Origin of the sequence: Achromobacter sp. ACM01 (assembly GCF_014851745.1) — a bacterium.
Classification (GTDB): domain Bacteria; phylum Pseudomonadota; class Gammaproteobacteria; order Burkholderiales; family Burkholderiaceae_B; genus Achromobacter; species Achromobacter aegrifaciens.
The window spans coordinates 684,174-739,607 of record NZ_JACVAF010000003.1 but is presented as its reverse complement, the minus strand read 5'-3'; the positions used below and the strand labels follow the sequence as shown (position 1 = coordinate 739,607).

At 66.2% G+C, this 55,434-nt stretch carries 54 protein-coding genes (2 of these 54 running past the window's edge); 25 read left to right on the top strand and 29 right to left on the bottom strand.

Translation table 11 applies throughout. The features are described 5' to 3' along the window. Positions 1-913: the 3' portion of an MFS transporter gene (locus IB268_RS18140; RefSeq protein ID WP_054450320.1), read on the top strand. Its footprint begins 407 nt before the window's first position; 913 of the gene's 1,320 nt are visible here — the last part of the coding sequence; its start codon lies beyond the left edge, outside the window; the stop codon is at positions 911-913. A 16-nt stretch (positions 914-929) separates the two neighbouring features. Beyond that, positions 930-2,453, top strand: coding sequence for a M81 family metallopeptidase (locus tag IB268_RS18135; RefSeq protein ID WP_175213904.1), 1,524 nt, complete (start codon positions 930-932; stop codon positions 2,451-2,453). 131 nt (positions 2,454-2,584) lie between these two features. Here the strand turns inward: IB268_RS18135 and IB268_RS18130 are convergent, their stop codons facing one another. The 5 genes from IB268_RS18130 to IB268_RS18110 all read right to left on the bottom strand — a co-directional run bounded on the left by IB268_RS18130 (position 2,585) and on the right by IB268_RS18110 (position 7,358). Next, complete coding sequence (locus tag IB268_RS18130) at positions 2,585-3,814, bottom strand: hypothetical protein (protein WP_192354588.1); 1,230 nt, start codon at positions 3,812-3,814, stop codon at positions 2,585-2,587. Between the two features lie 94 nt (positions 3,815-3,908). Beyond that, a complete protein-coding gene (locus IB268_RS18125) occupies positions 3,909-4,781 on the bottom strand; it encodes a nucleotidyl transferase AbiEii/AbiGii toxin family protein (protein WP_192354587.1) in 873 nt (290 codons plus the stop codon). Continuing rightward, positions 4,769-5,839, bottom strand: coding sequence for a type IV toxin-antitoxin system AbiEi family antitoxin (locus IB268_RS18120; RefSeq protein WP_125472435.1), 1,071 nt, complete (start codon positions 5,837-5,839; stop codon positions 4,769-4,771). Before IB268_RS18120 ends, IB268_RS18125 begins: the two co-directional genes overlap by 13 nt. Before the next feature lie 110 nt (positions 5,840-5,949). Then, positions 5,950-6,468 (bottom strand): hypothetical protein, encoded by a 519-nt coding sequence (locus IB268_RS18115; protein WP_225591410.1) that lies wholly within the window; start codon positions 6,466-6,468, stop codon positions 5,950-5,952. Positions 6,469-6,482: 14 nt separating this feature from the next. After that, positions 6,483-7,358: a leucine-rich repeat domain-containing protein gene (locus IB268_RS18110; protein WP_192354585.1), complete on the bottom strand. Its 876-nt coding sequence runs from the start codon at positions 7,356-7,358 to the stop codon at positions 6,483-6,485. A gap of 139 nt (positions 7,359-7,497) precedes the next feature. Here IB268_RS18110 and IB268_RS18105 point away from each other — a divergent pair, with 139 nt between their 5' ends. The 4 genes from IB268_RS18105 to IB268_RS18090 all read left to right on the top strand — a co-directional run bounded on the left by IB268_RS18105 (position 7,498) and on the right by IB268_RS18090 (position 10,736). Then, positions 7,498-8,079, top strand: coding sequence for an ABATE domain-containing protein (locus IB268_RS18105; protein WP_054451302.1), 582 nt, complete (start codon positions 7,498-7,500; stop codon positions 8,077-8,079). Between the two features lie 191 nt (positions 8,080-8,270). Then, positions 8,271-9,143: an alpha/beta fold hydrolase gene (locus IB268_RS18100; RefSeq protein ID WP_054451303.1), complete on the top strand. Its 873-nt coding sequence runs from the start codon at positions 8,271-8,273 to the stop codon at positions 9,141-9,143. A 129-nt stretch (positions 9,144-9,272) separates the two neighbouring features. Then, complete coding sequence (locus tag IB268_RS18095; RefSeq protein ID WP_125472439.1) at positions 9,273-10,214, top strand: sensor domain-containing diguanylate cyclase; 942 nt, start codon at positions 9,273-9,275, stop codon at positions 10,212-10,214. Between the two features lie 78 nt (positions 10,215-10,292). After that, positions 10,293-10,736: a DUF695 domain-containing protein gene (locus IB268_RS18090; RefSeq protein ID WP_119449014.1), complete on the top strand. Its 444-nt coding sequence runs from the start codon at positions 10,293-10,295 to the stop codon at positions 10,734-10,736. Between the two features lie 31 nt (positions 10,737-10,767). Here IB268_RS18090 and IB268_RS18085 read toward each other — a convergent pair whose 3' ends face one another. Continuing rightward, a complete protein-coding gene (locus IB268_RS18085; RefSeq protein ID WP_119449015.1) occupies positions 10,768-11,628 on the bottom strand; it encodes a DMT family transporter in 861 nt (286 codons plus the stop codon). A 118-nt stretch (positions 11,629-11,746) separates the two neighbouring features. On the opposite strand from IB268_RS18085, the gene IB268_RS18080 reads away from it, so the two are divergent. Then, positions 11,747-13,132: a PLP-dependent aminotransferase family protein gene (locus IB268_RS18080; protein WP_192354728.1), complete on the top strand. Its 1,386-nt coding sequence runs from the start codon at positions 11,747-11,749 to the stop codon at positions 13,130-13,132. Between the two features lie 145 nt (positions 13,133-13,277). Here IB268_RS18080 and IB268_RS18075 read toward each other — a convergent pair whose 3' ends face one another. Next, entirely contained in the window at positions 13,278-13,601 is a 324-nt protein-coding gene (locus IB268_RS18075) for a hypothetical protein (RefSeq protein ID WP_054450347.1), read from the bottom strand. Positions 13,602-14,152: 551 nt separating this feature from the next. Here IB268_RS18075 and IB268_RS18070 point away from each other — a divergent pair. Then, the gene (locus tag IB268_RS18070) at positions 14,153-15,208 is read left to right on the top strand and encodes a hypothetical protein (protein WP_192329861.1); all 1,056 of its coding nucleotides are present in this window, start codon (positions 14,153-14,155) and stop codon (positions 15,206-15,208) included. A gap of 67 nt (positions 15,209-15,275) precedes the next feature. Then, on the top strand, positions 15,276-15,704 hold the full coding sequence (locus IB268_RS18065; RefSeq protein WP_054450349.1) for a VOC family protein: 429 nt from the start codon (positions 15,276-15,278) through the stop codon (positions 15,702-15,704). 38 nt (positions 15,705-15,742) lie between these two features. Here IB268_RS18065 and IB268_RS18060 read toward each other — a convergent pair whose 3' ends face one another. From IB268_RS18060 to IB268_RS18020, 9 genes are all read right to left on the bottom strand, one after another. Beyond that, complete coding sequence (locus IB268_RS18060; RefSeq protein ID WP_088138874.1) at positions 15,743-16,447, bottom strand: ABC transporter ATP-binding protein; 705 nt, start codon at positions 16,445-16,447, stop codon at positions 15,743-15,745. Continuing rightward, positions 16,447-17,163: an ABC transporter ATP-binding protein gene (locus tag IB268_RS18055; protein WP_054450351.1), complete on the bottom strand. Its 717-nt coding sequence runs from the start codon at positions 17,161-17,163 to the stop codon at positions 16,447-16,449. Before IB268_RS18055 ends, IB268_RS18060 begins: the two co-directional genes overlap by 1 nt. Continuing rightward, positions 17,160-18,173 carry a branched-chain amino acid ABC transporter permease gene (locus IB268_RS18050; protein ID WP_158598540.1) on the bottom strand — a complete coding sequence of 338 codons (1,014 nt, stop codon included), beginning with the start codon at positions 18,171-18,173 and terminating at the stop codon, positions 17,160-17,162. Before IB268_RS18050 ends, IB268_RS18055 begins: the two co-directional genes overlap by 4 nt. Further along, complete coding sequence (locus tag IB268_RS18045) at positions 18,173-19,054, bottom strand: branched-chain amino acid ABC transporter permease (protein WP_054450355.1); 882 nt, start codon at positions 19,052-19,054, stop codon at positions 18,173-18,175. Before IB268_RS18045 ends, IB268_RS18050 begins: the two co-directional genes overlap by 1 nt. Positions 19,055-19,123: 69 nt before the next feature. Next, positions 19,124-20,383, bottom strand: coding sequence for an ABC transporter substrate-binding protein (locus tag IB268_RS18040; protein WP_119449019.1), 1,260 nt, complete (start codon positions 20,381-20,383; stop codon positions 19,124-19,126). A 49-nt stretch (positions 20,384-20,432) separates the two neighbouring features. Then, positions 20,433-21,662, bottom strand: coding sequence for a serine hydrolase (locus IB268_RS18035; RefSeq protein ID WP_125473218.1), 1,230 nt, complete (start codon positions 21,660-21,662; stop codon positions 20,433-20,435). 2 nt (positions 21,663-21,664) lie between these two features. Beyond that, positions 21,665-22,594 carry a phytanoyl-CoA dioxygenase family protein gene (locus IB268_RS18030; RefSeq protein ID WP_054450358.1) on the bottom strand — a complete coding sequence of 310 codons (930 nt, stop codon included), beginning with the start codon at positions 22,592-22,594 and terminating at the stop codon, positions 21,665-21,667. A 24-nt stretch (positions 22,595-22,618) separates the two neighbouring features. Then, positions 22,619-24,166, bottom strand: coding sequence for a class I adenylate-forming enzyme family protein (locus tag IB268_RS18025; RefSeq protein WP_082400654.1), 1,548 nt, complete (start codon positions 24,164-24,166; stop codon positions 22,619-22,621). Beyond that, positions 24,163-25,011, bottom strand: a complete 849-nt coding sequence (locus IB268_RS18020; RefSeq protein WP_054450362.1) for a phytanoyl-CoA dioxygenase family protein — start codon at positions 25,009-25,011, stop codon at positions 24,163-24,165. The genes IB268_RS18025 and IB268_RS18020 overlap by 4 nt, the downstream gene beginning before the upstream one ends. 165 nt (positions 25,012-25,176) lie before the next feature. Between IB268_RS18020 and IB268_RS18015 the strand changes: the two genes are divergently transcribed. Continuing rightward, entirely contained in the window at positions 25,177-26,142 is a 966-nt protein-coding gene (locus IB268_RS18015) for a helix-turn-helix domain-containing protein (protein WP_175159583.1), read from the top strand. Between the two features lie 6 nt (positions 26,143-26,148). On the opposite strand, the gene IB268_RS18010 is transcribed toward IB268_RS18015, so the two are convergent. From IB268_RS18010 to IB268_RS17990, 5 genes are all read right to left on the bottom strand, one after another. Further along, complete coding sequence (locus tag IB268_RS18010) at positions 26,149-26,469, bottom strand: DUF4148 domain-containing protein (RefSeq protein WP_054450364.1); 321 nt, start codon at positions 26,467-26,469, stop codon at positions 26,149-26,151. 301 nt (positions 26,470-26,770) lie between these two features. Next, complete coding sequence (locus IB268_RS18005) at positions 26,771-27,856, bottom strand: LuxR C-terminal-related transcriptional regulator (protein ID WP_119449023.1); 1,086 nt, start codon at positions 27,854-27,856, stop codon at positions 26,771-26,773. Between the two features lie 284 nt (positions 27,857-28,140). After that, positions 28,141-29,226 (bottom strand): ABC transporter substrate-binding protein, encoded by a 1,086-nt coding sequence (locus IB268_RS18000; RefSeq protein ID WP_175159585.1) that lies wholly within the window; start codon positions 29,224-29,226, stop codon positions 28,141-28,143. Then, entirely contained in the window at positions 29,216-30,685 is a 1,470-nt protein-coding gene (locus IB268_RS17995; protein ID WP_225591409.1) for a sensor histidine kinase, read from the bottom strand. Before IB268_RS17995 ends, IB268_RS18000 begins: the two co-directional genes overlap by 11 nt. Then, positions 30,642-31,349 (bottom strand): response regulator transcription factor, encoded by a 708-nt coding sequence (locus tag IB268_RS17990; RefSeq protein ID WP_054450369.1) that lies wholly within the window; start codon positions 31,347-31,349, stop codon positions 30,642-30,644. Before IB268_RS17990 ends, IB268_RS17995 begins: the two co-directional genes overlap by 44 nt. A 156-nt stretch (positions 31,350-31,505) precedes the next feature. On the opposite strand from IB268_RS17990, the gene IB268_RS17985 reads away from it, so the two are divergent. Then, entirely contained in the window at positions 31,506-32,846 is a 1,341-nt protein-coding gene (locus IB268_RS17985; protein ID WP_054450371.1) for a CitMHS family transporter, read from the top strand. Between the two features lie 38 nt (positions 32,847-32,884). Further along, on the top strand, positions 32,885-33,625 hold the full coding sequence (locus IB268_RS17980; protein ID WP_054450373.1) for an SDR family oxidoreductase: 741 nt from the start codon (positions 32,885-32,887) through the stop codon (positions 33,623-33,625). A 10-nt stretch (positions 33,626-33,635) separates the two neighbouring features. Here the strand turns inward: IB268_RS17980 and IB268_RS17975 are convergent, their stop codons facing one another. Both IB268_RS17975 and IB268_RS17970 read right to left on the bottom strand, forming a co-directional pair. Further along, a complete protein-coding gene (locus IB268_RS17975) occupies positions 33,636-34,601 on the bottom strand; it encodes a tripartite tricarboxylate transporter substrate binding protein (RefSeq protein WP_192329877.1) in 966 nt (321 codons plus the stop codon). A gap of 41 nt (positions 34,602-34,642) precedes the next feature. Continuing rightward, positions 34,643-35,974 carry an arylsulfatase gene (locus IB268_RS17970; RefSeq protein ID WP_054450376.1) on the bottom strand — a complete coding sequence of 444 codons (1,332 nt, stop codon included), beginning with the start codon at positions 35,972-35,974 and terminating at the stop codon, positions 34,643-34,645. A gap of 96 nt (positions 35,975-36,070) precedes the next feature. Here IB268_RS17970 and IB268_RS17965 point away from each other — a divergent pair, with 96 nt between their 5' ends. Further along, complete coding sequence (locus IB268_RS17965; protein ID WP_054450378.1) at positions 36,071-36,964, top strand: LysR family transcriptional regulator; 894 nt, start codon at positions 36,071-36,073, stop codon at positions 36,962-36,964. Here IB268_RS17965 and IB268_RS17960 read toward each other — a convergent pair. Genes IB268_RS17960 through IB268_RS17940 form a run of 5 tightly spaced genes read right to left on the bottom strand, consistent with a single transcriptional unit; the run spans position 36,961 to position 41,334 of the window. After that, positions 36,961-37,755: an SDR family NAD(P)-dependent oxidoreductase gene (locus tag IB268_RS17960; RefSeq protein WP_192354584.1), complete on the bottom strand. Its 795-nt coding sequence runs from the start codon at positions 37,753-37,755 to the stop codon at positions 36,961-36,963. The genes IB268_RS17965 and IB268_RS17960 overlap by 4 nt on opposite strands. After that, a complete protein-coding gene (locus IB268_RS17955; RefSeq protein ID WP_054450381.1) occupies positions 37,755-38,549 on the bottom strand; it encodes an ABC transporter permease in 795 nt (264 codons plus the stop codon). Before IB268_RS17955 ends, IB268_RS17960 begins: the two co-directional genes overlap by 1 nt. Further along, positions 38,537-39,346, bottom strand: a complete 810-nt coding sequence (locus tag IB268_RS17950) for an ABC transporter permease (protein ID WP_054450384.1) — start codon at positions 39,344-39,346, stop codon at positions 38,537-38,539. The genes IB268_RS17955 and IB268_RS17950 overlap by 13 nt, the downstream gene beginning before the upstream one ends. Beyond that, positions 39,339-40,262, bottom strand: coding sequence for an NAD(P)-dependent oxidoreductase (locus tag IB268_RS17945; RefSeq protein ID WP_054450385.1), 924 nt, complete (start codon positions 40,260-40,262; stop codon positions 39,339-39,341). The genes IB268_RS17950 and IB268_RS17945 overlap by 8 nt, the downstream gene beginning before the upstream one ends. Positions 40,263-40,281: 19 nt before the next feature. Then, positions 40,282-41,334, bottom strand: coding sequence for a substrate-binding domain-containing protein (locus tag IB268_RS17940; protein WP_175181203.1), 1,053 nt, complete (start codon positions 41,332-41,334; stop codon positions 40,282-40,284). Positions 41,335-41,555: 221 nt separating this feature from the next. Between IB268_RS17940 and IB268_RS17935 the strand changes: the two genes are divergently transcribed. The 11 genes from IB268_RS17935 (at position 41,556) to IB268_RS17885 (ending at position 53,600) form a co-directional block, all read left to right on the top strand. Then, positions 41,556-42,608, top strand: coding sequence for an ABC transporter substrate-binding protein (locus IB268_RS17935; RefSeq protein ID WP_054450387.1), 1,053 nt, complete (start codon positions 41,556-41,558; stop codon positions 42,606-42,608). Positions 42,609-42,638: 30 nt separating this feature from the next. Continuing rightward, positions 42,639-43,952 carry a histidinol dehydrogenase gene (hisD, locus tag IB268_RS17930; RefSeq protein ID WP_054450388.1) on the top strand — a complete coding sequence of 438 codons (1,314 nt, stop codon included), beginning with the start codon at positions 42,639-42,641 and terminating at the stop codon, positions 43,950-43,952. Between the two features lie 7 nt (positions 43,953-43,959). After that, complete coding sequence (locus tag IB268_RS17925) at positions 43,960-44,733, top strand: SDR family NAD(P)-dependent oxidoreductase (protein WP_192354583.1); 774 nt, start codon at positions 43,960-43,962, stop codon at positions 44,731-44,733. Positions 44,734-44,757: 24 nt separating this feature from the next. Further along, the gene (locus IB268_RS17920) at positions 44,758-45,747 is read left to right on the top strand and encodes an alcohol dehydrogenase catalytic domain-containing protein (RefSeq protein WP_054450392.1); all 990 of its coding nucleotides are present in this window, start codon (positions 44,758-44,760) and stop codon (positions 45,745-45,747) included. 79 nt (positions 45,748-45,826) lie between these two features. After that, a complete protein-coding gene (locus IB268_RS17915) occupies positions 45,827-46,639 on the top strand; it encodes an ABC transporter permease (protein ID WP_192354582.1) in 813 nt (270 codons plus the stop codon). Continuing rightward, the gene (locus IB268_RS17910) at positions 46,627-47,445 is read left to right on the top strand and encodes an ABC transporter permease (RefSeq protein WP_054450394.1); all 819 of its coding nucleotides are present in this window, start codon (positions 46,627-46,629) and stop codon (positions 47,443-47,445) included. Before IB268_RS17915 ends, IB268_RS17910 begins: the two co-directional genes overlap by 13 nt. 68 nt (positions 47,446-47,513) lie before the next feature. Next, the gene (locus tag IB268_RS17905; protein ID WP_192354581.1) at positions 47,514-48,596 is read left to right on the top strand and encodes an ABC transporter substrate-binding protein; all 1,083 of its coding nucleotides are present in this window, start codon (positions 47,514-47,516) and stop codon (positions 48,594-48,596) included. A gap of 36 nt (positions 48,597-48,632) precedes the next feature. Then, entirely contained in the window at positions 48,633-49,451 is an 819-nt protein-coding gene (locus IB268_RS17900; RefSeq protein ID WP_054450398.1) for an ABC transporter ATP-binding protein, read from the top strand. Between the two features lie 12 nt (positions 49,452-49,463). Next, positions 49,464-51,692, top strand: a complete 2,229-nt coding sequence (locus IB268_RS17895) for a thiamine pyrophosphate-dependent enzyme (protein ID WP_192354580.1) — start codon at positions 49,464-49,466, stop codon at positions 51,690-51,692. Positions 51,693-51,715: 23 nt separating this feature from the next. Further along, entirely contained in the window at positions 51,716-52,168 is a 453-nt protein-coding gene (locus tag IB268_RS17890) for a VOC family protein (RefSeq protein ID WP_088138916.1), read from the top strand. 61 nt (positions 52,169-52,229) lie between these two features. After that, entirely contained in the window at positions 52,230-53,600 is a 1,371-nt protein-coding gene (locus tag IB268_RS17885) for an alpha/beta fold hydrolase (protein ID WP_192354579.1), read from the top strand. Here the strand turns inward: IB268_RS17885 and gcvA are convergent. Continuing rightward, a complete protein-coding gene (gcvA, locus tag IB268_RS17880) occupies positions 53,563-54,474 on the bottom strand; it encodes a transcriptional regulator GcvA (protein WP_054450403.1) in 912 nt (303 codons plus the stop codon). The two genes, IB268_RS17885 and gcvA, sit on opposite strands and share 38 nt — an antisense overlap. 156 nt (positions 54,475-54,630) lie before the next feature. Between gcvA and IB268_RS17875 the strand changes: the two genes are divergently transcribed. Continuing rightward, positions 54,631-55,434, top strand: the 5' portion of a protein-coding gene (locus tag IB268_RS17875) for a CaiB/BaiF CoA-transferase family protein (protein WP_175213918.1). It continues 408 nt past the right edge of the window; 804 of the gene's 1,212 nt are visible here — the first part of the coding sequence; it begins with the start codon at positions 54,631-54,633; its stop codon lies beyond the right edge, outside the window.

Here is a 55,434-nt window from a genome sequence, read left to right as displayed (position 1 = left end):
CTACCCTGGCGTGATCCTTTACCTGACCTATTGGTTTCCCAACCGTCGCCGCGCCAAGATGACGGCCATTTTCCAGGCCGGTATACCGGTGGCCGGTCTTATCGGCAACCCGCTGTCGGGCTGGATCATGGAACGATTCCATCTGGTCGGCGGACACCCCGGCTGGCAATGGCTGTTCGTGCTGGAGGCGCTGCCCACCATCCCGCTGGCCATCGGCGTGCTGCTGATCCTGACCAACCGCGTACAGGATGCCGCGTGGCTCACGCCGGAACAACGCCAGCTGATCGAGCGGGACATCGCTGCCGACAACGCGGGCCGCGAGCACATGCCGCTGCTGCAGGCGCTGCGCGACGCGCGCATCTGGAAGATCGTCGCCATGACCTTTCCGGCGATGATGGCGCTGTACACGCTGGGCTTTTATCTGCCCACGCTGATCAAGGATGCCGGCGCCGAGGGCGGCTTGCGCATCGGCCTGCTGAGCGCCATTCCGTATCTGGTCGCCATGGTGGCGATGGTCCTGGTCGGGCGCAGTTCGGACCTGCGCCGCGAACGCCGCTGGCACCTGGTCTTCATCCTGGTGCTCGGCGCGGCGGGACTCGTCGCCAGCGTGTCCGCCGGCACCAACCTGACGCTGGCCGTCATCTCGTTGTCGGTGGCCGCCGCCGGCATCATCAGCTTTTCTCCCATCATGTGGACGCTGCCCACCGCCTTCCTGGGCGGGGCCACCGCGGCTGCGTCGATCGGCATCATCAACAGCCTGGCCAATCTGGGCGGTTTCGTCAGCCCCTACCTGATCGGCTGGATCCGCGACATCTATCACAGCACCGCGCCAGCCATCTACATCATCGCGGGTTCGCTCCTGGTCAGCGCCTTGATTGCGCTGAGCTTCGACCCCAAGAAAGTCAATCGCTGAAGGCAAGGAATACACCATGGAAAACGTTAAAGATGCCGCGCCGCGACTTGCCGTCGCCGGCCTGATCCATGAAACCAATACTTATGCCGCCGAGGTCGCCGGCCAGACGCCGTTGCGCGCGTTCGAGCAGTACGGCGGGGACGAGATACTGCAAGCCTTCGACAAATCGAATCATCAGGTCGGCGGCTTCATCGAAGGCGCCAGGCAGACGGGCGCCGAACTGATCTGCACCTTCGTCGGCCAGGCCACGCCCTCGGGCACGATCGAGGCCCAGGCCTACGCCGACATGAAACGCAGAATCCTGGACGGCATCCGCGCCGCTCTGCCTGTCGACGGAGTGTTGCTGGCGCTGCATGGCGCCGGCGTCGCGGATGGCATCGAGGACATCGAAGGCGATCTGTGCCTGGCGGTCCGCCAGCTGGTTGGCGCCGATGTCCCGATTGCCGCTGTCTATGACCTCCATGGCAACATGACCGAGGCCATGCGGCAGGCTTGCGATCTGACCTTGCCTTGCAAGCTGTATCCGCATACTGACTTTCACGACCGAGCGGTCGAGGCGGTGGCGCTGTTGCTCGAGATCATCGGCGGCCGCCTCAAGCCGGCAACCGCCATGCGCCTCTTGCCCATGCTGCCCTACATCGTCACGACGCAGGAAGGCTTCATTCCCGCCGAGGTCAATGCCGTATGCGCCAAGCTGGCCGCGCTGCCGGGGGTCATCGACTGTTCGTGGTTCCACGGCTTTCCCCTTGCGGATATCGCCGCGCCTTGCCCGGCCGTGGTCTGCACCACGGCGGGCGATCAGGCGCTGGCAGAGCGCTGCGCGAATGAAGTCGCGCAATGGATCTGGTCGCACCGCGAAGCGTTCCGGCCGTCACTGCCAAGCCCGGAGCAGGGCGTCGCCATGGCGCTGGCCGCCTCGCACGGTCCCGTCGTCGTCAACGAGTACGCGGACAACCCCGGCGGCGGCACGCCCGGCGACGGCACCTACCTGTTGCGCGCCATCCTGGACGCCAAACCCGTGGCCGGAACCTGCTGCTTCGCTTCCATCAACGATGCGTCCGTCGTCGAGCAGGCCCGCCAGGCCGGCGTCGGAGCGACCATCAGCGTGTCGCTGGGCGCCAAGCAGGGCCGCTTCCAGGGGCAGCCGCTGCGGGTGCATGCCTATGTGAAAGCCATCACCGACGGCCGCTTCGTCAATCGCGCGGGCTCGATGTTCGAAGGTGTGCGTTTCGACCTCGGCGCCATGTGCCGCCTGGTCATCCAGGGCGTGGACGTGATTGTCGCCTCGCGCGCCGAACAGATCTACGACGAGGAGCCATTCTTCCTGCATGGCATCGACGTGACCGCATACAAGCTGATCGCCATCAAGGGCGCCAACCATTTCCGCGCGGGCTACCGCCGCCTTGCGGCGCAGATCATCTCTGTCGATAGCGTGGGCTTGAGCACTGCCGACATCACCTCGTTCCCACGGGAACGGCTCGCAGGCGAATACTGGCCGCTGGCGGACATCGCCGACTACGCGCCGTATTCCAACGCGTAGCGGCTTTGCACCTACGATGACTTGCCGAAGTGCTCTTTGAACCAGGACTGTTCCTGGTACGGCGACTGCTGGCCGTTGACCCGCCGGCATGCAGACGATGATTCAGGCCGGCGGACAGTCCGCCGGCGTGCTCAATCTGTCGCCAGATACGCCTGCCCGCCCGGCTTCAGATAAGGCGCCAGCGCTGTGAACGGTACGCTGGCATGCGTGCCCAGGCAAGCGCCCGCCGAGTGCCCGACCCCGGACACGGACAGGCTCAGCGCGCCGGGCGCCTGGACGCCTAGCGCCAGATAGGCGGGCCAGAGGTCCGCGCAGTCTTCCAGATTGGGACGATCCTCGGATTGTTGGACCGTTGTTCCCGCCTTGACCGCTTGTTGCACCAGCGCGAGCAGGGCAGGGCTTTTTTCGCCGCCGAAGCTGCGCTTGCCCGGCACATAGGCGTCGAACACGCGATTCCAGTCCAGGTACTCGCCGCGCAGCAGATCGTAGGTATAGGGTTCGAAATGGTTGTACGGATGGGCCCCGCCGCAGTCCAGGCTGCCCGATTCGGTCACCGTCATCAGCGCGCGCGACAGCCAGGTGACGTGCACGGCTTCTTCATCGAACCCGCCCAGCGTGCCCGCGCCGGGATTGTCGCTGGTGTAGGCCGATGCCATGCAACCCAGCGCGCTCAGGCTCTTCTGCCAATGACGCTGTTCCAGCAGAGTGTTCGTGCGCTGCAGGACCTGCGCATCGGGATGCCGGCTCAGCCGGGGATAGCTGAACTTGGTGCGCGGGTCGCGCCACATGCGATAGGCCACGGCGCCGTCGCCGATCTCCTTGCCGACCGGCTGGGCGTATCCGGTCAGTTTCAGCGTCTCGTAGGGCGCGCGCGTGGCGTTTATGCCTGCCTGGACATCGATGTCGCCGAGATTGACCTGACTGGCGCGGGCCTGCCTGCGGTCCTTTTCCAGCTGCTCCGTGTCGTATTGCGCAACCTGCTTCAGGTCGAAGCGTAGCTGCTTGCCGCTCCTGGCGTCGGTCCAGAGACCGCGATAGCCCTTGGAATCGCGCGTGCCTTGCCAGCTTGCGGCCTGATCCGCCGGCTTGCCTTCCTGGCGGGGCTTCGGTTCGAAGAGCTCCTTGGCCGTGCCTCGCAGCGGAATATCCACACCGTGCCTGGCGTAGAAGTAGCGGCCGGTCAAGGTGCCGTCGGCAGCCGCTTCTGTGTCCAGCTCCAGCACGATGTCGCCGGCGCCTTGCAGTGTTCCGGTGTAGACGGTGCGGGGCGCGGCATGGGCCTGGGCTGCGGTCAGCAATAGCATGGAAAGCGTCAGCGCGGTGAGGTATGAATGGCTGGGGGCGGAGAGTGAGCGAAGCATCTGAGAGAGCATCCAAGGCCGCGAGGCGACTGCGTTGATGGAAGAAATCTAGGTTTTCGGGCGATGTGGTGAGCGTTTGCGAGATTTGAACCTGCTATTGAGTCCGCAGTCCCAAAGCCCGCAGCCAAGCGTCCACTTGCCCGAAGGCATCCTGCTGCCATTGATCCGCGGTTCGTTCTCCCAACACATTCGCGTCCTCGACAAACCGACGCACACAAGTTGGTCCGAAGCCATCGACGGTATCGAACTTGGCTGCGATGTAGGTGTAGCCTTTGACGCCGGATTCATGCTGCAGCAGAGGGAGGCAATCGTCCGCCAGCACCTCGGCGCCACCGGCATAGTTGCGGATACAGTAATAGATGTCGTAGGCGTCCTTTTGCTTGTAGCGGCCTTGGATGGCGTGGCCTTTCATTGCGAGTAGCGCCGGGATGGAGCAGACGGCGACTTCAACGCGGTTAGTTCCGCCGTTAGGCATCGATCCAGCGATAGCCACCATTTGGTAGAACCGTAGCGCGAGATCCGCTCCATCGGCGCGCTGTACCGCGAATTCGCTGATCAGCGCAGGCGAGTTCCTCACGATCTCGGCTTGCCTGGGCATGAGAAAGTCAATCACTACATCAATGGCAGGACCGCCGTCGTCCGCCTGGATCTGTCGCACCAGTTGGAATCGCCTGAGTTCCTTGCGCTGTGCATACCCTTGGCTCAACAGCGATTCGACCAGGTGCGCGTACTGACCATCGCCCAGCGCTTCGGCATCCAAACCCAGGTCCACATCCAGGGTGCCGACGTGGGGCATGTCTTCATTGCCCAGCAGCAGCCATGGCACGGCGCCGCCTACGACGGCAAAACGTCCCTTGAAGCTTCCAAGGATCTGTCCGATTTCGATAAGGACGGATTTGACTGCCGCCGTTGTGCGGTCGTCGTACTCGCTCGCTAACTGTGCCTCGCCACGCGTCATTCGTGCCATTGGAGCCTTTCCCGTCGCAGGTGATCGGCGGCCTCCTGTCCGCGTTCGCCTGCCACGCTGAGGTCCAGATAGGTCTGGATTGGGCTGGTGCAGACCACGCCGGGCGCCGGTTGCACAGTGTCACGGAACAGCCCCGGATCGTCCAGTACGGTCACCACCAGGTTTTCTCCCTTGCCGGCGGTTTCGAGCTTGAGTCGTGATCGCAGGAGTTCAAGGCCTGCAGCATCAGCATAGAAATAGTGTGTGCCAGTCCGTACAAACGGCGCCAGCCAGCGGGCTGCAGTGAACGAAGCGCGTGCGATCTGGCTTGTCGCGCCGGGTGACCCATCGTGCAGCGCCGCATCAAACGCCGTTCCGTGCAAAGTGGTATAGAAAGTCAGCCGTTGACCGGCCGGAGATTCGTAGGCTTCACGCCAGGCGTCCACAAGTGCGTCGGGCCTAGACAGGAACATTCCCTCGGGGCCCAGCTTCGCCCATTCGCGATCCAGCAGGCTATTGCGCACATTGCTGACGTGCCCCAGGCTGACGTCCGCGGCTTGCGCCAATTCGGCAACCCGCCAACCGCGGGAGGACTTGCGCAGCATGACTTTGAGTATCTGGACTGATTTCGGTTTGAACAGCGACCGCAGTCCCCGCCGTTCTATCACCGGCTTCTTGGCTACCTGCCGTGAGATAAAGATGGTAGCGAAGGCAAGCCGAGCATTCCCTTCGAAATCGAGGTGCGCCACGCCGAACTCGCGGCACAACTCCTGAACCTGCGGCGACAGATAAGGCGCAATCAATATGGGCGTAACGTGATCGGACTGCCGTCCCACGTATTCACGCAACGAAAGTACGGCCAGGCGCGCGTGCCGCGGTTGTCCGCTGGGCAGTACCGTCGCGACCAGCTTGTGCCGGTTGCCGAATGTCGTCAGTTGGGCGGCGAGCTCGATTGCTGAGCTTGGATTTCGAGGGACGAGAGTGACCTCCAGGCTCTCGACGGCGGGTATTTCCTCCAACAGCGATCGGAGGGTACTCGCAGCTTGATCATCGATTTTCACTGGATTGTGCATTTTCATCGTCTGCTAAAAATAGCATTTTCAGTGAAAGTGTCAACGATAGTTTCACTGGAATAGTTATTTTCAGCCCGTGTTGAAATAGGAAAAAACAATGAAATTCGGTCTGCGTTCTACGCTTCGCCCTTTCCTTGAGTCGCAGGGGGTTGTGTTGGCCAGTCGGAGCAGCCCAGCAACGCAGCCGCCTCGCCATCCGCCAGCATCTGCTCAAACAGGTCTCCAAGACCGCTGGCCACCTCGCTGACCGCCTCGAACTCGGGCTCGACGCCATGCACGATCCTTCCCGAAATCCGGTCGATCGCGAGAAACTCGTAATCACCGTCCACGCTCATGAAGATCGGCACATGGCGCGCCCAGAAGGTCTCGACGGCGTGCCGGTCGGCATCGCTGATGGCGGCTTCCAGGCTGATGTCGCGAAAGGCGTCCCACCCGAAGGCGCTGTCGGCGGTTCCGGCATAGTCGGCCGCGCTCAGGAACCAGCGCGTATCGTCCGCGCTGCTCAGTTGCGTGTACAAGGACAGGAACGCTGCGTGTTCCGAGGCGTCAGCCGGTGCAGCCATGGGCGTCGCGCCTAGCACTGTCCAGCCGCGCGCGGCAAGCAAGCCCAGGAAACGTTCGTGCAAGATGCTCATCGGGTCCGCCATGGCTATCGCGTCGCCGCGATGTTCGCGCGCGGCAAGCGCGCCTTCAAGGTCTGTGCCAACTCGCCCAATCCCACATCGCCGCAGCCGACCAGCGTCAGCTCCCGCAATCGGGTCAGCATGTCCAGCACGCCGATATCCGCAATCCGTTTGCAGTACTGAATGTCCAACCGTTCCAGGTTTTCAAGGGCGCTGATCGGACCGATCTTCTCCAGCGCACCAAGGTTCTTCAGGCGCAAAGAGCGCAATCCTGTCAGTTGCTCGATGCCGGACAGCGTCTTCAAACCACGGCCCGCCAGCAAGCCCAGCGCCAACAGCGGCAGTCCCGCAATGCGGTCGAATATCGACGAATCGAACGGCACGTTCCAAAGGTTCAGTTCCTTGAGCGGCAGGCTCAAGGCGCGGTCCAGCAGCATGCCGCGCCGGTCTGGGACCATGGACAAGGAAATCAACGCCGGAAAGTCTTCCGGCTCGAACCGCAACGTGGCGCCCACTGTCAGCGCCTCCAGCCTGGGCAGCGGGCCGGCCTGCCAGGTGTACGTGCCAGGCTCGGGATGGATGGAAAGATGGCGCAGGCTGGCAGGGAGCATGTCTGCGCGCAATCCCGTCAGAACGCTGCCCGCGACCGCGCCGGGGCCGATGGAAAGGTGCGCCAGCGCCGGCAGCCGGGCGAGGAGTCCGGGCAGCTCGCGCAGCGGGTCACCCGGCGGCGCCCATAGATGCACGTCTTCGATCGAGGCCAGGACGGCCTCTTGCGGCGGAGCATCGTAGAGCACGACGCGTTCATCCGCGCCGGCGAATTGCGAGCGCTGGCGGCTGTGCATGAAGCGCCAGGTCTGGGCGCGGTCCGGGAGAGGGATCGAAAACGGGATGAAGGACATGTGGCTTTCCGAATCCGTGAAAGGCTAGTTTACGGTGCTCATCGTCCGGGCGGAAAACTGTGCGATGACCGATGGGATGCTCTTCCTCCGTAACTTGATAGTCGCAAACTAAGTGGTTACATTCAAGATGGAGAACATCATGACCACCACTACCCCCACGCCAGAATTCCGCCTGCTTGGCGACCACGCGGCGTTAGATCTGATCAACACCGTCGAGCAATCCGACGATGGCCCTCGCGATCGCCTGCAATCAGACGACGATGTGCGAGCCTGGCTGGAGGCCTTGGGTTTTTCGCCCGCCCAGCGCAAGACCCCGAAGGGTCTGCTCGAATCCGCGAGGACATTGCGCGAGACGGTGCGCGCATTGGTCGCCCAGAGAAAGGCCGGGTTGCCGCTCAAGCTCAGCCCGCTCAACCGGGCGCTCGCCGCCGGAGGCAGCCATCTTGAGGTTTCCGTGGTGGCGGGCGCGCCCAGCCTTGCCCGTCGCTATGAAGCGGCTACGCCCGATCAATGGCTGCTTCCGGCCGCAGAGGCCGCCGCAGACTTGCTCGTGCATGGGGACTTCGAGCTGGTGCGCAAATGCGAAAGCCCGCTCTGTTCCCTCTGGTTCTACGACCGTACTCGCTCCCATCGCCGCAGGTGGTGCAGCATGTCGCTTTGCGGTAACCGCCACAAGGTGGCGGCATTTCGACAGAGGGAAGCCCAGGACGCTGCTTCCTGAGCGCTTGCTAGCCCACCCATCCGGCCGCCTGGCCGGATTTTTTTTTGAATGAGTCTCTCCATGTCATAGCTTTGAACTATTTAGGTAACCATTAAAACTTAATTTGACGGGTTACTAAAAAGGCGTAAGAATGGCCCGCACAGCCTGCAGGAATTCCGCTATTGATCCAGCCCCAGACCACGGAGATCGTCATGTCCAGCCCCCCAGAAAACCAGATCCAAACGCGCCGTTTGCAAGCCGACGGCCTGAACTTCTTCTATCGCGCGGCGGGCAACCCCGATGCGCCCGTGTTGCTGCTTCTGCATGGTTTCCCCAGTTCTTCGCACCAGTTCCGCAATCTGATCCCGATTCTGGCCACGCGTTTTCACGTGATTGCGCCGGATCTGCCTGGCTTCGGCTTCACGGAAGTACCTGGGGAGCGCGGCTACCGGTACACGTTTGACGACTTGGCCGTGTCGCTCGGCGCGTTCGTCGATGCCTTGGGCCTGAAACGCTATGCGATGTACGTTTTCGACTATGGCGCGCCTGTCGGGCTGCGCCTGGCGCTTGCCCACCCCGAGCGGGTGACCGGCCTGGTCTCTCAGAACGGCAACGCTTATCTCGAAGGGCTGGGCGATGCCTGGGCGCCAGTCCGCGCCTATTGGGCGGAGCCGACCGCGGCCAACCGGCAGGTCATCGCGGATGCCGTGCTGAACCTGGAAGGAACGAAGTGGCAGTACGTGCATGGCGTCGCCAATCCGGACGACGTGGCTCCGGAAAGCTACACGCTCGATGCCGCCTTGCTTGAGCGGCCTGGCAACAAGGAAATCCAGCTCGATCTGTTCCTGGACTACGCCAACAATCTGAAGCGGTATCCGGATTTCCAGGCGTTCTTCCGCGCGGCGAAAATTCCGACGCTCGCTATCTGGGGGCGCCACGATCCGTTCTTCATACCGCCCGGCGCCGAGGCGTTCAAGCGGGACAATCCGGAAGCGCAGGTCGAGTTGCTGGATACCGGGCACTTTGCGCTCGAGACGCATGCGGCATATATCGGGCGCCGGATTATCGAGGTGTTGGCGCCTTGAGGGATTCTGAAAGAGGCCGCGAATGCGGCCTTTTCAATACGGCTACCTTTCGGCGTTCATCACGCACACGCCACGGCCGACGGATTCACGCTAAAGTGCCCGTTCATTTGAATCGAGGATGGATAGGGTATGTCAAACGAAAGCCCGCTTCTTGATGACAACGCGGTGTACCGAACCTTGCTCGAGTCCACCAAGGCAATTCCCTGGAAGATCGATTGGGCCACGAAGCAATTCGCCTATATCGGTCCGCAGATCGAGGCGTTGCTGGGCTGGAAGGCCGACAGCTGGGTGAGCGTGGAGGACTGGGCCATGCGCATGCACCCGGAGGATCGGGACTATGTGGTGAATTTCTGCGTCACCCAATCCCAGGCCGGCGTCGATCACGAGGCGGACTACCGCGCGCTGACCAAGGAAAACGGCTACGTATGGATCCGGGACGTGGTGCACGTAGTGCGCAATGACAGCGGCGAGGTCGAAGCGCTGATCGGCTTCATGTTCGACATCACCGAACGCAAGAAGACCGAGGAAAAGCTGCTGGCCTTGCAGAAGGAGCTGGAGGCGCTGTCCTTCAAGGACGGTTTGACGAATATTGCCAACCGGCGTCGCTTCGATAGCGGTTTTGAATTGGAGTGGGAGCGCGCGCGCAGCGAACGAAAGCCGCTGTCCATCCTGTTGTTCGACGTCGATTTTTTCAAGCAATACAACGATCTGTATGGCCACACCCAAGGCGACCAATGTCTGGTGGATATCGCCCAGACCCTGAGTTTGGCGCTGGATGGACCTCGCGATCTCGTTGCGCGCTACGGTGGCGAAGAGTTTGTCGTGCTGCTGCCGGAAGCCGATGCCGGAGTGGCGCGAAAAGTCGCTGAACGCTGCCAGCGCTTGCTCAAGAAAAAGGCTATCGTGCACGCGCTGTCGCCGCACGACAGGCGCGTCACGGTCAGCATTGGAGCCGGAACGGCGGTGCCAGACGGACAGAGCGACCGTGCTGGCTTCATCAAAGCCGTCGACCAGCAGCTATATGCAGCCAAGAAAAACGGGCGGGACCGCATCGAGCATGTGCAGTTGTAGAGCCGACCGTGAACACAAGGTTTTCTCAGTAACAAGCGCTGAACCTTCTGGTCCGGCGTCTATACAGGAATTGATTCAATGAGCAGTATTTTCCCAGGTGATCTGTGGGCAGTGGGTGAAGCACAGGTCGAAGGTTTGACGGTCATCGTTCGCTTTCGCACCGGCTTGCCGTCGGCGACTGATCGTGAGATCAATGAGAACCTGGTCATCATCTCTTGGCCGTACCAGGGCATCGAGTCCGGCATGCCCAATGACGAAGACAAGCAGAGCCACAATAGCTTTGAAGAGGCCATCGAGAAAGGCTTTGAGAATTCCGATATCGGGGTGCAGGTGGCTTGCCTGACTGGAAATCACCACAAGGAATGGCGTTACTACACGCGTGACGTCGAGGCCTTCCTGGATGCATTCAACGCATGCCTGGCGGGGCATCCGGTCTATCCCATACAACTGCGCATGTACAAGGATCCTGATTGGAATGCCTTATCGGGCTTGCAGCCCCAGGGTTCAGATCAGCTTCATTGAAAGAGGTCAGGCGGCGCTTGCGCGCCGCCTGCTACGCATAGCGCTTGGCGCCCGCCACGCAAACCACCGCCGCCAGCGTCACGACCAGCATCGTCCAGCTGACCTGCTCATGCAGCAGCGCGGCAGCCAATCCCAGCCCCATGAAGGGCTGGAACAACTGCAACTGCCCCACCGCCGCAATTCCGCCCTGCGCCAGCCCGCGGTACCAGAACACGAACCCGATAAGCATGCTGAACAGCGACACGTAGGCGAGGCCTATCCACGCCGGCGTGCCGACGTGCTCGAACGAGGCCGGCATGGTCAACAGCGCGATGGGCAGCATGAGGGGCAGAGACAGCACCAGCGCCCAGCTGATGACCTGCCAGCCGCCCAGCTTGCGGGACAGCTTGGCGCCTTCGGCATAGCCCAGGCCGCAGACGATGATGGAGGCGAGCATGAGCAGGTCGCCGGTGGGCGAGGCCTCCAGGCCGCCCCAGGCGGCATAGCCCGCGACGCAAGCCGCGCCGACGATGGAGAACATCCAGAACGGCGGACGCGGGCGTTCGCCGCCGCGTATCACGGCGAAGATCGCGGTGCTGAGCGGCAGCAGGCCGAGGAAGACGATGGAATGGGCCGAGGTGACGTGCTGCAGGGCCAGCGCCGTCAGCAGGGGGAAGCCGACCACCACGCCCAGTGCGGTCAGCGTTAGCGAGGGGAGGTCGGACAGGGTAGGCCGGCGTTGGCGCAGCAGCATCAGCAGGGCCAGGCCAAGCAGGCCCGCGATGGCGGCACGCGCGCAGGTCAGGAAAATGGGATCCAGGTCCGCCACGGCGACCCGGGTCGCGGGCAAGGAGCCCGCGAAGATCACTACGCCGATAAAACCGTTCACCCAGCCGCTGGTGGCCTTTTGCATCTGAAGCTCCTTGATACCGGGCTCCAGTACAGCACGGCCTGAGCGCGCAGTCCAAGCACAATCCAGTACAATTTCAAGAAACTGTTATGTATTGAAAGCCAGTACGGCGGAGGATTCCATGGCGCGCGGCGGCACTCTCATCAAGCAGGTCATGGGCGAGATCCAGGGGCGGATTGCGGCCCGCACAGCCTTGCCTGGCTCCCGGCTGCCTTCGGTAAGAGTGCAAGCCAAGACGCTGGACGTATCGGTGTCCACAGTGGTGGAAGCCTACGAGCGGCTGGCGGCGGAAGGCGTGCTGGTGTCGCGCCCCGGCTCCGGGTTCTATGTGGCCGGGCAGGTGGCGCCGTTGGCGCTGACCGAGATGGGGCCGAAGCTGGACCGGGAAGTCGACCCGCTGTGGGTATCGCGTCAGTCGCTGGCGGCGGACGCGGATAGCTTGCGGCCGGGCTGCGGCTGGCTGCCGGTCAGCTGGATGTATGAAGACGGGTTGCGGCGCGCCATGCGTGGCATGGCGCGCGCCGAAACCGCGGAACTGACCGAGTATGGAACGCCGTTGGGCCATGCGCCCCTGAGGCAGCTGTTGGCGCGGCGCATGGCGGGCATGGGGATAGAGGCAGGGCCCGAGCAGATCATGCTGACCGATTCGGGGACTCAGTCCATCGACCTGATCCTGCGCTTTCTGCTGGAACCGGGGGACACGGTGCTGGTGGACGATCCCTGCTATTTCAACTTCCATGCGCTGTTGAAGGCGCATCGCGTCAAGGCGGTGGGGGTGCCGTACACGCCGAACGGTCCGGATGTCGCGGCGTTCGAAGCGGCGCTGCGCGAGCATTCCCCGCGGCTCTACATCACGAACTCCGGCATACACAATCCGACGGGGGCGACTTTGTCGCCCTTGGTCGCGCACCGTCTGCTGAAGCTGGTGGACGATTCCGAGCTGGTGATCGTCGAGGACGACATCTTCGCGGATTTCGAGAACACGCCCGCGCCGCGGCTGGCTGCGTTCGACGGGCTGTCGCGGGTCATACATATCGGCAGCTTCTCGAAGACGGTGTCGGCGTCGGTGCGTTGCGGCTACATCGCGGTGCGGTCCGATTGGGTGGAAAGCCTGACCGACCTGAAGGTCGCCACGACCTTTGGCAGCAGCCGGCTGGCGGCCGACATCATCTTCAGGACGCTGACGGGCAGCGGCTACCGCCGCCACATGGAGTCGACCCGGCTGCGCCTGGCGCAGCAGATGGACAAGACCGCCGCAAAGTTGCTGAAGCTGGGCATCAAGCCCTGGCTGACGCCCCGGGCGGGCATGTTTCTGTGGTGCCGCCTGCCCGAGGGCAAGGACGCGGCTACTGTGGCCCGTCTGTGTCTGAAGGAAGGGGTGTTGGTGGCTCCCGGAAATGCGTTCAGCCAGTCGCTGGCTACGGGAGATTTCCTGCGGTTCAACGTTGCGCAGTCCACGGACGAGCGGATATTCACGGTGCTGTCCAAGGCGTTGAGCGCGGCTTGATGCAAGGGGCACGGTTGGTTGCCTGAAGTACTGGCAGCCGGCATTCACGAAAAATTTCCGTGTCGCCTGATACCTTTTGCTTTCTCGACTGACAGGCGCAGGCAATCCAGCGGCCCGCCTGGCCGCCGGACTGTCGTATTGATGACTACAGGTAGGCGAGCGTGATGATGTAGCCCTGGGCGTCCTGTTGCCCGGCGTGGCGCGCCCTGAGCGGCACGGTCTGCACGTCGACCTTCACTCGATTGGCGCTTACGCGGTAGCGGTCGGCGGGCTTGCCAGCGGCGCGGGCGCGTTCAGCATCGCATTCCACGCGGACGGTTGCTTTTCGGGATTGAACCTGCGGTGTGCATGACGCAGCCTCGACGATGGCGCCGTGGAAATAGATGGTTCCATCCGCGGCGCGGGCTGCGGGCAGGACGCTGGACGCGCACAGCAGAAGCAGGGAAAGGCGATATTGGAGCTTGGACATGACAGCGACTCCTTGCGACTGGAAACGGAGGGGGGGCTATGTCTGTCTTCACTTCTTTAACGGCATCCGGCAGCGAAAGTTAATCGCAATCCGCCTTTGGGCCGCGTTCGCGCGTGCGAGCGGTGCCTGGCTTGCAACTGCAACGCAGGCGCGTCAGTCCGCACGGCGATAGGCCGCCGTGGCGGAAAGTCCGCGGCTGGACCGCTTTTTTGTAAGGAGAGAGTCGGCTCGCTACGCGAACACCGGAAGGACTATGGGCGGCATCGTGGGCTCCTTTGATCGCGCCCTGGAGGACGCGGTGATGGTCAGGGACCTGGAACGGACTGTCGGCCAATATGAAATGCGTGGTTTCATTGTCGCAGGTCGCGGGGAAAAATCAATACCTGGCGTCCGGCGCATGCGATCACTATCTTCCGGATTCTGGCGACGGGATGTTTCGCACCGTATTCGCTCTGGCTCGAATGCTCGCTGCTGACGCGTCCTGCGCCGCTTCAGTAAACTCCGGGGCTGCCGCGCGGCGCTCACCGCCGCTTTCATGCTCGCTGATCTCCATGACTGCTTCCGACACGACATTCGCCGCCGCGCTTCGTACTCCCGTCTCCACCGCCGACGATCTTGATCCGCTGGATCAGTTCTTCCAGCGCCCCGAGGTAGGCGCCTTTTTAGCCCAGGCCCGCAAACCTGGGCAGGCGGACGCCAGCCTGCGGACCTGCGCCGATCTGTTGCCTACGCTGCACCCTGGCCGCGCCGCTGCCGTGGCCTTGATGTGCGGTTCGCTGGTGGAAGACGGCGCCGATCCGGCAATACTCTTTCCCGTCCTGCAGGACTTGCTGCGGCAGTGGCTGAGCACCCTGAGTCCGTATTGTGCGCAGGAGGTCGAGGACGACGATGATGAGGTGGAGGAGGCCGACCGCCGGGCTTGGCAGGATGCCAGGTCGCGGATGGCCGACGTACCCGAGGACAGGCGCTGGGAAGTGGAAGCCTTGCATCAGGCGGCAGACCTGCTGGTGCTGCCGATGATGACCATGGTCTTGCGCGACCGCCGCAATCACGCCGCCCTGGTGTCCGACGCGGAGTTGATGGCGCTGCTGCATCCCATGGCCACCAGCAACGACAGCCTGCCCTTCGAGCATCTGCACTATCTTTGGCTGGCCTCGCAGTTGGGCTACGAGGAGGAGTTGGTAGTGGTGCTGCCGACTTCCATGACGGGCTTCATTGCGCGGGCGCATGCCGTCAACAACAACTTCCACGCCTTCACGCTGTTGCAGATCATCATCGGCGAACACGCGCAGGCCTTGGGCGTGAAGCGCGAGATCGCAGCGCGCGAACCGGACCAGGACAGCGATACCGCGGACTTCCAGTGGTTGCAGGCTGATGCCTACGCCGGCGGCGAGCTGGTCAACGCCATGCGTTACGCCTGGGGCGAGGCGGCGTTGCGGCACAACCTGTCCCGCCACGGCAAGCGAGTGCTCATCGCGTTGGAAACGGCCGAGGGCATGAAGCGCAATTGGTCGGGGTTCAACGGCGCCATGCATGAAGCGCAGCAACCGTCCATGACATTCACGCGCTATCTCACGCGTGACGAGGTGGCTTCGTATCTGGCTTGATCCGGCGCGGACGGGGCCGCATGGCGGGCGGTATATTCGAAAGCTCCCCTCTCAACAGGAGCGCCACATGCAGACCAATGAAATCCATCGGGGCCGGCTGATCGACCACATCCAGCTGGTGGTGCGGGACCTGGCAGCCAGCCAGCGGTTCTATCAGGCAGTCTTCGATGCGCTGAAAGTGCCGATGGGCGGCACGGGCGACGGCTATTTCTGGGCGGACGAGCTATTCGTTTCCACGCCCGACAACAAGGCTGCGGCGGGGCAGTTGACCGGACGCCATCATCTTGCGTTCCAGGCGCAGGACCAGGCCATGGTCGCTGCCTTCTACAAGGCGGCGCTGGCCCATGGCGGCACGGACAATGGCGCGCCGGGCTTTCGGGACTACCATCCAGGGTATTACGGCGCTTTCGTGCTGGATCCGGACGGCAACAACATCGAGGCCGTGTTCCATGGCGAGGCGCAGCGCAGCGCGCCTTCGGTGAAAGTGACGTTCTGAGCGGCGCGCGTTTGGCTCAGACGCGTGCCGCCCCGTAATCACACGCCCAGGTAGGCGCGGCGCAGCCCCTCATCGGCCAGGAGTTCAGCGCCCGGCCCGGACATGACGATTTCACCGTGCTCCAGCACATAGCCGCGCGCGGCCATGCTGAGCGAGCGGTGCACGTCCTGCTCCACCAGCAGGATGGTGATGCCGCGCGCGTTGATGAGCGGCAGCTTGTCGAAGATGTCCTTGACCATGATGGGCGCCAGGCCGATGGACGGTTCGTCCAGCAGCAGGAGCTTGGGCGAGGTCATCAGCGCGCGGCCGATGGCCAGCATCTGCTGCTCGCCGCCGCTAAACGAGCGAGCCAGCTGGCGGCGCCGTTCCCGCAGACGCGGGAACAGCTGATAGACCCAGTCCAGGTTGTCGCGGCTGCGGCGCTTGTCGCGCAGTACGTCGGCGCCGACCAGCAGGTTGTCCTCGACGTCCATGTGGCCGAACAGGCGGCGGCCTTCCATGACCTGGGCCATGCCCAGGCGCGCCACCAGGTGCGCGGGCAGGCCGCTGATGCGCTCGCCCAGGAAGCGGACCTCGCCGGCCAGCGCGGGCAGGGAGCCCATGACGGTGCGGATTAGCGTGCTTTTGCCGGCGCCGTTGGCGCCGACCAGACTGACGATCTCGCCTTCGCCCACGTGCATGTCCACGCCGCGCAGCACCTGCACGTCGCCGTAGCCGGCGTCCAGTTGACGGATCTCCAGCATCACGCGGCCTCCCCGAGATAGGCGCGCACCACCTGCGGATCGCGGGCGACCTGCTGCGGCAGGCCATCGGCGATCTTGCGCCCCTGCTGGATGACGACGATGCGGTCGGATAGTTGCATGATGGCCTTCATGTTGTGTTCGATCACCAGGACGCTGATGCCGTCGCCGCGCAGGGAAAGGATCAGCGCCACCATTTCCTCGGTCTCCACCGGCGTCAGGCCCGCCATCACTTCGTCCAGCAGCAGCAGGCGGGGCTGGGTCGCCAAGGCCTTGGCGACTTCCAGGCGCTTGCGGCCCGACAGCGTGAGAGTGCGCGCGATCTGATGCTCGCGTCCGGCCAGGCCGACGCGCGCCAGCACGGCCTGGGCGACTTCCTCGGCCTGGGCTGGAGCGCGGTGGCGCAGGAAGGCGCCGATCATGGCGTTCTCCAGTACCGTCATGTCGCCGAATGGCTTCACGATCTGGAACGTACGTGCGAGTCCAGCGGCGCAGATGCGCGCCGGATCCTGGCCGTTGATGCGGCTGCCATTGAAGCGGATGTCGCCGCTGCTGGGCGGCACGAAGCCGGATGCCATCGCGAACAGCGTGGTCTTGCCGGCGCCGTTGGGGCCGATCAGGCCGACGATCTCGTCGGCGCCGACGGCGAAGCTGACCTCGTCGGAGGCTCGCACGCCGCCGAAATTGCGGCTGACATTATGGAACTCGAGCAGGTTCATTGTGTGCCCCCCATCGCGGGACCGGCGGTCTTGGCTGGCGTGCCGGCCGCGCGCGCAGGCGCCTTGGCGCGTCGGGACAGTATCGCCATCAGTCCTCGCGGCTCCCAGCGGATGATGATCATCAGCAAAAGGCCATACAGCATCATGTCGGCCCCCACCATGCCCCCGGTCAGGGAGCGCGCCAGCTCTTCGCCAGGCAGCAGCAGCAGCGCGCCCAGCACCGGGCCCCAAAGCGTGCCGCGGCCGCCGATGATGCAGACCACGGCGATGACGACGCTGAGATTGGCGCCGAATACCTTATCGGGGCTGATGTAGAGGACGAACTGCGCATAGAAGGTGCCGCCCAGCGCGGTCATGGCCGCGCTCAGCATGGCTGCGGTCAGCTTGTAGCGCCGCACCGGCACGCCCAGCGCCATCGCCGCGTCCTGGTCGTTGCGCACGGCCGTCAGGCAGTAGCCGAAGCGGCTGCGCAATACATGGCGGTTGATCAGCAACGCGGCGATGGTGAAGGCCAGCGCCACGATGTAGTAGTAGGCCTTGCCGGTATGCTGGAAGTACAGCGGAGCGTCGCGCAGCAGCGTGACCTCCATGCCGCGCGGCCCGCCCAGCAGGGTGTCGGCGTTTTCCACCAGCGTCTTGAGCACCATGCAGGAGGCGATCGTGGCCAGCGCGAAGTACGCGCCGCGCAATTGCAGGCAAGACAGCCCCACGATCAACGCCGCGCCCATGGCCACGACGGCGCCGGCCCACATGCCCAGCCAGGGACTGATGCCCAGGTTCACGAACAGCCAGGTCGAGGTATAGGCGCCCAGCCCGAAATAGGCGGCATGGCCCAGCGAGAGCTGGCCGGCGATGCCGCCCAGGATGTTCCATGACAGCGCCAGATAGGCGTACAGCAGCGTCATGGCGCCAACCGACAGCAGGTACTGGTTGCCGCTGGCCAGCGGCAGCAGCGCCAACAGGCCCAGTGCGGCGATGCCGGCGGCCGAAGTCTTTGTGGTCTTGGCCATCATTCGTTCTCCACGCCGAACAGCCCGCTGGGCCGGAAATACATGGTGGCGAGAAACAGCAGGAAGATGAGCGCTTCGGCATAGGTGATGGGGATCAGCTGGCTGCCGACCGATTCCAGCACGCCGACCAGGATGCCGCCCCAGAATGCGCCCGCCACCGAGCCGATGCCGCCCAGCACGACGATGACGAAGGCGCGCAGGCCGAAGATGTCGCCGACGAAGGGGTTGACGGGATAGAGCGGCAGCAGCAGCGCGCCGGCCGCGCCCAGCACCAGCAGGCCGATGGCGAACGACAGCCGGTAGACGCGGGCGCTGTCTATGCCCAGCACGCTGGCGGCTTCGCGGTCCTGTCCGGTGGCGCGGATGGCGCGGCCTGTGCGCGTGTGGCGCAGGAACAGCACCAGGGCCGCCGTGATCAGGCAGGCGAAGAACAGGCCGGCGATCTGCGGATAGGTGAAGATCAGGTCGCCGGGCATCCAGACTTCGTTGGCCCAAGGCGCGTCGATGGTCCGGCTGTCGGGGCCGGCCAGCGCCAGGAAGGCGTTGTCCAGGAAGATCCACAGGCCGGTGGTGAAGATCAGAACGCCGATCGGCTCGCGCGAACTTTCCTTGCGGTAGATGCCGTCGATCAGCCAGCGCTGGCAGGCATAGCCGACGACGAACAGCGCGGCCGCCGTGAGTGGCATGGCGGCCAGCGGATGCAGGCCGAAGTGGCTGGTGAGCGCGAAGCAGACGTACATGGACATCATCAGGAAGGCGCCATGGGCGAAATTGATGATCTTCATGACGCCGAACTGCAGGCTCAGGCCCAGCGCGATCAGGCCGTAGACGGCGCCGCTGGCGATACCGCCCAGCAAGGCCTGGAGTAGGGTAGTGGTCAAGTGGAGGCTCCTAGCGGTAACGGGGCGCCGGCGCCACGCGCAGGGCGTGGCGCGGCGACGCCAGGTCGGTCAGGGCTGAGCGGCAGGCCAGACCATCTTGTAGGATTTGGAGGCCAGGTTCTCCGGCCACACGGTGCGGTACTGGCCGTCGGGCGTGATCTGCTGCATGACGTAGCGCTTTTCGGGGTTCTGGCCCTTGGCGTCGATCACGATGTCATAGCCCACCAGCTTGTTCAGGTCGGTGCCTTGCAGCTTGGTCTGGGCCAGGGCGTCGCGGATGGCTTCGGGATCCGCCTTCCCGGCGCGCTCCAGCGCGTCCTTGATGACCCAGACCGCGGCGTAGGCGCTGACCGACAGTTCGTTGGGATCGACCTTGTAGGCGGCGACGAAGTCGTCCCAGAACTTCTTGGCGAACGGCGTGGTGATGGACGACTCGTAGCCGGCCCAGCCATTGGTGGTGTAGACATTGCCCGCGATGTCCTTGCCGACCAGCGGGATGAAGGTACTGTCGATCTGGCCGGCCGCGCTGCCGACGTAGGTCGAGCCCACCCGCATCTGCGCCAGCAGTTTGTGCAGCTGCACGGCGTCGGCGCCATAGGAGGTCACGGTGACGACGTCGGGCTTCTTGCCCTTGATCTTCAGCACCAGCGGACGCAGGTCAGGCGAGTTGGGCGGGTATCCCTCGTCCAGCACCAGATCGATGCCGGCTGCCTTGAACTTGGCGCGCAACGTGTTGGCCATGTCCTGGCCCCAATCGGTGTTCTCGTAGACCATGGCGACCGTCTTGGCCGGCTTGCCGGTGGTCTTGCCCGCGTAGTCGATGAAGTCCGCCATGCTTTCGGCGTTGCCCGAGGCCGGGATCTGCGTGGGACGGAACACGTACTTGAAGCCGCGTTCGGTGATGTCGGCCTTGGCGGCCAGGTCCACCACCCATGGCACGCGGTTCTTTTCCGCGACGGCGGTGGCGGGGAAGGTCACGCCGCTCTGGAAAGCGCCCAGCAGCACCGGGGTCTTCTCGCGGGTGATCAGGCGTTCGACCTCGGTCATGGCGACCTTGGCATCGCCCCGGGTGTCCACCTCGACCAGCTGCAGTTGCGCGCCGCCCAGCGACTTGATGCCGCCGGCGTCGTTGATGTGCTTGACGGCCAGATGCGTGGCGCGCGACATGTCTTTGCCAATGGAAGCGGTGGCGCTGCCCGACAGAGGAATCAGATAGCCGATCTTGACGGGCTCGGCAGCCAGGGCGGCGCCCTGGACCAGCAACGTGGCGCCGGCCGCGGCGAACAGACGCCGCAGGGCGGCGGGGCGATAGGGGTTGCTCGTGTTCATGAGGATTTGTCTCCAGGTTTTTTTGTGATTCGAGAGTGCGGCGCGGGCTTCAGCCTGGCGGCCCTGCGCCGAGTGCCGCGTGCGTCGCGCACACCAGGCGATGGGCGCGTTCATCGAGCAGCACCGTGCGTCCCATGCGGTTCATGGTGTAGGCAAAGGAAAGCCGTCGCTGCGGCCAGGCGAAAGCCAGCGACCCGCCAGCGCCCGTGTGGCCGTAGGCCTCGTCGCCGAAGCAGGCGCTGTCCAGGCCTTGCGCGCGGTTATCCATCTGGCGCATGAAGCCGCTGGCGTAGCGCGTGGGTACGCGCAGGCAGGCGTCGTCGTCCGTGCGCGCCGACAGGGCCGTGGCCGCGGCCAGCGTGTCCTCGCGCAGCAGGCGCACGCTGTCGCGCTGGCCGCCCAGCGCCAGTGTGCCGTACAGACGCGCCAGGCTGCGCGCATTGCCGATGCCGCCAGCCGCGCACAGCCCGGCTGCGTGGCCGGCGCGGCTGTTGAAGCCGGAAGGGCGCCAGCCGCCGGTGTTCTTGGCGTACAGCGCGGTAGGGCTTTCGGGCTCATCCTTCAGGGACTGCTCGAAGGGACTGAACGGCGCTTGCGGCGCGGGCGGCGGCACGATGGGTGCGACCCGGGCTTCCTCCGTTTCCGGCAAGCCGATCCAGAAGTCCAGGTCCAGCGGCTGCGCGATATGGCGGCGGAAGAATTCGCCGGGCATGCAGCCGCCCAGCCTGCGCACCAGCTCGCCGACCAGCCAGCCGTAGGTCAGGCCGTGGTAGGCCACGCGTTCGCCCGGAGCCCAGAAAGGCGCGGCCCCGGCCAGCCGGCGGGTCATGCCCTCCCAGTCGAAAGCGGCGTCAGCGGGTAGCGGCTCGCGCAGCGCGGGCAGGCCAGCGGTATGGTTGAGCAGCATGCGCGGGGTGGTGGCGGCCTTGCCTGCTGCGGCGTATTCGGGCCAGTAGCGGGCGACAGGGGCGTCCAGGTCCAGCTCTCCCGCTTCGGCCAGCATGTGGGCGCAGAGCGCCGTGGCCGGCTTGGTATTGGAGAACACGATACAGACCGTGTCGCGCTGCCAGGGCTGGCCGCGGTCCGTGTCGGCCCATCCTGCCCACAGGTCGACCACCGGATAGCCGTCGACTTCGATGGCGACGGACGCGCCGAGCTCGCCACCGTCCTGGAAGTTGCGCGCGAATGCTGCGCGTACTGGTTCGAAGGCGGGATCGCAGTAGCCGTGTATGGCCGGCGCCGCGGCTGCAAGCGCCGGAGACGAGGTTGCGGCGGCCATGGTCAGCGCGTCAATGGCGCGCGCGCGCCGTAGCCCAGCAGGTAGCGCGCGTCGTTGGACAGCGCGGCCGCGACGCCTTCGGGCAGCGTGCTGGTGAAGTCGGCGAAGCCGCGCAACCAGGACACGTTGTAGTTGCAGAGTATGGCGCGGCGCTCGCGGTCGGTATGGTTCGGGCCGGAGCGGTGCCAGGTGTTGGACAGCCAGATGGCGACCGAGCCGGCGGGTGCGGTCAGCGTGACCTCGCCGTCCAGCGGGCCGCTGCCCCACGGTGGCGACTTGCGCAGCTTGTGGCTGCGCGGCATGACCCGCGTGGCGCCGTTGTCGGCGGTGAAATCGTCCAGCATCCAGACGTTCTGCAGCGTCAGCGGAAACTCCGGCAGCGGCTCGGCGATCTGGCCCAGCGGCGCATCCACGTGCCAGGCGCCGCCGCCTGTGCCGGGGCCGATGCTGGTGGCCTGGAAGTCGTGCAGGTTGCAGTCCTGGCCCATCACGCTGCGCACCATGGGCAACACCGCCGGGTGCTCGATCAGCGGGATCATGTCGGGCGCCTTGTTCAGGAGGTTCCAGACGCGTTGCGACTTGTCGTCGTCGAACAGGGTGGGCAAGTGCAGGAAGTTCTTCGACACTTTGTTGATGGGCACCGGCCAGCGCGTGTTTTCGTTGTCGCGGCGATACTGGTGCACGCGCGCCACCATGCGCTGCGCTTCCATGTCGCTCACCGTGTAGTGGCGCTTATAGTAGGCCAGGATGTCGTCATCGTCCTCGTGCCGTTCGTCGTCCAGCGGGAACGGATCGGCGCGTTCCGCGGCCATCAGTCCGGCCACGCATTCGCGCGCCTGTTCCAGCTGTGCGGCGTCCAGCACGTTTTCAATGACGGCGTAGCCTTCTTCGGCGAGCTGGTGTTGCAAAGCCTGCAGATCGAGTTGCTTCATGTTCCTCCCCTTTTATGTGGAATGTCACTGCGAATTCGGGCCGGGCACGGCCACGGGCGCGAGCGCGCTGCGTGCGAGCTTGCCTATGCTGGTGCGCGGCAAGGCTGCCGTCGCGCCGATGCGGCGCGGCACTTTGTAGCCGGCCAGGTGCGCGGCGCAATGCGCCTGCAGGGCGGCCATGTCCAGGCGTTGGCCGGGGGCGGGCGTGACCCAGGCGTGGACCACCTGGCCCAGCCGCTCGTCGGCCACGCCGAAGGCGGCCGCTTCGCCGACTTCGGGGCGCGACAACAGCACCTGTTCCACTTCCAGCGGATAGACCTTGAAGCCGCCCACGTTGATGCAGTCGTGCCGGCGACCCCGCAGATGGAGATAGCCCTCGTCGTCCAGGATGGCGACGTCGCCGGTGTAGAACCAGCCTTCGCGCAGCGCTTGCGCGGACTCCGGCGCCGCTTGGCGGTAACCTGCCATCACGTGCGGCCCGCGCACGCGTATTTCGCCGGGCTGGCCCGGCGGCATGACGCGGCTGGCGCCATCCAGGTCCACCACCTGCAGTTCGCCGCCTGGCACGGGCAAGCCCACCGAACCGGGTTTGCGTGGACGGTGCATGGGATTGAAGGCCAGGCAGGGACCCGCCTCGCTCATGCCGTAGCCCTCATGGATGGGGCAACCGGCGCGCAACTCGAAACGCGTCAGGGTTTCGCGCGGCAGCGGCGCCGCGCCGGAGAAGCAGGCGCGCAGGCTGCCGAGTTTTTCAGGCTGGAAGGCCGTGCTCAGCAACAGGTCATGGAAGATTGCGGGCGCGCCCGGCAGCAGGGTCACGCCGTGGGCGGCGATGGCCTCGATGGTGCGGGCGGCATCGAAGCGCCGCATCACCACCAGCTCGCCGCGGGCATGCAAGCTCAAGTAGAGCGACATGGAGACGGCCGACACATGGAATAGCGGCATCACGCAGAGCACCACCTCCGAATCGCGCCGCGTCGGCAGCCAGGCTTCGCGCTGCGCGATGTTGTAGGCGATCTGCCGGTGCAGGATGTTGACGCCCTTGGGGCGTCCGGTGGTGCCGCCGGTGTATTGCAGCGTGGCCAGATCTTCATGCCGCGGCAGGTCTTCGGGCAGGGCGCAGGCCTGCGGCAGCATCTCCAGCAGGCCGGCGCCGTTGCCTGTGCGGAGAATGGCGCCGGCATCCAGGCCCGGGCACACGGCGCTCAGATCCAGCTTCACGCTGTCGTCATGCAGCAGCATGCAAGGCTCGGCGTCTTCCAGCATATAGGCCAGCTCGCGCTCGCGATAGCCTGGGTTCAGCGGCACGGCCTGCGCGCGCAGCGCATGCACTGCAAAGGTGGCAACGGCCAGGTCCAGCGAGTTCTGCATCAACAGGGCCACCCGGTCGCCGGGCCGCACGCGTTCGCCCAGGCGGCGTGCCAAAGCTCCAGCCAAGCCGGCGTATTGCGCATAGTTCAGGCGCACGCCTTCGAAGGACAGCGCGGGAAGATCGGGCGCTTCGAGAGCGGCGTCGCGCAGCAGATGGATCACCGAATCCGGGACCCTGGGCAGGGCGGGGGCGTTCATCATGCCTTGCGCTCGGCAGCCTTGCGGGCAGCCTTGGCGTCGCTGGCCTGCCAGACCGTGGGCCGGCCAGCACCGCCCAGCAGGGTGATGGGGTCGGCATTGTCGATGTGGCCGTACTGCCCCTTGTAGATGCTGTAGCCGCACAATTCCTGCAGGCGGCGCGGGAAGCTTCTCGCCACCTCGGCCGGAATGCCGAGCTGCAGGTTTTCCTGTTGCCGCATCCATCCGGCGCAGTAGTAGCACGACAACGCGTAACGGCGGGCGTTGCTGTTGTTGGCGCCGCCCTTGTGCCACAGCGCGCTGTCGAACAGCATGACACTGCCCGCCTTCATGGTGGCCTGCACGGTGTCTATGTCCTGCGCGCCGTAGGGCGGAGACGAATCGTAGCGATGACTGCCGGGCACGATGTGGGTGGCGCCGTTCTCGGCCGTGAAATCGCTCAAGGCCCAGATGGCATTGACCGCCAGCGGCGGGCGCGGGCGCGGCAGCGCCAGTTGCTGGGTATCTTCGTGCAGGGGCTGGGCGCCTTGGCCCGGCGCCAGCGTCAGTGAGCACAGCGACGACAGCAGCAGCTCGCGGTCCAGCAGGCGTTCGGCCAGGCTCAGCACGTCGGGCTGCAGCGGCACGTCCCAGAAGCGTGGATCGTAGACCAGCAGGTTGTTGATGCGCACCGTCTTGCGGCCTTCGAACGAGGTCTGGGCGTAACCGAGGTTGTGCTCGGCCTCGATCCGGATCAGGGCTTCCTGCAACTGGCTGACCTGCTCGGGCGGGATGATTCCCGGCAGCACCACGAATCCGTCGCGTTCAAAGGCTGCGATCCGCTCGTCGAGCGGTTCGGGCGTGGACATCTTTTGTCTCCTGATTGGGCCTGGATCTGAGTCCGGCGATATAGGTCTGTGCGTATAATCGGCCGGTAGTCTTCGCCCTGCCAGCGCGTAGCGTCCACGGCAGTGGCGCAAAGCGTCCATCCCCTAGAAGATGGCGGCCCCAGTCGGCATGATCCGGTACTCAACATGAGCGCGCAGGCCTACCACCACACCACCGATGTCATAGCGCCGCAGGAGCAGTTCGCGTATTGGCGCGATGCAATCTGCGATGCCTACGTGCCGCTCGAACCCGAGCGTGACGCCGCGCGCAGCTTTCGCGGCCAGATCGACGGCCTGCTGCTGCCGGACCTGCACGGCTCGACCATCACCGCCCAATCCCATGTGGTCAGGCTGTCCGCGGCCGGTCTCTCGGCCCGCAAGCAATCCCCATTCTTCGCCAATTTGCTGTGCGCGGGAGAGGCCCTGGTTTCGCAGGACGGAAGCGCCATGCGGGCGCGGGCTGGCGACGTCTACGTGGTGGATTGCGCTTCGCCCTGGGAAGTCGACTTCCGCACCGATTTCCGCATGTTCTGCATAGAAATCCCGGAAGGCCTCTTGCGGCCGCAACTGGGCCGGCGCGGGCGACTGGCCATGCCGGTGCTGGACGGAAGTTCAGGGGCAGGGCGGGTGCTGGCCAGCTACATGCGCCTGGTCAGCGAACTGCCGGCAAACGAGTTGCAGCAGGTGCAGGCGCTGATGGTCAGGCATTGCAGCGAACTGCTGTCGCGGACGCAGCTCGAAGGGGCGGATGCCGGCGCGCAGATCGCCGAACGGGTGCGCCACGAAGTCCTGGACCGCATTCTGGCGCTGGTGCAGCGGCGTTTGGCCGATCGCGGCCTGACGCCGGCTTCGGCCAGCGAGGAGCTCGGCATCTCCCGCAGCTATCTGTTCAAGATCATGGCCGAGCATGGCCTGAGCTTCAGCGCTTACGTGCGGCAGTGCCGGCTGGAAAGGTGCCGCCTGGCCATCGAGACCCAGCCTGGCCGCTCCATCGCGGACATCGCCGCCAGCTGGGGATTCGAGGAAGTTTCCACGTTCAATCGGGCGTACCGCGCGCACTATGGCCGCTCGCCAGGCAGCGAGCGCGGCGGTGCGCCCTTGCGGGCTCAATAGCGCGCATCACCATTTGCCCTGGCCCTGCGACTGCTGCATCTGCGGGGCGTTGGCAGGCCTGACCGTGTCGACATACTTCCGGTAGGCGGCGACATACTCGGGGCTATTGATGTCAGGGGTGCTGTCGCTGTCCCAGTTTCTTTCAACGCCGGATTGCTTCCAGGCGGCCAGGTCGCGTTCGACTTGATCGCGGCTGAGTTGGACGTCGGAGGGCGGAGCTGCGGTGGTTGGGGCGGCGGACATTTGCGCGGCCACGGGGCCGGAGAGCAGGGCGCAGGCCGCCAGGACGACGGGAATCATGGCGCGGACGGTTAGGGCAGTTTTCATGAAATGCTCCTGATGACGAGAGTGACCGCAGCATTGGAGACCGGTGTCCATGGGGGCTCGCGGCAATGCAGCCCGGTGCAGGGACAGCTGCGCAACCGGATTGGCGCATTGGTTTTTTTCTTGGGCAGGCCGGCCCGGCCCGCGGCGCGCGCGGACACGCACCTGGCGCTGGGTTCCACCGCCAGGTTTACGACTCGGGCCGGACCGGGCGTCCGGGCCTCATGCCTTTGTGCTCATCGTAGGACGGCGCGGGTGGGCGCCACATACTCAATATTGGGTACGTCATACCGATGGCGCGCGCTCAGAGCAGCGAGGCGAGCCTGACCAGTTCGGACTGGCGATTGCATTCCATCTTGTTGAGCAGGGACGCCACCTGTTTACGCACGGTCAGCACCGAGGCGTGGCGCAGGGTCGCGACTTCCTCCACGCTGTGTCCCATCGCAAGACCGGCCAGCACAGCGGCTTCCGCGTGCGTGATCGAGAACACGGATTCCAGTCTGTCGACGTCCGGTTGGGAGAAGGCGCTTTTTCTGCGCATGCGCACCAGCAGCATGCGGCTGCCGATCAGGCTCAGCGCTTGCGGGGCCGCGCTGATGTCGATCCAGGTCAATTCGCCCCATCCGGCGGCTGCCGCCAGGGACCGCGCCTTGCCGTCGCGCGCGACCGCCTGGCAATACGCGTCGAACAAGGCCTGTATCTTCGCGTCGGGATGGCGCAGCTTGCCGCCGCGCACGTTCCAGCCATGGCCGTCGCTCAGATAGTGCATGGCGAGGGCCGATCTCTTGTCTACCATCGCGTCGTGGCTGACCAGCAGCACGGCTTCGCCGACATCCGAGAGTGCGCTTTCAATGGCTGTCCAACCGATGGCGAGCGCCTTTTCGCGTTGGGCCAACCGGCTTTTCAGCAGGCGGAAGTAATGGGCTACGTCGCCGGACTGAAGCCGTTCGCTGGCCTTGTCGTCCACGGTCGAGCGTTGGAAGGCGATGGCGGCGCGCAGCATGGCGCTGGATTCGATTACCAGGCACAGCACTTGCGCCATCCGGTGCTTGAGCATGAAGTCCGTGTAGAACTCGGAACGCTGCAGCTGCTTGTGGCCGCACATGTTGGCGGTATCCAGCCACGTGCCCACGGGCAGCAGCCGCGAATCCTGTTCGACGATGTCGCAGCTGTAGTAATGGTTGCGGTAGTCCGTGGCGGCGGCTTCGGGAAAGCTGACGGTGGACAGGTCCAGCAGCTTGTGGCGGGCATCGAAGACGATCAAGGTGCCGCTGTCCGCGCCCACCATGTCGCGGGCGGTCAGCAGGATGTCATGCCAGGGCGGATCGGGATCCGCCAGACGGTCCAGGGCTTCGATCGCGCGCCGGACGGCAATCTGGTGTTCGGCCATTTCGTGCCTCCAACTCTGGTTCAGACGCAAACGCTGTCACGTATCACAGATCGTTGTAGAGGTGGCTCCGGCCAGATCGGGGGAGCGCTGCGCGGCGGTGATTTGCCGGCATGGGAGAGGCTGGCCGGCCTGGATTGCCGCGGCGCTGCCACAAGGAAATTATCCTCGCAAAACCCCGGGGCGGATAAAAAAAGTGGGTGCATTGTCCGGACAAAAAGGGTCCGGATTCAGAGGTGGTCTTGGTGTACCGGGTTGTGTATACCAGTGCGGGCGGGGAGATCGCGTCAGTGGTGGGGGCCGCCGGGCGGACGGACCGCCGCGCGCCACAGATCCAGGAAATGCCGCTTCTTGAGTGCATCCAGATACACCAACAGTCCTACGCCCAGCGCCACCGGCCGCACGCCCGCTTCCGGGTTGGCCGATGCGCTCACGGGCCGCATGCCCGATTGCCGCGCGACCATTTCCTGGCCCCGCGGCGACAGCAGATAGTCCAGGAACATCGCGCCCAGATCCGCCCGCGGCGCCTGTCGGGGAATGATGGCGGAGCGCGACAGCATCAACGTGTAGTCCTGCGGATAGACGATGGCCAGCGGCGCGCCCAGGTCGATGCGGTGCCGGGTGTAGGACTCCAGCAGGTTGTAGGCCAGCGTGATCTCGCCGCGTTCGAGCTTGTCCAGCGCGTCTTCGGTGGACGCGTGCACGGCCACGCGGTTGCGGCCCAGTTCGGCCAGCAGCGCGCCAGCCATGCTGTCCAGCCGCGTGTCCTGCGTGGCCGCCAGGTAGCCGATGCCGCTGCCCTCGACGTCGTAAGTGGAGATGGCGCCGGCCAGGGGCTGGTCCGGCGCCTGCAGCAGGGACAGCAGCTCGCGCCGGGTGCGCGGTGCCCTTGCGGACGCGAGCTTGCTGGTGTTGTAGACCATGACGATGGGATCGGTGCCGATGCTGAAGACCTCGTCGCGCCAGTTGGCCCAGGCGGGCAGGGCGCGGGTCTGCGGCGAGATGTGGGGTTGCGCGTAGCCGTCGTTGACCAGTTTGGTCTGCAGGTCCATCGCGCTGCTGATGACGATGTCGGGGCCGGATCTGGTTGCCGGCGCCTGCGTGGCGCGGGAAACCGTCCCGGCATACAGCTCCTGCGTGGACAGCTCGGTGTATTCCAGGCGCAGGCCGGGGTTGAGCCTGCTGAAGTCTTCCAGCACGCCGCGGAACACCTGCACGCTGTTGGAGGCGTGCACGACCAGTACGTTCCTGCTGTCCGCGGGCCCCAGCGTCAGGCCGTCGGCGCTGGTTTCCGCGGCGTTGCCGGCAGCAAAGGGCAGCAGCGCGGTGAGCGCCGCCAGCAGGCGCAGGGGTTTCAGGAGATCAAGCTTCATGGGGGCGGGGCGGCAGCGTGACCACGGCGTCCAGGCCGCCGCCCACGCGGTTGCTCAGGGCCAGCCGGCCCTGATGGATGTCGACCACGCGCTTGATGATGGACAGGCCCAGGCCGGCGCCGGACGCGCGCGGGTTGGGACCGCGCACGAAGCGCTCGAAGGCGGCGTTGGCCAGCGCCGGCGGTATGCCCGGACCCTGGTCGGATACGGATATGCGCCAGCCATCGTCCTCCGGCTCCAGCCGCACGTCGATGTGGCCGTCGTCCGTGGCGCCGTGACGCAGAGCGTTGTCGATAAGGTTCTTGAACGCTTCGCGCAGCATCAGGCTGTCGCCCAGCACGGTGGGCGGATTGCCGGGCGCAGTGGCGGGCAGATGCAGGCGCACGTCGGGCTGGGGATCGGCTTGCGGGACCGTGTCATACACCGCCTGCCGCAGCAGCTCGGCCAGGTCCACCGGCTGGAACTGGCGCACGTTGCTGCGGTGGATGACGCTGGCGTCGCTCAGCAGCTGGTTGACCAGGCGCGAGAGTTTCTCGGCGTTGCGCAGCACGGCCAGCAGGCTGCGGCGCTGTTCGGCGGGATCTTCCTCGTCCAGCGCCACTTCCATCTGTGCGTGCAGCGCGGCCAGCGGCGTGCGCAGCTGATGCGCGGCTTCGGCGATGAAGAGGCGCAGGGTGTCCAGGTTTTCCGACAGGCGCGCCATGAAGCCATCCAGCGAGTGCACCAGCGTGTCGAGTTCCTCCGGCACGGGAGCGGCGATGGGATGCAGGTCCGCCGCGCTGCGGGCGGCCAGTTCGCGCTCGATACGGCGGATCGGCGACAGCGAGCGCAGCAGGCCCCAGTAGGCCAGCGCCAGCGCCGCGGCGGTAAAGCCGATCAGCGCCAGCGTGCCTTGCCACAAGATGCCCGCTGCCAGCGCGTTGCGGGCTTCGCGGGTCTGCGCGACCTGGATGAGGGCGGTCTCGGCATTGCGGGGACCGGCGATCTTGCGTTCCATCCAGGCGATGCGCACCGGCTCGCCCTGGTAGCTGGCGTCGTACAGGCGGGGCGAGTACGCCGGGCCTTCGCTGCCACGGGCGGGCGGCGCTGGCAGGTCCGCATAGCCGGAAATCAGTGCGCCGCCCGCGTCGCCGACACGATAGAACACGCGGTCGCGCGGCGCCTGCTCCAGCAGCGCCAGCGAGGCATAAGGCATGTCCATGCGCCACTCTCCCTGCACCAGCTGCAGGCTGTCGGCGATGGACAGCACCGAGGAACGCAGCAACTGGTCGTAGGTGGTGTCGGCGGTCTGATTGGCGTAGCCGCGCACCAGCAGATACAGCGTGGCCAGGGCGGCGACGAACAGCGCAAGCAGCATGGCCAGCAGGCGGCGCTTGATCGAGAGGCGGCCCTGCGCGGCGGCGGGCGTGGCGGGGTCACTCCCGGCCGGGGCCGGGCGCGGCGGGGCGGTCGTGGTCATCGGTGGCGGTCAGGAGGTAGCCGGTGCCGCGCTGCGTTTCGATGCGCAGCGGCGAGCCTTCGAGCTTGCGGCGCAGCCGGGCGATGTAGACCTCGATGGCGTTGGGCGCGGCATCGTCGTCGAAGGCGAACAGCTTGTTGGCGATTTCGGTCTTGCTGACGGCGCGGTTCATGCCGGCCAGCAGGATTTCCAGCAGGCTGTATTCGCGCTTGGGCAGTTCGATGCGCTGGCCGGCCAGCGTGACCTGGCGCGCGGCGCTGTCGATGACCAGCTCGCCAAAGCGCAGCATGCCGGACGCCTGGGGGCTGGGGCGGCGCAGCAGGGCGCGGCAGCGGGCTTCCAGCTCGCGGAAATCGAAGGGCTTGGCCAGGTAGTCGTCGGCGCCGGTATCCAGGGCGTGGACGCGGTCTTCGATGTCGATGCGGGCGGTCAGCGCCAGCACGGGCGTCTTGCTGCCGCGGTCACGCAGGCGGTGCAGGATGTCGAAGCCCGACATGCGGGGCAGGCCGATGTCCAGAATGACGAGGTCGAAGGTTTCGTATTGCAGCACGCCGTCAGCGCTGAGGCCGTCGTTCTGGCAGTCGACTGCATGGCCGAGACGGCGCAGCCGGCGCACGAGTGCGTCGGCCAGGTCCGCGTCGTCTTCGATCACCAGTATGCGCATAGGGGCGATTGTCGCATGGCTGGACTAGCCCCCCCGCGCCGCACCCGCGTTCAAAAACGACAGGTTGCCGACAGCTTTTATTTCTAGTCTTGCGGTCGCGCATCCCCAGCCGGAGGCGCGTTTACGCATAACAACGACTAGTCGGAGATAACCCTCATGCTTCTGACCCTGCTTGGCTTCGGCATGGTGATCACGTTCATGACGCTGATCATGACCAAGCGCCTGTCGCCGCTGGTGGCGCTGATCCTTGTCCCCATTATTTTCGCCCTGCTGGGCGGATTCGGCTCGGGCATCGACAAGATGATGCTGGACGGCATCCGCAAGATCGCGCCCACCGGCGTGATGCTGATGTTCGCCATCCTGTATTTCGGGGTCATGATCGACGCCGGCCTGTTCGATCCCATCGTGGGCCGCATCCTGCGCGCGGTGAAGGGCGATCCGCTGAAGATCGTGGTGGGCACGACCGTACTGGCGCTGGTGATTTCGCTGGACGGCGACGGTTCGACCACCTACATGATCGTGGTGGCGTCGATGCTGCCGCTGTATCGCCGCCTGAAGATGAACGCGCTGTCCATGACCTGTCTGGCGATGCTGGCCAGCGGCGTCATGAACCTGACGCCCTGGGGCGGCCCGACGGCGCGCGCCGCAAGCGCCTTGCACGTGGACGCGGGCGACATCTTCGTGCCGCTGGTGCCGGTAATGGGCGTGGCCATTGTCGCCATCCTGATCCTGGCGTTCTGCCTGGGCCTGCGTGAACGCCGCCGCCTGGGCGTGCTGTCGCTGCCGGACGGCGCTTCGCTGCACGCCGGCTATGACGAGGACGGTCCCAAGAACCTGCCCGAGATCGAGGTCGACCAGGACCTGCGCCGCCCCAAGCTGCTGTGGGTGAACGCCGGACTGACGCTGGCCCTGATGGTGAGCCTGGTGATGGGCGTGCTGCCGCTGCCGGTGCTGTTCATGATCGCCTTCGCGATCGCGCTGGTCATCAACTATCCGGACCTGGCCGAGCAGCGCCGCCGCGTCGCGCAGCACGCGGGCAATGTGCTGTCGGTGGTGTCGCTGATCTTCGCGGCCGGGATCTTCACCGGCATCCTGTCGGGCACGGGCATGGTCGAGGCGATGTCGCGCAGCCTGCTGGCGGTGATTCCCGACGCCATGGGCCCGTACCTGGCCGGCATTACCGCCCTGGTGAGCCTGCCCTTCACCTTCTTCATGTCCAACGACGCCTTCTACTTCGGCGTGCTGCCCATCCTGAGCGAAGCGGCCCAGGGCTACGGCATTTCGCCGGTCGAGATGGCGCGCGCCTCGCTGATCGGCCAGCCCGTGCACCTGCTGAGCCCGCTGGTGCCTTCGACCTACCTGCTGGTCGGCCTGGCCGGCGTGGACTTCGGCGACCACCAGCGCTATTCGCTCAAGTGGGCCACGATGGTCTGCCTGGTGATGCTGGCCGCGGCGCTGGCGTTCGGCCTGTTCCCGCTGGTCGGCCAGATCGGCTGAGCGGCGGCGCGATACCGTCTTTTCAAAAGGGGAAGTACATGGCTTTGCGCATTGCTTACGTCACCAGCGGAATGGGCCACACGGGCACCGCGATCTGCCAGGCGCTGCACAACGCGGGACACCGCGTGGTGGCAGGCTGCGGGCCGCGCTCCTCGCGCAAGGACCACTGGCTGAAGGAACAGAAATCCCTGGGCTACGACTTCGTCGCCTCCGAGGGCGACGCCACGGATTGGGCCTCGACCGAGGCGGCCTTCGCCAAGGTGCGGCGCGAGGTCGGCGAGATCGACGTGCTGGTGAACAATGCCGGCGCCATGCTGGACATGCGCTTTCGCCAGATGAGCCAGGCGGACTGGTCGGCGGTGCTGCGCAGCAATCTGGACACGCTGTTCAACACCACCAAGCAGGTGGTCGACAGCATGGCGGATCGCGGCTGGGGCCGCATCATCAACATCGGCTCCGTGGCCGCGGAGAAGGGCCAGATCGGCCAGATCAACTACGCCACCGCCAAGGGCGCCGTGATCGGCTTCACCCGTTCGCTGGCCCAGGAAGTCGCGGCCCGCGGCGTGACCGTCAACCTGGCCTCGCCGGGCTTCATTGCCGACGACACCGTGAAGGCGTTCCCGCCGGCGCTGCTGGACCGTATCGTCGAAAGCGTGCCGGTGGGCCGGCTGGGTACTGCCAAGGATCTGGCGGGGCTGTGCGCGTGGCTGGCGTCGGATGAGGCGGCGTTCGTGACGGGAGCCAACTACGCCATCAATGGCGGCGTGTATATGAGTTGAGGGAAGGTCCTCAATTCGCCAGCTTCACCGCCCCGCTATCGATCAGCTTCTGCCACTTGGCGCTGTCCGCCTGGATGAATGACTGCAATTCCTCTCGCGAGCCGCCGCCGGCGATCATGCCGGCGTTGTCCAGGGCGGCCTTGAATTCCGGCGTGGCGACGGCGGCGCGCAGCGCGGCGTTGACCTGGTCCAGCTGCGCGGCGGGGATGTCCTTGCTGGCCGCGACCGAGAACCACTGGGTGGCGGCGTAGCCCTTGAAGCCGGACTCTTCCACCGTGGGGACGTCGGGCAGGCTGTCCAGGCGGTAGGGCGTGGTGACGGCGTAGGCCTTCAGCGTGCCGGCCTTGATCTGCGGCATGACCGGGGCCGAACCCAGGATCGCCAGGGGGATCTGGCCGCCGGCCACGTCGGCCACCGCCTGGCCGCCGCCCTTGTAGGGCACATGCACGATGCGGGTGCCGGCATACTGGTTGAGCAGTTCGCCCGCCAGGTTTTGCGATGTGCCGTTGCCCGAGCTGCCGTAGCTCCATGCTTCGGGCCGCTGGCGGGCATCGGCCAGCACGTCCTGCAGGGATGCCCGGGCATCCTTGGCGGGACCGACAATGACCATGGGGCCTTGGGCCATCAGGATGACGGGCGCCAGTTCGCGACCGATCTCGGGCTGGGGCGTGGGGTAGATCAGCGGGCCGGGCACGGTCAGCAGATAGCCGTCGCTGGCCTTGCTGCGCGCCACCAGCTGCAGGGCAATCGCGCCCGCCGCGCCGGGGCGGTTTTCCACGATAACGTTCAAGCCGCTGCGCCGCGCCAGTTCCTGCGCGGCGATGCGGGTCAGCACGTCGGCGGTGCCGCCCGGAACGAAGCCGATCACCCAGGTGATCTGCTTGCCGGGCCATTCCAGCTTGGCGTCTGCCGCGCCGGCGGTGGCGGTCAGCGCGGCGCCCAGCAGCAGCGCGCAGCAGCGGATAGCGAATTTCATGGTTTCCCCTTTGTGTTTTTTTGCTCAGGCCGCCGCGCGTCTCAGCTCGGATCCGGCTTGCCGGGCGGCGTATTCGGATGCGCGGCGCAGGACTGATTGAAGGACTGCACCATTTTCAGGATGGGCCCCAGTACCCAGGTATTGAAGATGAGGATGTCGCTTTCTTCCTTGGGGTCCTGCTTCAGGTTGAAGAGGTACGGCGACTCCAGTTTTCCCTTGCCTTCGTTGACCTCGGGCTCCCAGTAGAAATGCAGCTTCCAGTCGCGCCATTTGACCGCGCGCAGGTCGTTCTTGATGTAGAACAGGAAGCCCTCGCGCAGCGAGGTCGGGCTGGCGCCGGTGAAGAAGTCGGTCTGGTCTATGCCGTCGATGGGACGGTCCTGCGGCATGGACGCGCCGCCGATGCGCGACAGCGTGGTGTACAGGTCGGTGACGTGCACGATCTCGTTGGAGACCTGGCCGGGTTGGACCTTGCCCGGCCAGCGGATCATGAAGGGCACGCGCAGGCTGCCTTCCATGGCCGTGTGGTAGGTGCCGGTCCAGGGACCGGCGGTGCCGCGGTAGGGCTTGCGGAATTCCGGGCCATTGTCGCTGCAGAAGATGAACACGGTGTCGTCGCGCAGCTTCAGTTCATCCACCGCCTGCACGATCTGGCCGACGCGGTGGTCCATTTCCACCATGGAGTCGGCGAAGTCGCCGGCGCCGGTGCGCCCCGCGAAGTCCGGGTGCGGCAGGGTGGGAAAGTGCAGGTGCACCAGCGGCAGGTACAGGAAGAAGGGGCGGCTGGCCTCTGCATGCTTGCGCATGAAGCCGATGGACCGGTCGACCAGTTCGGCGTCGATGCCGCGGCGGGTCTCCAGATCGTAGACCTTGACGTTTTCCGAGGGCGAGCCGGCCTGGCCCTGCATGATGTGCGGGATGTCGGCGACCGAGGGATCGAAGCCGATGGACGAGGTGAACTGGCTTTCGTCCGTGGTGCGCGGGATGCCATACCACTCGTCGAAGCCGCGATCGGACGGATAGCGGCCGGGGATGTCGCCCAGGTGCCACTTGCCGTAATGCGCCGTGGCGTAGCCCTGGCCGGACAATTGCTGGGCCAGCGTGATTTCGTCGCGCGCCAGGCCTTGTGGCAGGCCGGGAGGGACGGATTGCAGGCAACCGGTGCGGATGGGATGGCGCCCGCTCATCAGCGCGGAGCGCGTGGGCACGCAGTCGCTTTCCACGTTGAAGTTCTGCAGCAGCAGTCCTTCCGAGGCCAGCCGGTCGATGTTGGGGGTGGGCGCGCCGCGCAGCGCGCCGCCGCCGTAGCAGCCCAATTCGCCCCATCCCAGGTTGTCGGCCACGATCAATACGATATTGGGCTTCTTGTCCACGCGCTGCGTCTCCTGTCTGCGGGTTTATCCAGGGATTCTAGGAGCGCAGGCCCGGCTTAATATTCCTGAAGCTAAGTCTATGCATAACCAACGATTATGAATCTGTCCCTGCGCGACATCGAGTACTTCCTGGCCGTGGTGGAACACGGCAACCTGGACCGCGCCGCGGCCGCCTGCGGCGTCAGCCAGCCGGCGCTGTCCAAGTCCCTGCAACGGCTGGAAGCCGATACCGGGCTGGCGTTGCTGGACCGCGGCGGCCGCGGGCTGCGCCTGACCTCGGCGGGCCTGGCGTTCCGCGAGCATGCGCAGCGGCTCTGGGCGGAGTACCGCGACGCCGTGCGCAATGCGATGGAGCTGCGCCTGGGCGAGGCCGGGCTGCTGCGTATCGGCGCGACCGGCGCTACCGTGGACAGCGTGGTGATGCCGGCGCTGCGCCGCCTGCTGCCGCGCCGGCCCGCGCTGCGGGTGCAGCTGACGCAAGGCCAGTCGGACGATCTCAACGAGCAGGTCGCGGGCGGCAGGCTGGACCTTGCGGTGACACCGATCTATGCCGACGTGCCGGGCTCGCTGCATCAGGAATCGATACGCGAGGACGGCCTGTGCGTGGCCGCCAGCCGCAAGCATCCGCTGGCGTCGCGGCGCAAGCTGGCGTTGCGCGACCTGGCAGGCCAACGCTGGATCCTGCCCATGCAGGGGTCGGTGGCGCGCCAGGCGCTGGAGGCCCGCTATGCCGAGGCGGGCCTGGCGCAACCTGCGGCGGCGCTGGAGGTGCAGCATTTTTCCGGGGGCGCGCTGGCGTTGTTGGCGGCCTCGGACCTGCTGGCGCTGATGCCGCATAGTGCGCTGGGTCCAGGCATTGCGGAACTGCCGGTGGCGCTGGGCCGGCCCCTGCGGCGCAGCATGGCGCTGGTTACGCGGCACGGCGCCACCTGGTCGCCGCTGATGCAGGAGTTCCGCGCCGCGGTGCTGGAGGCCACGCCCCGCGCTTAGCCAGCTTGCGGCAAGCCCCCGTAGGGCGCCCATCCAGATCCTGCGATGACGCCGCCGTCGCAGGGGATGGTGGCGCCAGTGATGACCGAGGCCGCCGGCGACAGCAGGAAGAACACCACTTCCGCGATCTCGCGCGGCTGCATCAGGCGGCCCAGCGGCGTGGCGTTCAGGATCGGCGTCATGTCGCGCTCGCCCTGCCGTTCCTTGGGTTTCAGGAAGGGCGTGTCGGTCCAGCCGGGCGCGATGGCGTTGACGCGCAAGCCGCGGCGCGCCCATTGCACCGCGAGGGCTTCGGTCAGGTTGACCACCGCGGCCTTGGCCGGACCGTAGGCCAGTACCGGGCCGGGGCGGAACGACAGCACGGACGCCACGTTGACGACCGCCCCGCGTCCGCGTTCGGCCATCGCGCTGCCGAATACGCGGCAGGCGATATAGGTGCCTTTCAGGTGGGAATCCACCACAAGGGCCCAGGCCTCCACCGGATAGTCTTCGATGGCGGTTGGAACCTGGGCGATACCGGCGCAGTTCACCAGTCCGTTGACCGCGGGTAGGAGGGCGGCAAGCCGTTCCTGAGTGGCCCGCAGTCCGGCCTCGTCCAGCACGTCGCCCGGGGCGGCCACCGCGCGCGGCCCCAGTTCCCGCGCCAGCGTATGCGCGGCTTCCTGGTTGAGGTCAAGGATGGCCGCGTGGCCGCCCGCTTCGATCACCCGCCTGCATACCGCCGCGCCGATGCCGCTTGCGCCGCCCGTGACAATGACCGACAAGGTTGAGTCTGGCGTTGCGTGGTCCATCAACGTCCCCAGCGCGCCTTCAGGCGCTGTTCAAACATGCGCAGCGCAACGTCGATGCAGATGCCGACGATGCCGATGGCGATCATGCCGGCCATGACGATATTGGTGGCGACGTTGAGCTGCCCCTGGACCATCATGTAGCCGATGCCGTTGCCCACCACGATCAGTTCCGCGCCTACCAGCGATTGCCAGCCGATGCCGGCGCTGACGCGCAGGCCGGCCAGGATGGAAGGCAGCGACGCCGGCAGCAGCACTTCGGCCACGATGCGCGGGCCACTGGCGCCCAGCGTGCGCGAGGCTTCCAGCAGTCGCGTGTCGACGAACTTGGCGCCGCGGTAGGCGCTGATCAGGCAGGGCGGAAAGGCGCCGGCGAAGATGATCAGGGTGGGTCCGCCGATGCCGGTGCCGAACCACAGGCCGGCGAACGGCACCCAGGCGATGGGCGCCACGAAGCGCAACGCATCGAAGAACGGACTGACCACGTCGTCCAGCCAGCGGTACCAGCCCATCAGCAGGCCCAGCGGTATGCCTACCGCCGCGGCCAGCAGGAAGCCGCAGGCGAAGCGGTAGAGGCTGGCGCCCAGGTGCGTCCAGAGCGTGGCGCCGGAATAGGGTTCGCTGCTGTACTGTGCGATGGTCTGCAGCACGGTCAGCGGGCCGGGCAGGTAGTTGGGCGGGAACACGCCCGCCACGCTCAGCAGATGCCAGGCCAGGAAGAAGCCGGCCAGCCCCAGGCAGGACAAGCCGAAGGTGAAGGCGGGCGGGTCGCCCGAGGCGCGTGTCAGCGTAGCCATGGCAAGGCCCTCTTTTCGATCCATTCCAGTCCGCGTGTCATCACCGCGCCCAACAGGCCCACCCAGACCATTGCGTACAGGATCATGCCGGGCCGGATGTCCAGTGCCGCGGTGTCCAGCACCTTGCCCAGGCCGATGAAGGCGCCGATGAGTTCGGCTGCCACCAGCGTCATCCACGCGGTCTGCAGCGACAGCCGCAGGCCGGTGAAGATCATGGGCATGGAGCCGGGTATCAGGACCTCGCGCAGCATGCGGACGGGATTGCCCGCGCCGTGCACGCGCGCGGCCTCGATCAGCGTGGGGTCGATGTTGCGCACGCCTGCGTAGGTGTTGATGACGGCAGGTGTGAACGAGGACACCCAGATCAGGAAGATCTTCGCCGGATCCCCCAGGCCCAGCCACAGGATGGCCAGCGGGATCCAGGCCAGTGGCGGAATCGGGCGCAGCAGCGAGAACACCGGCCCGACCAGCGCGTCGATGCGCTTGCTGAATCCCATCAGCAGCCCTAGCGGCACGCCGGTGCCGATCGCGACCAGGAATCCCAGGAATACCAGGCGCAGGCTGTGGCCGATGTGCTGGAACAGCGTGCCGCCGGCATAGCCGGAATCGCGCGAGAGCTGCACCGCGGCCTGCCAGGTGGTGAGCGGGGTGGGAAAGCGCGCGCCATTGACCAGGCCCAGCGCCGACACGATCCACCAGGCGGCAAAGGCGATGGCGACGGCCGCCACGCCCACGGTGATTCGGCGGCGCGATGCGCGCGGCCGCCGCGCGGGCAGGGTTGCGATGTGCTCACTCATGGCCGGACCCCGTCGCCTGGCGGTCCAGATGGGCCACGTCCTCGAGCAGCAGCAGCATGGCGGTACAGTCCTGCTCCTGCCGTCCCCATGATTTGGCCAGCGCGAACATCTCGCGGGCGTAGCCGCCCAGGCCCAGCGGCGCACCCACCGAGGCGGCCAGGTTCATGGCCAGGTTGATGTCCTTGTAGCCCATGCGCATGGGGAAGTCGGGGCTGATGTCGCCCGCCAGCACCTTGCCGGGAAAATTGGTCAGGAGCTGTCCACGCCCCGCAGTGGTGTTGGACAGCACCTTGACGACAGTGGCGCGGTCCAGCCCGAGCTTGGCGGCGAACATCAGCGCTTCGCCCGTCAGTACCATGCCGACCATGGACATGTAGTTGTTGACCAGCTTGAGCCGGATGCCCGAACCGAAAGGGCCCACGTGCACGATCTCGTTGGCCATGGCGGCGAAGATGGGCGCGGCCTGGTCGAAGTCGGCCTGCGCGCCGCCGGCCATGATCAAGGCCTTGCCCTGCGCCGCCTCGCGCGGCGTGCGCCCCACGGGGGCATCCATGCAACGCAGGCCCAGGGCTGCGAGATCGGCGGCGATGCGGTCCGTCTCGACCGCGTCGCCCGTGCTCATTTCAATGACCAGGGCGCCCGGATTCAAGCCCGCCGCCGCGCCATCGGCGCCGAACAAGGCGTCGCGGACGTGGGTCGAGGTGGGCAGCATGGTGATCGCCACGTCGCAGCCGCGGGCGGCGTCCAGTGGCGTGGCGGCCCGCCGGAAGCCGGTGTCGGCCAGGCGCTCCATGGCTGCGGGAACGACGTCGTAGCCTGATACTGCATACCCTTGCGCGGCCAGGTTGCGCAGCATCGCGCTCCCCATGACGCCCAGGCCCAGGAATGCAATGCGGGGTGATTCGATGTGTTCCATGGGGCTTGCTCCGTTGTGGTCAGCGGCCTAGCCGCGCACTGGTGCTGCTGCGCGGCGGCGCGGTGGTGTCGCGGACGATCAATTCCAGTTCGATGCAGACGTTTTCGGGCGGCGTGTCGGCATCGGCGGCCAGCAGGATCTGGGCGGCGCGCTGGCCCAGCTCGAAGGCCGGCACGTTCAGGGTGGTGATGCCGGGCCGGCAATGGGCCGCCATTTCGATATTGTCGAAGCCCGTGATCGAAATCTGCTCGGGCACGCGCAGGTTTTGCCACAGGCATTCCTGCAGCGCCCCATAGGCCAGGATGTCATTGCCGCACATGACCGCGGTGGGCGGCTCGGGCAGGCGCAGCAGGGTGGCCATGGCGCGGCGGGCTTCGGGCACGGTGTAGGGCTTTTCGATGATGTATTGCGGCGGCAGTTCGATGCCGCGGCGCGTCAGGGCGCGCGTGAAGCCGGCGACGCGGTCGGCGGCGCGGTCGTTGTCCTTGGAGATGCCGGCGATCACGCCAAGTCGGCGGTGGCCGATGTCCAGCAGGTAGTCGGCGATGCGCTGCGCAGCCGCGGCGTTGTCCCAGCCCACCATGGGCCAGGAATCGGCGGCGTCGTAATGGCAGGTGGTGACGAAGGGGATGCCCTTGGAGTGCAGCAGTTCGTAGAGTTCCGGGTCGCGGCTACGCCCGACCAGCATCATGGCGTCCACGCCGCGCTCGATCAGCGCGCGCACTTCACCCGCTTCGCGCGCGGGGCTGTAGTTGGTGCTGGCCAGCAGCAGCTGATAGCCGTGTTCGTGGATCGCTTGCTGCATGCCGTCGACCAGCTTGGCGAACAGGGCACTGTCCACCGTGGGGATGATGGCGCCCATGGTCCGGGTCTTGCGGGAAGCGAGCGAACGGGCTGCGCCGTGCGGCACGTAGCCAGCCTCGGCCAGCAGGGCCATGGCGCGCGCGCGCAGGTCGGGCCGCACTTTTTCCGGGTGGTTCAACACCCGCGACAACGTTGCCGACGAGATGCCGCCGGCGGCGGCGATGGACTTCAGGGTGTCCCCGGATAGGGGAGCCGACTTTCGCTTCATGTTTTGAAAGCGCTTTCAGAAATTTGATGGTGTGAATATACAGTTATTGAAACGCGATGGTCTATCTCTAGGGTTTTCTCGGGGTTGAACGAGATTCTTCCGCGCTTATTCTTTGTATGCGCTTTCAAAAAACGAGCCCGAACGCAGATCCGGGCCTGCTATCCGGGGAATGTCGCGGCAGCTCGCGCATGCAGACCGGAATCCACTATCGGAGACTAAGCATGTCGAGAATCCCCCGCATCCTGGGTCTGTGCCTGGCGCCGCTGGGCGCCTTGTTGTTGAGCCCGTCCGTGTCGGCCCAGACGCCGACTCCCATCAAGGTCAGCTACCAGATTGCCTATTGGGCGCTGCCGATCTACATCGCCACGGAAAAGAACTGGTGGGCGGAAGCCGGCCTGAAGCCGGAGTTCGTGGTGTATCCGGCGGGAGCGCAGCAGATTGCCGGCGCCGCATCCAAGTCCTGGGACGTGGGCGGAACGGGGTCGCCGCCCGCGGTGCTGGGCGCGCAGCGCTATGGCATCGTGACCCTCGGCGTCACTAATGACGAATCGACCGCCAACGGCGTGATGGCGCGCAAGGAAAACGCCGCCGCCGTGCGCAGCAACGCGGCCAAGGAAGTGAAGGGCAAACAGATCCTCCTCAGTCCGAACTCGACGGGCGAATACGCCACCATGGCCTGCCTGAAGAAATGGGGCATGCAGCGCAGCGATGTCAGCGTGGTGACGCTGGCCCCGGCGCAGCTGGTGTCCGCCTACACCGGCGGCAACGGCATGCTGGCCGGCACCTGGGCGCCCAATTTCTATACGCTCAACGAACAGATCGGCGCGGAAGTCGTGTGCAGCGGCAAGGACGCGGGCGTGATGATTCCTGGCGCGCTGGTGGCCCGCGGTGAATTCGCCCAGCAGAATCCGGACGCGGTCGCCAAGTTCCTGGCGGTGTACTTGCGGGCTGTCAGCTTCGAGAAGAACAACAAGGCGGAAGCCATGGGCTACCTGCGCAAGCTGTTCCAGGCCAACGGCATCAAGCTCAACGACGGTTACCTGGGACAGGAGCTGGAACGGCCGATCTTCACGCTCGACGAGCAGCTCAAGCTGATGTCGCGCACTGGCGGCAAGTCCACGCTGGACAACGCCTACGAGGCGCTGTCGGGCTACCTGAAGAGCGTGGGCACGCTCACCGAGGTGCCGGACCCCAAGGCCTATATCACGGACGACTACATGAAGCGCGTCGACCAGACCCCGGCGCTCAAGACTTTCGCCAACAAGACCAACTGAGCTTCATCCATTCTTCCGCGAGGCCATACCATGGCAGTAAGCAAGCTCAAGTCCGCGTCCAGGCAGCCCCAGGCCAATGAGGCCGCCGCGCGCGAGGTCGCCGCCGAAATGCTGGCGAACATCAAGTCGGGCGGCGAGGCCGCGGTGCGCGACTACGCCCGGCGGTTGGATAAATGGGAGGGGGACATCCTGGTCGGCGCCACCGAGATGGAACGGCGCACCGCGTCCATTCCCGACGGCATCAAGCGCGACATCGAGTTCGCCGCCGGCCAGGTGCGCAAGTTCGCGCAGGCCCAGATGGCTTCGGTGCGCGAGTTCGAGCTGGAACTCGCGCCGGGCCTGGTCGCAGGCCAGCGCCTGATACCGGTCAACGTGGCGGGCTGCTATGTGCCCACCGGGCGCTACGCGCACATCGCTTCGGCCTACATGAGTATTGCCACCGCCAAGGCGGCCGGCGTGCCCATGGTCATCGCCTGCTCCACGCCGTACCGCGGCGAGGGCATACATCCGCAAGTGCTGTATGCCATGCAGGTGGCGGGCGTGGATGCCGTGATGACGCTGGGGGGCGTGCAGGCGATCGCCGCCATGGCCTATGGCCTGTTCACCGGCAAACCGGCCGATATCATCGTCGGGCCGGGCAACAAGTTCGTGGCGGAAGCCAAGCGCATGCTCTTCGGCAGCGTGGGCATCGACGTGTTCGCCGGGCCTTCGGAGGTCTGCATCATCGCCGACGCGTCGGCGGACCCGGCTATCGTCGCCTCGGATCTGGTCGGGCAGGCCGAGCATGGCCACGAGTCGCCGGCCTGGCTGATCGCCACCGACCGCAAGCTGGCCGAAGCGGTGCTCAAGCAAGTGCCCGAACTGATTGCGGCCCTGCCGCCCACCGCAAGGGACGCGGCCGGCGCCGCCTGGCGCGACTACGGCGAGGTGGTGCTGTGCGATACGCGCGAAGAGGCGGTCGAGGTCTCGGACCGCTACGCCAGCGAACACCTGGAGGTCCATTGCGAAGACCTGGACTGGTGGTTCCGGCATCTGACCTGCTATGGCTCGCTGTTTCTGGGCGAGGAAACCACGGTGGCGTTCGGCGACAAGGCCAGCGGCACCAACCACATCCTGCCCACCAAGGGCGCGGCGCGCTATTCGGGCGGCCTATCCGTGCACAAGTTCATCAAGACCGTCACCTGGCAGCGCATGACGCGCCAGGCCAGCCGTGACACCGCCCAGGTGACGGCGCGGATCTCGCGCCTGGAAGGCATGGAAGCGCATGCGCGCACGGCTGACGACCGCCTGGCCAAGTACTTCCCCAAAGAGTCCTTCGAACTGGGCGAACCCGTGCGGGAGTAAAGCCATCATGCAGAATGACATGTCCCGCCTGTTCGACCTCGACGGCCGCGTCGCGCTGGTAAGCGGCGGCAGTTCCGGCATAGGCCGGGCCATTGGCCTGGCGCTGGCGCGGGCCGGCGCCAGCGTGGTGCTGGTGGCGCGGCGCGAGCACGAGCTGGCTTGCGCCGCCAGCGAATTCGAAGCGCAAGGCCTGCGTGCGCGCGCGTTGCCCTGCGATCTGGCTGACCGTGATGCGTTGCGCGACTTTGCCGACCGCGCGGCGCAACCTTTCGGCGCGCCCGACATCCTGGTCAATGCCTCGGGCATCAACGTGCGCAAGTCCTTCGAGGACACGGCTGACGAGGATTGGGACCGCTCGCTGGCGATCAACCTGACCGCACCGTTCCTGTTGACCCGCGCGCTGGCGCCGGCCATGCGCGAACGCGGCTGGGGCCGCATCATCAACATTACCTCGCTGCAGTGCGTGCGCGCCTTTCCCGACAGCGCGCCCTATGGCGCGTCCAAGGGCGGCCTGATGCAGCTGACCCGAGCCATCGCCGAGTACTGGTCGCGCCACGGAGTCACCTGCAACGCGATCGCGCCGGGCTTCTTCGAGACGCCGCTGACCGCGCCCGTGATGAGCGACCCGGCCCGCGTGCAGGCCCTGGCGGGCAGCACCATGATCGGCCGCAATGGCCGACTGGAGGACCTGCACGGCGCGGCAGTGTTCCTGGCGAGCGAGGCGTCGGCCTACATAACCGGGCAGACCCTGTTCATCGACGGCGGCTTTTCGGCCCGCTGACCGGCATCTCCATGGAGCCTCGCCATGAAAGCCCTTGTCTACACCGCGCCCGGCCAGCTGACCTTCCGCGATGAACCCGATCCCGCGCCAGCGGATGGCGATGCGCTGCTGCGCATCGAGGCCGTGGGCATCTGCGGCTCGGACATGCATGCCTACCATGGGCATGATCCCCGCCGCAATCCGCCGCTGATCCTGGGCCACGAGTTCGTCGGCACGCTGGTGGGCGGCAGCCGCGCCGGCCAGCGGGTCACCGGCAATCCGCTGATCCACTGCGGCCAGTGCGATTTCTGCGTGCAGGGCCGCAACAATCTCTGCCGCAACCGCGGCATGGTGGGCATGACGCGTCCCGGCGCCTTCGCCGAGTTCATGGCCATACCCGAACGCTGCCTGATATCCGTGCCGCAGGACATGCCGGCCGCCGCGGCCGCGCTGACCGAACCCGCGGCCACGGCCTTGCACGGCGTGGCGCTGGCGCAGCGGGCGTTGTTCCGGCCGTTGGCCGAAGCCCGCGCACTGGTCGTGGGCGGCGGCGCCATAGGCCTCCTGACGGCGCTGCTGCTGCGCAGCCAGGGCTGCCGCGTCAGCTTGGCGGAGACCAATCCCTTGCGGCGCGCTTCGGCGCAGCAGCACGCGGGCTGCACGGCCTTCGATCCGCGCGAGGCGGCACCCGAACCGGGCGCATATGAACTGGTGGTGGACGCGGTAGGCGGCAAGCTCACGCGCGCCGCGGCGCTGGCCGCGGTGCAGCCGGGCGGCGTCATGCTGCACATCGGCCTGCAGGACTGGGCCAGCGAGATCGACATGCGGCGGCTGACGCTGGAGGAGATCACCCTCATCGGCGCCTATACCTACACCAGCGCGGATCTGCGCGCCACGGTGGACGCGCTGCATCGCGGCGTCTTCGGCGACCTGTCCTGGATCGAGGAGCGCGAACTGGGCGCGGGCGCGCGGGCTTTCTCTGACCTCGATGGCGGACGCGCGGCGTCGGCAAAGATCGTGCTGAGGACGCATTGACATGGCCCGCCATCCTCTTTCCCCGCCCGTCGTCGGGGGCGTACCGGCCGCCCTGGCCCTGCTCGATCGGAGTGCCGCCATGACCGTCGCCAGGGCTCCCGCCCCTCCACCCGCGCCGGTGCGTCGACGCCTGTCCCTGCGCTGGCTGGTCAGCGGCGCGTCGGTCGCGGCGCTGCTCCTGGCCTGGTACCTGGCCACCGGCCCTTTGGAATTGTTGAGTCCGGTGCAGCTGCCGTCGCCCAGCGATGCCTGGGACGCACTACTGGAGATCGCAGGGGACGGCTATGCCGACGGCACGCTGTGGCAGCACATCGTGGCCAGCACCGGACTGGTGCTGTACGGGTTCGCAGCGGCGGCGCTGACGGGCGTGCCGCTGGGGATCCTCATGGGGCAGAACCGGCTGGTCGAGGCCTACGTCAATCCGGTGTTCCAGATCGTCCGTCCCATTGCGCCCATCGCCTGGATTCCGCTGACCATCCTGTGGTTCGGGCTGGGCACCAGCGCCAAGGTCTTCGTCATCTGGCTGGCAGCTTTCGCGCCGACCGTGATCAATACCTACACCGGCGTGCGCAACATCGACGACACGCTGCTCCAGGCAGCGCGCGTCAATGGCGCGGCGGGCCGCCTGATGCTGCTGGACGTCATCGTTCCAGGCGCGTTGCCCGCCATCTTCACGGGTCTGAGGACCTCGTTGCAGGCTTGCTGGATGGTGCTGGTGGCGGCCGAGCTGGTCGGCTCCTTCGTCGGCCTGGGCCACGTGCTGATCATCGCCACCCGCGACCTGAACTCGGGAATGATCGTGGTGGCCATGGCCGCCGTGGCCGGCATGGGCATGCTGATGTCGGCCCTGCTGGCGCAGGTCGAACGCAAGGTGATGCCATGGAAAGCCTGAACCGCGCCGGCCCGTCGCGCGCGCACGCCCTCGTGTCGCGCCGCGTGCTCGAACGCTGGCTGATGCCGGCGCTGGGCATCGCCACCTTGTTCGGCGGCTGGGCATTGCTGTCCGGGCTGGGCCTGGTATCGCCGGCCTTCCTGCCTGGACCGCTGACGGTGCTGCGCAGCATGGCCGAGCACACGCGCGAACCCTATGCGGGCTCGGTGCTGCAGATGCATCTGCTGGCCAGCCTGGAGAAATTCCTGATCAGCTTCTCCATCGCGGTCCTGCTTGGTGTCCCGCTGGGCTTGTTCATGGGGCGTTTCAAGGCGCTGGATTGGGCGGTGACGCCGGTGTTCGAAGCCTTCCGCTTCATTCCCCCAATCGCCTGGGTGCCGTTCGCGATCTTCTGGTTCGGCACGGGCTTCCTGTCGCCCACCCTGGTGATATTCGCCGGCGCCTTCGCGCCCTGTGTACTGAACGCCTATCGCGGCGCCAGGCAGATCGACCGCGCCTTGATCGAGGCCGGCCAGATGCTGGGGGCTGGGCGCTGGGCGACGTTGACGGAAATTCTGCTGCCGGCCGCATTGGCGCACATCGTCGCTGGCATCCGCGTCGGCGCGGGGTTCGGCTGGCAGTCCTTGATCGGCGCGGAACTGATCGTGGGTTCGACCGGACTGGGCTACATGATCGTGCAGGGCGGCAGCAATCTGGAACCCGCCATCGTGATCAGCGGAATGATCACCATCGGCCTGATAGGCGCGGGCATCGACTACGGCATGCGCGCCTTGCAGCGCAGGGTGCAGCGCGACTGGTCGCGCTGACCCGGGAAAAAAGGAGGGAGTACAGGCAGGCAGTGCAGGCAGCGTCATTTCATACTGGAGAGAGACAGATGAAACACTACAAAGGCCTCAAGGCCTTGGCAGCGCTCGTGATCGGGTGCTGGCTGGGGGGACCCGGACAGGCGACGGCCCAGGCCGCGCCGGCGGGCGAGGAACTGTTCACCATCCGCATCGGGCAGCAGCCACAGCGGTGGGCGCTGGAGTGGTACATCGCCAGCGAGAAGGGGTGGTGGAAGGAGGTGGGACTGAAGCCTGAGATCTCGACCTTTGCTTCCGGCGCGGTCGAAATCGCGGCGGGCGCGTCTGGTTCATGGGACGTGGGCGGGGCGGGCAATATTCCGTCGCTGCTGGGCGCGTCGAAGTACGGCCTGCAGACCATAGGCATCGCCGACGGCGAGGCCGCCATCATCACGCTGATGGCCACCAAGGACCGGGCGGATGAGTACCTCAAGAACCCGGCGCTGCTCAAGGGCAAGACCATTCCAGTCACCAGCAACTCCACGGGTCAGTGGGGCGCGGCGCAATGCCTGTCACAGAAGTTCGGCCTCAAGCCCGACGACTACCGCTTCGTGAACCTGTCGCCGCCCGACATCAATGCCGCGGTAATGAGCGGCAAGTACGACATTTCCTCGGTGTGGGCGCCCAACACCTACATCCTGGAAGAGGCCATAGGCGCAAAGGTGATCTGTACTGGCGCCGAGCTGAAAATGCCTATCCACAGCTACCTGTTCACGACGCCGGCCTTCGCCAAGAAGCATCCCGACAAGGTCGCCCGCTTCCTGGCGGTTTACCTGCGCGCGGTGGCCTGGCAGCGCGCGCATCCCGAGGAGGCCAAGGCGTATCTGAAAGCCTTTTTCGGCAGCGTGGGCGTGAAGTTCCCCGACAAGTACCTGGCGCAGGAATTGCGCGACCGTCCGGCTTTCGACCTGGCGGAGCAGACCAAGCTGTTCGCGCCGGGCCCCGGCGGGTCCTCGGAGATCGTGGAGTGGTGGAACAGCGTGGGGGAATTCATGGTGTCCGTGGGCGTGGTCAAGAAGATCCCTGATCCCAAGACCATGGTCACGGGCAAGTATCTGCAGATGATCCAGGACGATCCCAAACTCAGGGCTTTCGTCGCCGATGTCGCCAGGTAAGCCGGCGGCCGCGGCTCTCAACAAAGGAACGCAAGCATGAGTCAGATTACTTTCGAGCGGGTGCAGCGCACTTTCAGCCGGGGCGGGGAAAGCTTCCTGGCCCTGGACGACGTGAGTTTCGAGGTGGGCGAGAGGGAGTTCGTTTCCATCGTCGGACCGTCTGGCTGCGGCAAGACCACGCTGATGCGCATGGCAGCCGGCCTGGAGTTTCCCTCGGCCGGCAGCGTGCGGGTGGGTGGCAAGGAAGTCGAGGAACCGGGACCGGACCGCGCCGTCGTGTTCCAGCAGTTTGCGCTGTTTCCCTGGAAGACCGTGACCGAGAACATCGGCTTCGGCTTGAAGTGCAAGGGCGCCTCGCGCGAGGCGCGGGCGCGGACCGTGGCGCGCTACATCGAACTGATGGGCCTGGCGGGCTACGAGCAGGCCTATCCGCACCAGCTGTCCGGCGGGATGCAGCAGCGCGTGGCCATCGCCCGCAGCTACGCGCTGGATCCCGACGTGCTGCTGATGGACGAGCCCTTCGGCGCGCTGGACGCCCAGACCCGCGTGGTCATGCAGGAAGAACTGGTCAAGTTGTCCCGCCTCAATCCGCGCACCGTGCTGTTCATCACCCACAGCGTGGAAGAAGCGGTGTATCTGTCCGACCGCGTGGTGGTGCTGACTGGCCGCCCGGGACAGATCAAGGAAATCATCAACGTGGCCGACGTGCGCAAGCGCGAGGACTGGGACAGCATGGAGCGGATCGAGGACGTGATGGACATGGAGGCATTCGTGCACCTGCGCACGCACATCTGGAAGCTGCTGCGGGCGCAGGAAACCGAACCGCTGGATGCCGCCCTGGCCGCGGCTCACTGAAGGGAAGCGTAGATGAAGCACATCAATGAAGGCGCGGCGCCTGCCGCGAAACCCTCGCGGCTTGCCGCCCTGCACACCGACACGCCGTGGTGGCGGCTTACCGCCACCGCCGCGGATGCGGGGGCCATCGCGCCGCGCGAGATGGTCCGCATGCTGGAGCAGTTGATACTGATCCGGCGCTTCGAAGAGAAGCTGCTGAAGCTCAGCGTGGCCGGCATCCTGCATGGTCCGGCGCATTCCAGCATCGGCCAGGACGGCGGCGCTGTGGGCGCCATGTCGGCGCTGGAGTCGGCCGACAAGATCAACGGCACCCACCGCATGCACCACCAGTTTCTTGCCAAGGCGCTGAACCACGCCACACCGGCGGACTATTCGCCGTTGGACTCGGAAACGCTGGATTCGCACCGTGAGGTGGTCTACCGGACCTATGCCGAGATCCTGGGCCTGACGCCTGGCTATTGCGGCGGCCGTGGCGGTTCCATGCATCTGCGCTATCCCGAGGCCGGCATCTATGGGTCCAACGCCATCGTGGGCGGCAATCCGTCGCATGCGGTGGGTTACGCCTTTGCCGACAAGCTGCGCGGCCGCGACCATGTGTCGGTGGCCTTCTTCGGCGACGGCGCCATGCAGAGCGGGGCGGCCTACGAGGCCATGAACCTTGCGGCGCTCTACAACACGCCCACTATTTTCTTCGTGGAAAACAACCTGTACGCCGTGTCCACCCACGTGTCGGAACAGACCCGCGAAACCCGCTTGTCGGCGCGCGGCCTGTCCCTGGGCGTGCCGGCGATAGAATTCGACGGCATGGACGTGGTCGCTGCGCGCCTGGCCATGCAGGAAGCCCGGGCCATCATCCGCCGCGACGGCGGGCCGGTGCTGCTGGAGGCGCAGACCTACCGCTACCTGCACCAGTCGGGCGCGCTGAAGGGCAGCGCCTTCCGCTACCGCGACAAGGACGAGGAAGAAGCCTGGGGCGCGCGCGATCCCATTTCGACGTTTCCCGAGCAGCTGAAGTCGCTGGGCCTGATCGACGATGCCGGCATCGCCCGCCTGGAGCGCCGCGCGGAAGAACTGATAGACGGCGCGCTAGGGCGGCTGCTGGAGCACTACGGCGACGAGGCGGCGCAACGCATCCGGCCCGAACTGTGGCCGGACCCGGCCAGCGTGGACAGCGGCATCCGCGGCAACCTGGGCGAACTCGCCGGTCAGCGCGCCATCGAGCTGGAGGAGCAGACGCCAGCGAGTCTGGCGGACGCCAAGTTCCAGGACGTGATTTCGCGCGCCATGCTGCTGAACATGCAGCGCGACGACGGCATCTTCATCCTGGGGGAGGATGTGCATCGCCTGAAAGGCGGCACGGCTGGCGCTACCAAGGACATCGGCGACCATTTTCCGGAACGCCTCATCGGCACGCCCATCTGCGAGAACGGCTTCACCGGCCTGGCGCTGGGCGCGGCGTTGAACGGCATGCGGCCGGTGGTGGAGATCATGTACCCCGACTTCGCGCTGGTGGCGGCGGATCAGCTGTTCAACCAGATCGCCAAGGTGCGCCACATGTTCGGCGGCAAATTCGCGGTGCCGGTGCTGGTGCGCAGCCGGGTCACGGCGGGCACCGGCTACGGTTCGCAGCATTCCATGGACGCCAGTGGCCTGTTTGCCCAGTATCCAGGGTGGCGCATCCTGGCGCCGTCGCGTCCCTACGATTACATCGGCCTGCTCAATGCCGCGCTGCGCTGCGACGATCCGGTCCTGATGGTGGAATACAACGACCTGTTCAAGACGGTGGGCAAGGTGCCGGCCGAGGACTGGGACTACATCGTGCCCATCGGCCGGGCTCGGGTGGCGCGTGAGGGCACGCGCTGCACCATCCTGACCTATGGCGTCATGGTCGAGGTCTGCTGCCAGGCGGCGGAGCGCACGGGCATCGATGCCCAGGTGATAGACCTGCGCACGCTGGATCCGCTGGGCATCGATTGGGACACCATCGCGGCCGGCGTCATGCGTACGCAGGCGCTGATGATCGTGGAGCAGACTACCCGCGGCACCTCGATCGGCTCGCGGGTCGCGAGCGAGGCGCAGTCGAGGCTGTTCGACTGGCTGGACCACGAGATCGTGCACGTCACGGGCGCCAATTCCTCGCCCGTGGTCTCCAAGGTGCTGGAGCGCGCCGCGCTGGCGGACGCGCAGGCCGTGGAGACGGCCCTGAAATCCATGGACAGCCGCCGCGGCGGCGCCCGCTGAACCGGACGCCATCGGAGAGAAAAATGCTCAAAGACAAACTGCTTGCCACGCATCACACGGCTGTCTGCGTCAATGATTTCGAACGCGCGCGCAATTTCTACACCGGCTTTCTTGGCTTCGAGCTGGAGGGCGAGATGGACCACCGCAGCGAGCCTGCGCTGGGCGAAGTGGTCGGCCTGCCGGGCGCGACCATACGCTGGGCCATGCTGCGCCACGGCGGACACCGGGTGGAACTGTTCAAGTACTACACGCCGGACGGCGACAGGCAGCCGCGCCGCCAATGCGATTTCGGCTACAGCCACATGGCGTTCGAGGTGGAGGACGTGGATGCCGTATACGAGCAGGCCACGCGCGCCGGCTATGAAAGCGTGTCTTCGCCGCGCGTCATGCGGCAAGGGCGCACCAAGGTGTTCTATCTGATGGAGCCTGAAGGCGCCATCACGGAGTTCATCCAGTTTATGAATCCGGCGGCCTGACGCCGCGCTGCGTCACGCTCCGCCGGCCGGGGCGCGCGCATCGATCTTCTGAGGAACAAGCATGACGAGAACGCTGGATATGGTCGTCCCGCCGACGGGCGAGGCCCTGGACGCCGCCCGCCTGGTCGCCTGGATCGTGGCGCCTGGCCAGGCCTTCAAGACGGGCGACGTGCTGGTCGAAATCGAGACCGACAAGTCCATCATCGAGGTGCCCGCGCACGACGACGGGATCATGGTGGAGCATCTGGTCGCGGTGGACGGCATCGTCAACGCGGATACGGTGATCGCACGCGTGCAGATGGAAGGCGAGGCTGCGCCGGCGGCGAGTGCGGCCGGCGTGCCGGCTCAATCCACAGCGGCAACGCCTGCGGCGGCCGCTGCCGCCCCGGCCGCCGCGCGGGCGCCGGTGGCGTCGCCGTCGTTGGCGCGTCCACTCGCGCAGCCTTCAGGAGAGCGCAAGTTCGCCACCCCTGCCGCCCGCCGCGTCGCGGCCGAGCGCGGTATCGCGTTGGACGCGGTTGCGGGGACCGGGCCCAACGGTCGCGTGACGGTGGCGGATGTCGGCCTGGCAAGCGGCAACGGACAGGAGGGCATGCTGGCCCGCGGCGCGCCAGGAGCAAAGCGCGAAGCCTGGGCGGCTACCCGCCATGGCGACATACGGTTCACGGTGTGGGAGGGGAGCCGTCCGGACAGCCAGACGGCGGTGCTGATCCACGGCATGTTCGGCGACCGCGACGCCTGGGCCAGCCTGGCGCATGCGCTCAGCCGCGCCGGACTGCGCGTGCTGGCGATGGATCTTCCTTGCCATGGCGCCACGCGTTCGCAGGCCACGCGCTTCGAGCATATCGTCGATGCGGTGGCCGACACGGTCGCATCCCAGTGCATCGGCCCCGTGAACCTGATCGGCCATTCTTTTGGCGCGGCGGTGGCGGCCCGGGCGGCGTCCCGCCCCGGCATGGCCGTGGACAGCCTGGTGCTGATCGCGCCGGTCGGCCTGGGCACTGAAATCGACCAGAGCTTTCTGACGGGCATGACGCATGCCGGCACCAACGAAGCGGCACAGCGCGAGCTGCAGAAACTCACCGTCTCCGGCATGACGCCGTCGGGAAACTTCATCGACGCCCTGCGCCAGAGCACGCAGGCGCGGCGCGAGCCCCTGATCGAGCTATGCCGGGAAGTAGGCTGGAACGGCGTGCAGCAACTGAGCATCGCGGCCGACCTGGCCAGCCTGCAATGCCGCTGCACGCTGATCCACGGCCGGCGCGACGCCGTCATCCCATGGCGCCACGCGCTGAACGCACCGGCCAGGACCGCGCTGCACCTGCTGCCGGATGCCGGCCACATGCCGCAATGGGAGGCCGGCAAGCTGGTGGCGGATATCGTGTTGGAGGCTTTCACCCGCCAGGCACCAGCGTCTCCATATGCTTGTTGAAGCGTTCGCCTTCCACCATCAGCCAGTCGCAGAAGGTCTTCAGCAAGCGGTCGTGGCGGCGCTCTTCGCGGATGATGAGGAAATAGCCCGGCGACTGCACCGTCAGCGGTCCGAAGGGCGCCAGCAGCCGGCCGTCCTCGATGTCGCTGGCCACCAGCGATGAATAGCCTATGGTCATGCCCAGGCCGTCGAGTGCGGCCTGGAGGGCGAAGTACAGGTGTTCGAGCTCCAGCGATTCGGCCGGCACGACCCGGCTGTGCTGCACGCTGGCCAGCCAGTCGTTCCAGGCGCTGCGCCGCGCGCGGCAGTGCAGGAAGGTGTGGCGCGACAGGTCGGTGATGCGTTCCAGCGGCAGCCGCTGCAGGAGGCCGGGCGCGCATACGGGAAAGAAGCTCTCGTTCAGCACACGGCGCTTGTAGAGGCCGGGGGTGGGCTCGGCCTCGCGCCGGATCACCACGTCCAGATTCGCGGGCAGGCGGCTGAAGGGCTCCAGTCCGGTGGATATCTCCACCTCCACCTCGGGATACTGCTCACGGAACCGGGCCAGCCGGGGAAACAGCCAGCGCATGGTGAAGGTGGGCAGGGCATTGACCCGCAGCACCTCGCGCGAACGCAGGCTGCGCGAGGCCGAGGCGATGGCGTCCAGCGCCGGGCTGATGGTGTCCAGATAGAGCCGGCCCTGATCCGTCAGTTCGATCTTCTTGCCCAGGCGGCGGAACAGCTTCACACCCAACCAGTCTTCCAGCGCCTTGATCTGATGGCTGATGGCGCCATGCGTGACGGATAGCTCGTCCGCGGCCTGGGTGAAGCTCAACTGGCGGCCCGCCGATTCGAAGGCGCGGATGGACGTCAGCGGCGGCAGTCTGGGTTTCATTGTGAAATTACCTCACAACAGTCGCTAGAAATGATGCCTGGCCCCGGCGTCCGCCCCGTGCTGGAATACGCCGCAAGGTTGCATACCGGGAAATCGGGGCGGCGGATGCCGTCCCGGAACACGCTGTGAATTTAACTCACCGGAAAGGGAGCAGGCATGCTGCAGGGCAAGGTCATACTGGATCTGACGTGGGTGCTGGGCGGGCCGTTTGCCGGCCAATTGCTGGCGCAACTGGGTGCCGAGGTCATCAAGGTCGAACCGGTGGGCGGCGATTACGCGCGCTCGGTGCCTCCCGTTTCCGACGTGCAGGATTCGCCGTTCTTCCTGTCGGTGAACCGGGGCAAGCGCAGCGTGGCGCTGGACCTGAAGCATCCTTTGGGCCGCCAGGCGTTCCAGGATCTGGTGCGCGAGGCGGATGCGGTGATCTATGGCTTCGCCTCGGACGTGCCGGCACGGCTGGGACTGGATCACGACACCCTGGCCGCAATCAATCCACGCATCGTGGTCGGCCAGCTGATCGGGCTGGACGACCGAGGTCCCTATGCAGGCGCGCCAGCGTTCGACCTGATGCTGCAGGCCATGTCGGGTTTGATGAGCATCACGGGGGAGGCCGGCGGCAAGCCGGTGCGCGTCGGTTATCAGGTGGCGGATCTGGCGGGCGGGCTGTACCTGGCGCTGGGTGTCGCCGCTGCGCTGGTGCAGGCGCAGGCCAGCGGCGTGGGAGAGCAGGTGCAGGTGTCGCTGTTCGATGCGCAGATGGCCATGCTGACCTGGCAGGCCCAGGGCTATCTGCAGGGCGGTCCCGTGCCGCGCGCCAGCGGGGCGCGTCACGGCATGATCGCGCCCAGCGACATTTACCGCACGTCGGACGGGCGCTGGATCGCCTTGGCGCCCACCGGCGATGCGTTCTGGCAGGCCTTGTGCGCCGCGATCGGGCTGCCGGAACTGGCCACGGACGCC

Bases quoted from the DNA above. Each gene is read 5' to 3' on its own strand.
- IB268_RS18135 (WP_175213904.1), top strand. From the start codon at position 930: ATGGAAAACGTTAAAGATGCCGCGCCGCGACTTGCCGTCGCCGGCCTG.
- IB268_RS18130 (WP_192354588.1), bottom strand. From the start codon at position 3,814: ATGCTTCGCTCACTCTCCGCCCCCAGCCATTCATACCTCACCGCGCTG.
- IB268_RS18125 (WP_192354587.1), bottom strand. From the start codon at position 4,781: ATGGCACGAATGACGCGTGGCGAGGCACAGTTAGCGAGCGAGTACGAC.
- IB268_RS18120 (WP_125472435.1), bottom strand. From the start codon at position 5,839: ATGAAAATGCACAATCCAGTGAAAATCGATGATCAAGCTGCGAGTACC.
- IB268_RS18115 (WP_225591410.1), bottom strand. From the start codon at position 6,468: ATGAGCATCTTGCACGAACGTTTCCTGGGCTTGCTTGCCGCGCGCGGC.
- IB268_RS18110 (WP_192354585.1), bottom strand. From the start codon at position 7,358: ATGTCCTTCATCCCGTTTTCGATCCCTCTCCCGGACCGCGCCCAGACC.
- IB268_RS18105 (WP_054451302.1), top strand. From the start codon at position 7,498: ATGACCACCACTACCCCCACGCCAGAATTCCGCCTGCTTGGCGACCAC.
- IB268_RS18100 (WP_054451303.1), top strand. From the start codon at position 8,271: ATGTCCAGCCCCCCAGAAAACCAGATCCAAACGCGCCGTTTGCAAGCC.
- IB268_RS18095 (WP_125472439.1), top strand. From the start codon at position 9,273: ATGTCAAACGAAAGCCCGCTTCTTGATGACAACGCGGTGTACCGAACC.
- IB268_RS18090 (WP_119449014.1), top strand. From the start codon at position 10,293: ATGAGCAGTATTTTCCCAGGTGATCTGTGGGCAGTGGGTGAAGCACAG.
- IB268_RS18085 (WP_119449015.1), bottom strand. From the start codon at position 11,628: ATGCAAAAGGCCACCAGCGGCTGGGTGAACGGTTTTATCGGCGTAGTG.
- IB268_RS18080 (WP_192354728.1), top strand. From the start codon at position 11,747: ATGGCGCGCGGCGGCACTCTCATCAAGCAGGTCATGGGCGAGATCCAG.
- IB268_RS18075 (WP_054450347.1), bottom strand. From the start codon at position 13,601: ATGTCCAAGCTCCAATATCGCCTTTCCCTGCTTCTGCTGTGCGCGTCC.
- IB268_RS18070 (WP_192329861.1), top strand. From the start codon at position 14,153: ATGACTGCTTCCGACACGACATTCGCCGCCGCGCTTCGTACTCCCGTC.
- IB268_RS18065 (WP_054450349.1), top strand. From the start codon at position 15,276: ATGCAGACCAATGAAATCCATCGGGGCCGGCTGATCGACCACATCCAG.
- IB268_RS18060 (WP_088138874.1), bottom strand. From the start codon at position 16,447: ATGCTGGAGATCCGTCAACTGGACGCCGGCTACGGCGACGTGCAGGTG.
- IB268_RS18055 (WP_054450351.1), bottom strand. From the start codon at position 17,163: ATGAACCTGCTCGAGTTCCATAATGTCAGCCGCAATTTCGGCGGCGTG.
- IB268_RS18050 (WP_158598540.1), bottom strand. From the start codon at position 18,173: ATGGCCAAGACCACAAAGACTTCGGCCGCCGGCATCGCCGCACTGGGC.
- IB268_RS18040 (WP_119449019.1), bottom strand. From the start codon at position 20,383: ATGAACACGAGCAACCCCTATCGCCCCGCCGCCCTGCGGCGTCTGTTC.
- IB268_RS18035 (WP_125473218.1), bottom strand. From the start codon at position 21,662: ATGGCCGCCGCAACCTCGTCTCCGGCGCTTGCAGCCGCGGCGCCGGCC.
- IB268_RS18030 (WP_054450358.1), bottom strand. From the start codon at position 22,594: ATGAAGCAACTCGATCTGCAGGCTTTGCAACACCAGCTCGCCGAAGAA.
- IB268_RS18025 (WP_082400654.1), bottom strand. From the start codon at position 24,166: ATGATGAACGCCCCCGCCCTGCCCAGGGTCCCGGATTCGGTGATCCAT.
- IB268_RS18020 (WP_054450362.1), bottom strand. From the start codon at position 25,011: ATGTCCACGCCCGAACCGCTCGACGAGCGGATCGCAGCCTTTGAACGC.
- IB268_RS18015 (WP_175159583.1), top strand. From the start codon at position 25,177: ATGAGCGCGCAGGCCTACCACCACACCACCGATGTCATAGCGCCGCAG.
- IB268_RS18010 (WP_054450364.1), bottom strand. From the start codon at position 26,469: ATGAAAACTGCCCTAACCGTCCGCGCCATGATTCCCGTCGTCCTGGCG.
- IB268_RS18005 (WP_119449023.1), bottom strand. From the start codon at position 27,856: ATGGCCGAACACCAGATTGCCGTCCGGCGCGCGATCGAAGCCCTGGAC.
- IB268_RS18000 (WP_175159585.1), bottom strand. From the start codon at position 29,226: ATGAAGCTTGATCTCCTGAAACCCCTGCGCCTGCTGGCGGCGCTCACC.
- IB268_RS17995 (WP_225591409.1), bottom strand. From the start codon at position 30,685: ATGACCACGACCGCCCCGCCGCGCCCGGCCCCGGCCGGGAGTGACCCC.
- IB268_RS17990 (WP_054450369.1), bottom strand. From the start codon at position 31,349: ATGCGCATACTGGTGATCGAAGACGACGCGGACCTGGCCGACGCACTC.
- IB268_RS17985 (WP_054450371.1), top strand. From the start codon at position 31,506: ATGCTTCTGACCCTGCTTGGCTTCGGCATGGTGATCACGTTCATGACG.
- IB268_RS17980 (WP_054450373.1), top strand. From the start codon at position 32,885: ATGGCTTTGCGCATTGCTTACGTCACCAGCGGAATGGGCCACACGGGC.
- IB268_RS17975 (WP_192329877.1), bottom strand. From the start codon at position 34,601: ATGAAATTCGCTATCCGCTGCTGCGCGCTGCTGCTGGGCGCCGCGCTG.
- IB268_RS17965 (WP_054450378.1), top strand. From the start codon at position 36,071: ATGAATCTGTCCCTGCGCGACATCGAGTACTTCCTGGCCGTGGTGGAA.
- IB268_RS17960 (WP_192354584.1), bottom strand. From the start codon at position 37,755: ATGGACCACGCAACGCCAGACTCAACCTTGTCGGTCATTGTCACGGGC.
- IB268_RS17955 (WP_054450381.1), bottom strand. From the start codon at position 38,549: ATGGCTACGCTGACACGCGCCTCGGGCGACCCGCCCGCCTTCACCTTC.
- IB268_RS17950 (WP_054450384.1), bottom strand. From the start codon at position 39,346: ATGAGTGAGCACATCGCAACCCTGCCCGCGCGGCGGCCGCGCGCATCG.
- IB268_RS17945 (WP_054450385.1), bottom strand. From the start codon at position 40,262: ATGGAACACATCGAATCACCCCGCATTGCATTCCTGGGCCTGGGCGTC.
- IB268_RS17940 (WP_175181203.1), bottom strand. From the start codon at position 41,334: ATGAAGCGAAAGTCGGCTCCCCTATCCGGGGACACCCTGAAGTCCATC.
- IB268_RS17935 (WP_054450387.1), top strand. From the start codon at position 41,556: ATGTCGAGAATCCCCCGCATCCTGGGTCTGTGCCTGGCGCCGCTGGGC.
- hisD (WP_054450388.1), top strand. From the start codon at position 42,639: ATGGCAGTAAGCAAGCTCAAGTCCGCGTCCAGGCAGCCCCAGGCCAAT.
- IB268_RS17925 (WP_192354583.1), top strand. From the start codon at position 43,960: ATGCAGAATGACATGTCCCGCCTGTTCGACCTCGACGGCCGCGTCGCG.
- IB268_RS17920 (WP_054450392.1), top strand. From the start codon at position 44,758: ATGAAAGCCCTTGTCTACACCGCGCCCGGCCAGCTGACCTTCCGCGAT.
- IB268_RS17915 (WP_192354582.1), top strand. From the start codon at position 45,827: ATGACCGTCGCCAGGGCTCCCGCCCCTCCACCCGCGCCGGTGCGTCGA.
- IB268_RS17910 (WP_054450394.1), top strand. From the start codon at position 46,627: ATGGAAAGCCTGAACCGCGCCGGCCCGTCGCGCGCGCACGCCCTCGTG.
- IB268_RS17905 (WP_192354581.1), top strand. From the start codon at position 47,514: ATGAAACACTACAAAGGCCTCAAGGCCTTGGCAGCGCTCGTGATCGGG.
- IB268_RS17900 (WP_054450398.1), top strand. From the start codon at position 48,633: ATGAGTCAGATTACTTTCGAGCGGGTGCAGCGCACTTTCAGCCGGGGC.
- IB268_RS17895 (WP_192354580.1), top strand. From the start codon at position 49,464: ATGAAGCACATCAATGAAGGCGCGGCGCCTGCCGCGAAACCCTCGCGG.
- IB268_RS17890 (WP_088138916.1), top strand. From the start codon at position 51,716: ATGCTCAAAGACAAACTGCTTGCCACGCATCACACGGCTGTCTGCGTC.
- IB268_RS17885 (WP_192354579.1), top strand. From the start codon at position 52,230: ATGACGAGAACGCTGGATATGGTCGTCCCGCCGACGGGCGAGGCCCTG.
- gcvA (WP_054450403.1), bottom strand. From the start codon at position 54,474: ATGAAACCCAGACTGCCGCCGCTGACGTCCATCCGCGCCTTCGAATCG.